57 protein-coding genes and 1 tRNA gene (2 of these 58 only partly in view) are annotated in these 57671 nt (G+C 36.7%); 32 read left to right on the forward strand and 26 right to left on the reverse strand.

The window, feature by feature from the left end:
• The 3 genes in view from ABMA72_RS04155 to ABMA72_RS04165 are tightly spaced (at most 20 nt apart) and all read right to left on the reverse strand, a layout consistent with a single transcriptional unit that may run on beyond the window.
• Nucleotides 1-472 carry the 5' end (the start) of an MATE family efflux transporter gene (locus ABMA72_RS04155; RefSeq protein WP_392856363.1) on the reverse strand. The gene continues 839 nt to the left of window position 1, outside the view, so 472 of the gene's 1311 nt are visible here — the first part of the coding sequence; it begins with the start codon at nucleotides 470-472; the stop codon falls past the left edge of the window.
• A 20-nt stretch (nucleotides 473-492) separates the two neighbouring features.
• Complete coding sequence (locus ABMA72_RS04160; RefSeq protein WP_392856366.1) at nucleotides 493-846, reverse strand: SirB2 family protein; 354 nt, start codon at nucleotides 844-846, stop codon at nucleotides 493-495.
• Nucleotides 843-1346 carry a potassium channel family protein gene (locus ABMA72_RS04165; RefSeq protein ID WP_392856367.1) on the reverse strand — a complete coding sequence of 168 codons (504 nt, stop codon included), beginning with the start codon at nucleotides 1344-1346 and terminating at the stop codon, nucleotides 843-845. The genes ABMA72_RS04160 and ABMA72_RS04165 overlap by 4 nt, the downstream gene beginning before the upstream one ends.
• 46 nt (nucleotides 1347-1392) lie before the next feature.
• Between ABMA72_RS04165 and ABMA72_RS04170 the strand changes: the two genes are divergently transcribed.
• From ABMA72_RS04170 to ABMA72_RS04185, 4 genes are read left to right on the forward strand one after another with little or no spacing between them, the layout of a single operon-like run.
• Nucleotides 1393-2133, forward strand: coding sequence for a hypothetical protein (locus ABMA72_RS04170; RefSeq protein ID WP_392856370.1), 741 nt, complete (start codon nucleotides 1393-1395; stop codon nucleotides 2131-2133).
• A 29-nt stretch (nucleotides 2134-2162) separates the two neighbouring features.
• The gene (locus ABMA72_RS04175; protein WP_393056174.1) at nucleotides 2163-3326 is read left to right on the forward strand and encodes a DUF4056 domain-containing protein; all 1164 of its coding nucleotides are present in this window, start codon (nucleotides 2163-2165) and stop codon (nucleotides 3324-3326) included.
• A gap of 26 nt (nucleotides 3327-3352) precedes the next feature.
• On the forward strand, nucleotides 3353-3847 hold the full coding sequence (locus ABMA72_RS04180) for a hypothetical protein (RefSeq protein ID WP_392856375.1): 495 nt from the start codon (nucleotides 3353-3355) through the stop codon (nucleotides 3845-3847).
• Nucleotides 3847-4644, forward strand: a complete 798-nt coding sequence (locus ABMA72_RS04185) for a hypothetical protein (RefSeq protein WP_392856378.1) — start codon at nucleotides 3847-3849, stop codon at nucleotides 4642-4644. The genes ABMA72_RS04180 and ABMA72_RS04185 overlap by 1 nt, the downstream gene beginning before the upstream one ends.
• Here ABMA72_RS04185 and ABMA72_RS04190 read toward each other — a convergent pair.
• Entirely contained in the window at nucleotides 4641-7550 is a 2910-nt protein-coding gene (locus tag ABMA72_RS04190; RefSeq protein WP_392856380.1) for a helicase C-terminal domain-containing protein, read from the reverse strand. The two genes, ABMA72_RS04185 and ABMA72_RS04190, sit on opposite strands and share 4 nt — an antisense overlap.
• Nucleotides 7551-7681: 131 nt before the next feature.
• Between ABMA72_RS04190 and ABMA72_RS04195 the strand changes: the two genes are divergently transcribed.
• Together ABMA72_RS04195 and ABMA72_RS04200 are read left to right on the forward strand one after the other, a co-directional pair.
• Nucleotides 7682-8077 (forward strand): hypothetical protein, encoded by a 396-nt coding sequence (locus tag ABMA72_RS04195; protein WP_392856382.1) that lies wholly within the window; start codon nucleotides 7682-7684, stop codon nucleotides 8075-8077.
• A gap of 30 nt (nucleotides 8078-8107) precedes the next feature.
• Nucleotides 8108-8359 carry a BolA/IbaG family iron-sulfur metabolism protein gene (locus ABMA72_RS04200; RefSeq protein WP_392856384.1) on the forward strand — a complete coding sequence of 84 codons (252 nt, stop codon included), beginning with the start codon at nucleotides 8108-8110 and terminating at the stop codon, nucleotides 8357-8359.
• Here ABMA72_RS04200 and ABMA72_RS04205 read toward each other — a convergent pair.
• From ABMA72_RS04205 to ABMA72_RS04235, 7 genes are all read right to left on the reverse strand, one after another.
• Nucleotides 8356-9342, reverse strand: coding sequence for a hypothetical protein (locus tag ABMA72_RS04205; protein WP_392856386.1), 987 nt, complete (start codon nucleotides 9340-9342; stop codon nucleotides 8356-8358). The genes ABMA72_RS04200 and ABMA72_RS04205 overlap by 4 nt on opposite strands.
• A gap of 1 nt (nucleotide 9343) precedes the next feature.
• Complete coding sequence (locus ABMA72_RS04210; protein ID WP_392856387.1) at nucleotides 9344-9808, reverse strand: hypothetical protein; 465 nt, start codon at nucleotides 9806-9808, stop codon at nucleotides 9344-9346.
• Nucleotides 9808-12645, reverse strand: a complete 2838-nt coding sequence (locus tag ABMA72_RS04215) for a hypothetical protein (protein ID WP_392856390.1) — start codon at nucleotides 12643-12645, stop codon at nucleotides 9808-9810. Before ABMA72_RS04215 ends, ABMA72_RS04210 begins: the two co-directional genes overlap by 1 nt.
• 48 nt (nucleotides 12646-12693) lie before the next feature.
• Complete coding sequence (locus tag ABMA72_RS04220; protein ID WP_393056176.1) at nucleotides 12694-14106, reverse strand: hypothetical protein; 1413 nt, start codon at nucleotides 14104-14106, stop codon at nucleotides 12694-12696.
• Between the two features lie 133 nt (nucleotides 14107-14239).
• Complete coding sequence (locus ABMA72_RS04225) at nucleotides 14240-14710, reverse strand: hypothetical protein (RefSeq protein ID WP_392856394.1); 471 nt, start codon at nucleotides 14708-14710, stop codon at nucleotides 14240-14242.
• A 244-nt stretch (nucleotides 14711-14954) separates the two neighbouring features.
• Nucleotides 14955-16160, reverse strand: a complete 1206-nt coding sequence (locus ABMA72_RS04230; RefSeq protein WP_392856397.1) for a DNA recombination protein RmuC — start codon at nucleotides 16158-16160, stop codon at nucleotides 14955-14957.
• Entirely contained in the window at nucleotides 16160-17116 is a 957-nt protein-coding gene (locus tag ABMA72_RS04235) for a M23 family metallopeptidase (protein ID WP_392856400.1), read from the reverse strand. Before ABMA72_RS04235 ends, ABMA72_RS04230 begins: the two co-directional genes overlap by 1 nt.
• Nucleotides 17117-17220: 104 nt before the next feature.
• Here ABMA72_RS04235 and hisS point away from each other — a divergent pair, with 104 nt between their 5' ends.
• Nucleotides 17221-18561 (forward strand): histidine--tRNA ligase, encoded by a 1341-nt coding sequence (gene hisS / locus ABMA72_RS04240; protein ID WP_393056177.1) that lies wholly within the window; start codon nucleotides 17221-17223, stop codon nucleotides 18559-18561.
• A 71-nt stretch (nucleotides 18562-18632) separates the two neighbouring features.
• Here hisS and ABMA72_RS04245 read toward each other — a convergent pair whose 3' ends face one another.
• Complete coding sequence (locus ABMA72_RS04245; protein ID WP_021266565.1) at nucleotides 18633-18917, reverse strand: hypothetical protein; 285 nt, start codon at nucleotides 18915-18917, stop codon at nucleotides 18633-18635.
• A gap of 192 nt (nucleotides 18918-19109) precedes the next feature.
• On the opposite strand from ABMA72_RS04245, the gene ABMA72_RS04250 reads away from it, so the two are divergent.
• From ABMA72_RS04250 to ABMA72_RS04285, 8 genes are all read left to right on the forward strand, one after another.
• Nucleotides 19110-19544: a hypothetical protein gene (locus ABMA72_RS04250; protein WP_392856404.1), complete on the forward strand. Its 435-nt coding sequence runs from the start codon at nucleotides 19110-19112 to the stop codon at nucleotides 19542-19544.
• Between the two features lie 35 nt (nucleotides 19545-19579).
• Nucleotides 19580-20908, forward strand: coding sequence for a tetratricopeptide repeat protein (locus ABMA72_RS04255; protein WP_393056179.1), 1329 nt, complete (start codon nucleotides 19580-19582; stop codon nucleotides 20906-20908).
• Nucleotides 20909-21003: 95 nt separating this feature from the next.
• The gene (locus ABMA72_RS04260; RefSeq protein ID WP_392856409.1) at nucleotides 21004-21615 is read left to right on the forward strand and encodes a hypothetical protein; all 612 of its coding nucleotides are present in this window, start codon (nucleotides 21004-21006) and stop codon (nucleotides 21613-21615) included.
• A gap of 72 nt (nucleotides 21616-21687) precedes the next feature.
• Nucleotides 21688-23889 carry a hypothetical protein gene (locus ABMA72_RS04265; RefSeq protein ID WP_392856411.1) on the forward strand — a complete coding sequence of 734 codons (2202 nt, stop codon included), beginning with the start codon at nucleotides 21688-21690 and terminating at the stop codon, nucleotides 23887-23889.
• Between the two features lie 51 nt (nucleotides 23890-23940).
• A tRNA-Ala gene (locus ABMA72_RS04270) sits at nucleotides 23941-24016 on the forward strand.
• Between the two features lie 499 nt (nucleotides 24017-24515).
• Nucleotides 24516-24821, forward strand: coding sequence for a type II toxin-antitoxin system RelE/ParE family toxin (locus ABMA72_RS04275; RefSeq protein ID WP_392856412.1), 306 nt, complete (start codon nucleotides 24516-24518; stop codon nucleotides 24819-24821).
• On the forward strand, nucleotides 24822-25139 hold the full coding sequence (locus tag ABMA72_RS04280) for a hypothetical protein (RefSeq protein ID WP_392856415.1): 318 nt from the start codon (nucleotides 24822-24824) through the stop codon (nucleotides 25137-25139). It begins immediately after the preceding gene.
• 477 nt (nucleotides 25140-25616) lie between these two features.
• Nucleotides 25617-25931, forward strand: a complete 315-nt coding sequence (locus ABMA72_RS04285; protein ID WP_393056181.1) for a VF530 family DNA-binding protein — start codon at nucleotides 25617-25619, stop codon at nucleotides 25929-25931.
• A gap of 426 nt (nucleotides 25932-26357) precedes the next feature.
• Here ABMA72_RS04285 and ABMA72_RS04290 read toward each other — a convergent pair whose 3' ends face one another.
• Nucleotides 26358-27314 carry a hypothetical protein gene (locus ABMA72_RS04290; protein ID WP_392856419.1) on the reverse strand — a complete coding sequence of 319 codons (957 nt, stop codon included), beginning with the start codon at nucleotides 27312-27314 and terminating at the stop codon, nucleotides 26358-26360.
• A 247-nt stretch (nucleotides 27315-27561) separates the two neighbouring features.
• Between ABMA72_RS04290 and ABMA72_RS04295 the strand changes: the two genes are divergently transcribed.
• Nucleotides 27562-28053, forward strand: coding sequence for an RrF2 family transcriptional regulator (locus ABMA72_RS04295; RefSeq protein ID WP_392856421.1), 492 nt, complete (start codon nucleotides 27562-27564; stop codon nucleotides 28051-28053).
• Here the strand turns inward: ABMA72_RS04295 and ABMA72_RS04300 are convergent.
• A complete protein-coding gene (locus tag ABMA72_RS04300) occupies nucleotides 28050-28466 on the reverse strand; it encodes a MauE/DoxX family redox-associated membrane protein (RefSeq protein WP_392856422.1) in 417 nt (138 codons plus the stop codon). The genes ABMA72_RS04295 and ABMA72_RS04300 overlap by 4 nt on opposite strands.
• Nucleotides 28467-28542: 76 nt before the next feature.
• Here ABMA72_RS04300 and ABMA72_RS04305 point away from each other — a divergent pair, with 76 nt between their 5' ends.
• Complete coding sequence (locus ABMA72_RS04305; RefSeq protein ID WP_392856424.1) at nucleotides 28543-28968, forward strand: hypothetical protein; 426 nt, start codon at nucleotides 28543-28545, stop codon at nucleotides 28966-28968.
• A 135-nt stretch (nucleotides 28969-29103) separates the two neighbouring features.
• On the opposite strand, the gene ABMA72_RS04310 is transcribed toward ABMA72_RS04305, so the two are convergent.
• Nucleotides 29104-29907, reverse strand: a complete 804-nt coding sequence (locus ABMA72_RS04310) for a TIGR02147 family protein (protein ID WP_392856425.1) — start codon at nucleotides 29905-29907, stop codon at nucleotides 29104-29106.
• A gap of 137 nt (nucleotides 29908-30044) precedes the next feature.
• Between ABMA72_RS04310 and ABMA72_RS04315 the strand changes: the two genes are divergently transcribed.
• Nucleotides 30045-30581, forward strand: a complete 537-nt coding sequence (locus ABMA72_RS04315; RefSeq protein WP_392856427.1) for a hypothetical protein — start codon at nucleotides 30045-30047, stop codon at nucleotides 30579-30581.
• 139 nt (nucleotides 30582-30720) lie between these two features.
• Entirely contained in the window at nucleotides 30721-30918 is a 198-nt protein-coding gene (locus ABMA72_RS04320) for a DUF5522 domain-containing protein (protein ID WP_393056183.1), read from the forward strand.
• A gap of 12 nt (nucleotides 30919-30930) precedes the next feature.
• Here the strand turns inward: ABMA72_RS04320 and ABMA72_RS04325 are convergent, their stop codons facing one another.
• Nucleotides 30931-36042, reverse strand: a complete 5112-nt coding sequence (locus tag ABMA72_RS04325; RefSeq protein WP_393056185.1) for an AAA family ATPase — start codon at nucleotides 36040-36042, stop codon at nucleotides 30931-30933.
• 23 nt (nucleotides 36043-36065) lie between these two features.
• Nucleotides 36066-36545: a response regulator gene (locus tag ABMA72_RS04330; RefSeq protein ID WP_392856432.1), complete on the reverse strand. Its 480-nt coding sequence runs from the start codon at nucleotides 36543-36545 to the stop codon at nucleotides 36066-36068.
• Between the two features lie 803 nt (nucleotides 36546-37348).
• Between ABMA72_RS04330 and ABMA72_RS04335 the strand changes: the two genes are divergently transcribed.
• The gene (locus tag ABMA72_RS04335; protein ID WP_393056187.1) at nucleotides 37349-38419 is read left to right on the forward strand and encodes a hypothetical protein; all 1071 of its coding nucleotides are present in this window, start codon (nucleotides 37349-37351) and stop codon (nucleotides 38417-38419) included.
• Here ABMA72_RS04335 and ABMA72_RS04340 read toward each other — a convergent pair.
• Together ABMA72_RS04340 and ABMA72_RS04345 are read right to left on the reverse strand one after the other, a co-directional pair.
• On the reverse strand, nucleotides 38416-39762 hold the full coding sequence (locus ABMA72_RS04340; protein ID WP_393056189.1) for an ATP-binding protein: 1347 nt from the start codon (nucleotides 39760-39762) through the stop codon (nucleotides 38416-38418). The two genes, ABMA72_RS04335 and ABMA72_RS04340, sit on opposite strands and share 4 nt — an antisense overlap.
• Before the next feature lie 76 nt (nucleotides 39763-39838).
• Nucleotides 39839-40657: a hypothetical protein gene (locus ABMA72_RS04345; RefSeq protein WP_393056190.1), complete on the reverse strand. Its 819-nt coding sequence runs from the start codon at nucleotides 40655-40657 to the stop codon at nucleotides 39839-39841.
• Between the two features lie 69 nt (nucleotides 40658-40726).
• Here ABMA72_RS04345 and ABMA72_RS04350 point away from each other — a divergent pair, with 69 nt between their 5' ends.
• Both ABMA72_RS04350 and ABMA72_RS04355 read left to right on the forward strand, forming a co-directional pair.
• Nucleotides 40727-41260, forward strand: coding sequence for a hypothetical protein (locus ABMA72_RS04350; RefSeq protein ID WP_393056192.1), 534 nt, complete (start codon nucleotides 40727-40729; stop codon nucleotides 41258-41260).
• A gap of 9 nt (nucleotides 41261-41269) precedes the next feature.
• Complete coding sequence (locus ABMA72_RS04355) at nucleotides 41270-41614, forward strand: hypothetical protein (RefSeq protein WP_393056193.1); 345 nt, start codon at nucleotides 41270-41272, stop codon at nucleotides 41612-41614.
• Between the two features lie 33 nt (nucleotides 41615-41647).
• Here ABMA72_RS04355 and ABMA72_RS04360 read toward each other — a convergent pair whose 3' ends face one another.
• On the reverse strand, nucleotides 41648-43081 hold the full coding sequence (locus ABMA72_RS04360) for an MBL fold metallo-hydrolase RNA specificity domain-containing protein (RefSeq protein WP_393056195.1): 1434 nt from the start codon (nucleotides 43079-43081) through the stop codon (nucleotides 41648-41650).
• Between the two features lie 281 nt (nucleotides 43082-43362).
• The gene (locus ABMA72_RS04365) at nucleotides 43363-44088 is read right to left on the reverse strand and encodes a TSUP family transporter (protein WP_393056197.1); all 726 of its coding nucleotides are present in this window, start codon (nucleotides 44086-44088) and stop codon (nucleotides 43363-43365) included.
• A gap of 99 nt (nucleotides 44089-44187) precedes the next feature.
• On the opposite strand from ABMA72_RS04365, the gene ABMA72_RS04370 reads away from it, so the two are divergent.
• Entirely contained in the window at nucleotides 44188-44985 is a 798-nt protein-coding gene (locus ABMA72_RS04370; protein ID WP_393056199.1) for a LysR family transcriptional regulator, read from the forward strand.
• Here ABMA72_RS04370 and ABMA72_RS04375 read toward each other — a convergent pair.
• The gene (locus ABMA72_RS04375) at nucleotides 44980-45603 is read right to left on the reverse strand and encodes an FMN-binding negative transcriptional regulator (protein ID WP_393056201.1); all 624 of its coding nucleotides are present in this window, start codon (nucleotides 45601-45603) and stop codon (nucleotides 44980-44982) included. The genes ABMA72_RS04370 and ABMA72_RS04375 overlap by 6 nt on opposite strands.
• 62 nt (nucleotides 45604-45665) lie before the next feature.
• Between ABMA72_RS04375 and ABMA72_RS04380 the strand changes: the two genes are divergently transcribed.
• On the forward strand, nucleotides 45666-46370 hold the full coding sequence (locus tag ABMA72_RS04380) for a hypothetical protein (protein ID WP_393056202.1): 705 nt from the start codon (nucleotides 45666-45668) through the stop codon (nucleotides 46368-46370).
• On the opposite strand, the gene ABMA72_RS04385 is transcribed toward ABMA72_RS04380, so the two are convergent.
• The gene (locus ABMA72_RS04385; protein ID WP_392856450.1) at nucleotides 46360-46779 is read right to left on the reverse strand and encodes a CBS domain-containing protein; all 420 of its coding nucleotides are present in this window, start codon (nucleotides 46777-46779) and stop codon (nucleotides 46360-46362) included. The two genes, ABMA72_RS04380 and ABMA72_RS04385, sit on opposite strands and share 11 nt — an antisense overlap.
• Nucleotides 46780-47023: 244 nt before the next feature.
• Here ABMA72_RS04385 and ABMA72_RS04390 point away from each other — a divergent pair, with 244 nt between their 5' ends.
• Nucleotides 47024-47407, forward strand: a complete 384-nt coding sequence (locus tag ABMA72_RS04390) for a response regulator (RefSeq protein WP_392856452.1) — start codon at nucleotides 47024-47026, stop codon at nucleotides 47405-47407.
• On the opposite strand, the gene ABMA72_RS04395 is transcribed toward ABMA72_RS04390, so the two are convergent.
• On the reverse strand, nucleotides 47404-48732 hold the full coding sequence (locus tag ABMA72_RS04395; RefSeq protein WP_393056204.1) for an MATE family efflux transporter: 1329 nt from the start codon (nucleotides 48730-48732) through the stop codon (nucleotides 47404-47406). The two genes, ABMA72_RS04390 and ABMA72_RS04395, sit on opposite strands and share 4 nt — an antisense overlap.
• A gap of 113 nt (nucleotides 48733-48845) precedes the next feature.
• On the opposite strand from ABMA72_RS04395, the gene ABMA72_RS04400 reads away from it, so the two are divergent.
• Nucleotides 48846-50120, forward strand: coding sequence for an acetyl-CoA hydrolase/transferase family protein (locus ABMA72_RS04400; RefSeq protein WP_393056206.1), 1275 nt, complete (start codon nucleotides 48846-48848; stop codon nucleotides 50118-50120).
• Nucleotide 50121: 1 nt separating this feature from the next.
• Here the strand turns inward: ABMA72_RS04400 and ABMA72_RS04405 are convergent, their stop codons facing one another.
• Complete coding sequence (locus tag ABMA72_RS04405) at nucleotides 50122-50643, reverse strand: TetR/AcrR family transcriptional regulator (RefSeq protein ID WP_392856457.1); 522 nt, start codon at nucleotides 50641-50643, stop codon at nucleotides 50122-50124.
• A gap of 108 nt (nucleotides 50644-50751) precedes the next feature.
• On the opposite strand from ABMA72_RS04405, the gene ABMA72_RS04410 reads away from it, so the two are divergent.
• From ABMA72_RS04410 to ABMA72_RS04430, 5 genes are all read left to right on the forward strand, one after another.
• Nucleotides 50752-51204, forward strand: a complete 453-nt coding sequence (locus tag ABMA72_RS04410) for a MarR family winged helix-turn-helix transcriptional regulator (RefSeq protein ID WP_393056208.1) — start codon at nucleotides 50752-50754, stop codon at nucleotides 51202-51204.
• A gap of 49 nt (nucleotides 51205-51253) precedes the next feature.
• Nucleotides 51254-52549: a TolC family protein gene (locus ABMA72_RS04415; protein WP_392856460.1), complete on the forward strand. Its 1296-nt coding sequence runs from the start codon at nucleotides 51254-51256 to the stop codon at nucleotides 52547-52549.
• A 2-nt stretch (nucleotides 52550-52551) separates the two neighbouring features.
• A complete protein-coding gene (locus ABMA72_RS04420; RefSeq protein ID WP_392856462.1) occupies nucleotides 52552-53220 on the forward strand; it encodes an efflux RND transporter periplasmic adaptor subunit in 669 nt (222 codons plus the stop codon).
• A gap of 11 nt (nucleotides 53221-53231) precedes the next feature.
• Nucleotides 53232-56273, forward strand: coding sequence for an efflux RND transporter permease subunit (locus ABMA72_RS04425; RefSeq protein ID WP_393056210.1), 3042 nt, complete (start codon nucleotides 53232-53234; stop codon nucleotides 56271-56273).
• A gap of 152 nt (nucleotides 56274-56425) precedes the next feature.
• Nucleotides 56426-57022: a hypothetical protein gene (locus tag ABMA72_RS04430; RefSeq protein ID WP_392856466.1), complete on the forward strand. Its 597-nt coding sequence runs from the start codon at nucleotides 56426-56428 to the stop codon at nucleotides 57020-57022.
• A 38-nt stretch (nucleotides 57023-57060) separates the two neighbouring features.
• Here ABMA72_RS04430 and ABMA72_RS04435 read toward each other — a convergent pair whose 3' ends face one another.
• The gene (locus ABMA72_RS04435; RefSeq protein WP_392856467.1) at nucleotides 57061-57423 is read right to left on the reverse strand and encodes a c-type cytochrome; all 363 of its coding nucleotides are present in this window, start codon (nucleotides 57421-57423) and stop codon (nucleotides 57061-57063) included.
• Nucleotides 57424-57591: 168 nt separating this feature from the next.
• On the opposite strand from ABMA72_RS04435, the gene ABMA72_RS04440 reads away from it, so the two are divergent.
• Nucleotides 57592-57671 carry the start of a DMT family transporter gene (locus ABMA72_RS04440; RefSeq protein ID WP_392856468.1) on the forward strand. Its footprint extends 829 nt past the window's final position, so only the first 80 of its 909 coding nucleotides appear in the window; its start codon is at nucleotides 57592-57594; its stop codon lies beyond the right edge, outside the window.

Raw genomic sequence — 57671 nt, forward strand, 5'->3', positions numbered from 1 at the left:
TAACCTTTGCCATTCCTCTAAGAACAGATAAGGCCGACATGAATAATAAAATAAAAACATGTCCATATAGTCTCGTTAAGAAATACTCATCACATAAAGAGTAAAGTTCTTTCGTTACGCTTAAGAAGTCATAAACAAAGTGACGTGCTGGAACAAAAATCAAAACCAGCAAGAGTCCAATGGAGAAAGCAATTAAAAATGTTACCTTAATAAGTGAGACAACATTTTCATACTCCCCCTTGGCAAGCTTTTGCGAGATCGCTTGAATAGGCGCATGTACTAAGAAATTAAACATCCAAGTGATGGATGACATAATAGAAACGCCGATGGCCATAGCGGCCAGCATATTCGTATCAAAATTTCCAACAAGAGCAGTATCGACGATTGAACTTAGTGGCTCGAGCATCGATGCGAGGATGGAAGGAATAGAAAGGGCCCAAAGGCCCTTATATGTTAACCAATTACGGTCCAAAATTTCTTCTTTAAAATTTCTTAGTATTTAGTTACTGCAGAAAAGATTGCAACGAAGATTAGTGCAAGAATTAAACCTAGACCTGCAAGACGATTTGCTTTCATGCGTTTTGCAAGAATTGGCCCAAGCGCAGAAACTGCAACCCATAGTCCAACCTTAACCTTAACCCATAGAGGCCAACCAGCACCATGACTAACACCGATACGAGCAAGAAGCCCCATACCACCTACGAAAAGTAGGAAACTTGCAATACCAGAAGTAATTTTAAATAGCTTTCTGTTTTGCGCTTCAGTACTTACAAATTGAGGTGCAAAGGCAGCAACCATAAGGACAACCATAAACACGTGAAGTACTTTGTAAAATTCATAACTCATTTCTTTTCTCCATTTCTCTCTTCAAGACTCGTCATTCTATCATTTAATATATTTAAAGTTTTATTTAACTTAGCTAGTTCTCTTTCTAGCATTAAATCTTCTCTATGTAGACTTGATTGCATCCCTTCTACATTTCTTTTTAAGACTTGTACACGTCTTCCGATCGTAAGAAATTGGCGCCCAAGCATGACATTAGCAAAAATTGCGGTATAAGTGGCAAATAGCCCCGTTCCAAAGATCATTAGAACAATTGCAATAACCCTTCCCCATAGTGTTACAGGAGTAATATCTCCGTAACCAACAGTGGTTATTGTGGTAAAGGCCCACCAAATAGCATCTCCAAGCTCAATAACTTTTGGATTGTGCCCTTTTTCAAGGTGTAAGAAGACGAAGGCGAAGATAACAACACCGAGGTTGCCGATGATTGTAATAAACCAAAAAGCAACGGTTTTGAATAAATAGATAAAGCGTTCAACAAATACGCGAAAGCCGGAGCGCAAAACTAACCTCTTCTACAAAATTTTAATTTACTATATAATATTTAATATGAGCTATTTTGGAAACAGCAATAAAGGAGAAAAGATCTTTCGCGGTGCATACAACTACTCCCGCAAGGATAATCTCTATGCTGAAGAAACATTTGAAGTCTACCGCAGGCCAAAACTCCACCAAATCTACTTTGAAGGAGAAATGCTGGCACGTGTAATGACCGGAGAGCTCTTAAAAATCAATGTCGCCTACACTGTTGATAAGGAATACACCCCAGTCAAAGTGCAAATCATTAAAAGTCTTGGGGAACAGATCTCTAAAGAAATTTTCTTATTTGATCATTCGACGAGTGAGCTCAAGTATCAATTTGAATGCGATGGTGAAGTTAATCAAGAATCCATCACGACTTCTCCAAAATTCTATGTCACCACTCCACTAAGCTGTTGCAGTATGCTCTTTCTTTGGTCAAAGAAATTTGATTCCGTTGGAAAGAACTACTACTCATTCTTTTCTTCAAATAATCAGTGGAAGTATGAAGGCCCTATTATCAATAATAATATCGTTGTTGAAAGAGCAGCGCAAACTTCTGAGTCAATCAAGATAGCAGGCGCAACAGTAACGGCCGTTCAGTACAAGTTATTTGAAAAATCAGATTCTGAAGACAGTAAGGATATGAAAGTGGATCCAGAGTTCCTAAGTATCTGGCTATCTCAACACCAAACCATTCCCTATATTATAAAAGATAAGCAAGGGACGAATATTTCGATTAAATATCTCAACAACCTCGATCGAACTTAACGATGAAAAGGCTTTGGATATCAACATTTATGTTAATTTTGATATCTTCTTGTGCTGGAAATATCTGGGTTGAAACGACCAAACCCGACAGTAACGCCATAAATAGTGTCTTATCAAAAGATTATGGAGAGAATTCAAGTCTTGATTTAAAACTTAACCAATTAGATAAAGTCGAGTTCTCGCAAAACTTTAGGCCATGCTGTGCTTTTGGGACAAATTTTAAAATCAAACTTTTATCCATTCCAATCCCTTTTTTTAAAGAACGAAACACTGTCAACTACCAATCACTTGGAACACATATATACAATATTAATAATTTCTCAAAAGAAGAGATGGCCTCAATTGGCAAAAGAAATCCAGAAGTTAATGGGCTTATTTATACGAAAAGAGGTGGCCTAATTGATACTGCTCACATCAGGGATACAGCGGATATCACATTAACCCTTTTCTATAAGATTTATCCCAAATTAGGTACTGACTTTAAAATTGAATTACCCGAAGAAATTGGTAAGCGAGTAATTATTTTCAAAGCATTTGATACTAGAAAATTACAAGGTAAAGAGAAGATTTATTTTACTTCGGCACTTGCTTCAAAGCTTGCATATGAAATGGCCATTTCTCATGAATTTGCTCAATGGCATGGCTACAGAAATGTCTCAATATTTTCAGAGGAACCATCTGCTTATTCTCCAGAGGATCTCTATTCAAATATTCTTGGCGCCAAGATCGCTTCGGCTTTAATCAACGAGCACCTTACCTTTTCCAGTATACAATACAATTTGAATATGACTTCCTGGCTTGAGGAGTCGTTAAAAGAGTTAGAACCAGTCGATAAAGATGAGACGCAAAGGCTTCTTATGACAACCAACAAAGTGTGGTGGGATATCGATATTAGATTGCCAGAGAAATTCATGTTGAAAAAAAGAGACTACGGCCTATCAATGAAGCTGGCACCTCTTGAGATTGCGGCCTCCCCTCTTAAAAATCCAGTTGTGCTTGAAATGAAAAGCTTTTTTAAGAGTTACAATTTAGACGAGATTGCAGTCATTCAATTTGAAATCGATTCATCATATGAAAAGACATTTAAGCACGTTCCAAAACACCTTTGGAATAAGAAACTCACAATTAAAGATTTTAGAAAGATCGCTCAATACGATAAAGAATTTGACGAAAACTACCTTAAGAATAATTAACTTCAAAAAACGTATAAGATAGCTATATGAAGAATTATATTTTTATATTTAACCTTTCTTTACTCTTAATCGCGACTTCCTGTGCGAAGCTTCCTGCTAGTAGAAGTGATATAAGTAAGAAGAATGAAATCCATCTTTCACAGCAACTCTCACCTTTTATGTCAGATGGTTGTTCGAAGTGGCCGGACGGAACGATTTCAAAGCCAGATGCATGGCTTAAGTGTTGCTTTGTCCACGACCAACATTATTGGCTCGGAGGCACAGAGGCCCAGCGCTTTAATGCCGACCAGCAGTTGAAAGCATGTGTAAAAGAAGAGTTCACTGATTGGATGTCCATAGTCATGTACCTTGGGGTTAGAATTGGCGGTGGCCCTCAGTACCAAACATCTTATCGTTGGGGCTATGGATGGAGTTATGACAGAGGCTATATCCCCCTAACCCAAGAAGAGATCGACTATGCCAAGACAGTCGCTCCAAAAGAGTTTGATGATATTAGAAAGTATATAAGGAAGACAAATTAATGAGGATCATATTCTACCTACTTATTCTTCTTAGTCCCTTATCAACTTTTGCCCAAGAAATGCCGGTCAATAAAGTTAGTGAGGAAAAACCTCGCTACTTTCCAATTTGGGGAGAAGAAGCAAAGAAGCGAGGCTACACTCTACCTCGTCCTTATGGGGTTAATGTTTCTAGAATAGAACATGATGAAAAATTTGGTGTTGATAAGGCAACTTTAAATGGTGAAGACCTATTTGCAGCACTTCCTGTTACTGGTGATGTGAAAGTCGATACTGAAACAAAAATCAATATGATTCGAACTGATTTTTGGCTACTCCCTTTCTTTAATCTATACCTTGGCCTAGGTCAGATTCACTCCAATGTTCAACTTGAATTTAAAACCCAGCTCCCAATTGTCGGTGCCCAACAACATAAGATACCTTTTAAAGCAAAAGGTACTGTCGCAAATCTTGGAGGAGTCTTAGTTGCTGGCTACAATAACTGGTTTGCCATGACTAATTTCAACTTAACTGACGTTATCATTGAAGATGAATTAGATGTAAATCTCTATAGTATCGCTTTTCGAGGCGGATACAATGCAGGGAAACTTCAAATCTTTACAGGGGCCATGTATATAGACAGCAATATTCAAATTACCGGCTCACGCCAAGATATAATTCTTAACGTAAGCCTTTCATCTAGTGGATGGCACGGACTTGCGGGCCTTAACTATGAAATAAATCGCGAATTTGGTTTGACCACAGAATTAAGCTTCGGTGATCGTTATATGTACTTACTCGAGTTTGGTTACCGATTTTAATCCAAAGTATTCACAAAATCCTTAGAAGCTTCAAGTGCTTCTTTAAAATTCGTGCGGTGAATTTGATATGGCTCCATCTGTTTTGTAAGCTTTGCCATTGTCGAGTTCTTCCACTTTTTTACACGTGAGTCGATAACAACGACCGCACCTGCATCAGTTTCAGTTCTTAACAGCCTTCCAAGTTTTTGATGTAGGTTTCTTGTTCTATGGGCAAGATAGTAATCTTCAAATTCGTTACCAATATTTGTTTCATAGTACTCACGGCGAAGACGAATAACCTGCTCCATTGAAAGGTCTGGAATTTTATCAATAAAGACAAATCTTAAGGCATCACCAGGAACATCAATCCCCTCACCAAAAGACTCCATTCCAATTAGGATTCCGTTTCCACTCTCTTTAAATTCTTCAACAACATTGGCCCCCATACCTTGAACAAAAACAGGAAGCTTGCCTTCAAATTTATCAAGCATATATTCCACGGCCTTCTCAAAGCGAGCACGAGCAGAGAATAAGAGTAAAGTTCTTCCATCGATATCTTCAATAAAAGGAGTTAGGCGATCACAAATTGTTTTCACAAAGTCCTTATCATAAAGAGATGGTGTATCATCGCATAAGAAAACTTTTGTACGGTTCTTATAATCATATACTGAAGGTAGATAGAGCCCTGTTCTAAAGCGCCTCTCAGGTTCACTATAAAGATAACCTGTCGACCACTCCATCCCGCGACTTCCTTGATCCCCATGCTCATTTCCTAGCGTTGCAGAAGTGTAAACAACCGATGAAGAAGTTTGTAGTAGTTGGTCATGTAAGATGCGTCCAGTATTGATTGGCCCTGCACTTAGTAGGAATCCTTGCTGCTCATGATACTTCATTGAAAGAGAATGAGGCTGAGAAGAGCTTTCAATCTTTAATAAGACCGCAAGAGCATTCATCACATCCTCAAGTTGCCCCACAAATGCTTCAAAACGAGTCCAAGCCGTAATTTCACCTTGGCCTTGCATATCGCTCACCTGCCAGCGAATCGTATATGGATATAATCTTTCATAAACTGATTTAAGAAGATAGAAAATACTCTCCAGATGGTGGAAGACACTTAGGCGAAGGGCTTCCTTTTCTGTTGGCATAATCATTGGAAGCTCATTCCAAAACTTGTCAGTATAGCGAGGCATCTTTTTAAAGATCATTTCAAACTTCTCAGGAAGCTCAAATAAGTGATCCCTAAGCATTGAGGCCGTATCAATTGATAACATTCGAAGAGATGAGATCTCTTCTTCTTGATTCTCTTCAATCAATGTATTGATTAGGTAGAAAAGAGAACCTAAACCTTGTAGATTTTGAAATTGCTTGTGAAGACTTTCAAGATCACTCTGTGCCACCTCTGCAGAGAATGCCTTAGTCGCCTCGCCTTCAATTTTATGGGCCTCATCCACCACCACGTAAGCAGGCCTAGGAAAAGACTTTGTCCAAGAAAACATCAGAGCATGATTTCCGATAATGATATCTGCTTCCTTAGCATCTCGAAGTCCACGAATATAAGTACAATTGGCATAGAATGGACACTGCTTACTTGAGCAAGCACGGTAATCAACGGCCAAATCTTTTTGAGCTTGTGAAAAGTTTTCAAGCTTCATACGAAGAACAAATGGTAGATCATCTTTTGAGATCATATGCTCTAGCGCACTATTTGAGTTGTGATAAAAAAGAGATTCAAAATAGATATCTGCAAATTTATCTTTTAAGTCATTACTTTGAGAAAATAGGTCCTCTTCATTCTGTCTTTGGGTAAAAAGAAGTTCACAAAAGTGATTGCTTGAACCAACAAGTTGTCGAATCTTTAAGTCCTTAGGAGAGACTCCTAAGAGCTTATGAAGAGCAGGAACATCCTTATTCATGGCCTGGGCCTGAAGAGTCTTAGTTCCCGTTGCCACAAGAACTTGCTTTTGTTCACTAAGGGCAAATAAAGCACTTGGCACTAAGTAGCCAAGCGTTTTCCCCGTTCCAGTTGGCGCTTGCACCATGGCGTGAATATGATTCTTGAAAGACTGACCAACTTTTAGGGCCAAGTCTTCTTGAGACTTACGGTAGCGGTAACCATTAAATAGAGTTGATACTTTATCTTCGTCACTGAAGATATTCTTCACATTCTGGCCATTGAAGGTCATATCAAAATTTTGCTCATACACTTGCTTATCTTCAAGTGTTTTAGGATATGCCCACTCTAAGGCCATCTCAATATGAGCTGCCGGATCGAAATCAATCTGTTCAGAGATCTCAAATAATTCTTCTTCATAGAGACATAGGAATCTAAAGAACCAATAGTCCTGAAGTGAGTATTTATGCATTAAAGACATCATGAAGTTATACTTACCAGCATCTTTCTTCGTCATAAGAGCTGCAACAATCACAACTTTTAAGAGGTCAACTGAATCTTGAAACCCTCGGTGCAATTCTTTTTCAGCTAGCCCAAAACCAACAATAAAGTTTTCAAGCTTCAGTGAAGACATATGTGGAAAAAGAAGTGATAAGAAGTAGAGCGAGTCTTGCCAACGATGCCTTTCTCTAAAGTCGAGGGTTTCAAAGTGATGGTCTAAGAAGCCGGCCTCAAAATCTGCATTATGAGCAAGAATGTCATGGCCATCTAACTCAAGAACTTCTCCGATGACATCATCAAGAAGTGGAGCACGCTTTAGCATCTTATTATCAATACCAGTTAACTTCTGGATGAATTTGGAAATTTCAAAACTTGGACGACACAGAGATTCATATTTATGAACGAGTTTTGTCCCTTCAAATTGAAGAAAACCAACATCTATTATTTCATCAACACTACAATCTGCACCCGTTGTTTCAATATCAAGAAGTGCCCATTTGCCTAGTGTGTTATTTTCTGTATTCATCGTATCCATGCTTGTTTACTGCTCCCATTGGCGCTAGGCCTTTATTTAATTTATCATTGTTAAATCGTATTGATAATCACCTTTTTATGTCTTATTCTAAGCTACATATTATTAATATTTTTATTACGTAAGGGTGCGCCATGTCTTCTGCGACATTTTTTCAAATTCAATCATTTCTGATCCTATCTTTAATGATTTATGGAGTAACCCAGAGCAAAAAACGCCAAAAGCACGTAAAGATTATGTCTGCTGCGATGATTTGGGATGTTATCTTAATTCTACAAATTGAATTAAGCCGCAGTGCTATCGATAAAGCAATGGAAGTTTTCCAGTCACAAACAGCACTTAAGATTCACCTATTCTTTGCGGTATCAAGCGTACTTCTTTACATCGCAATGGTTATCTCTGGCCGTATGATTCTAAAAGGTAATTCTAGCTTTATTAAGAAGCACCGTTACCTGGGTATCACGACTCTAGCGTTTAGAATTTTAACTTTTATCACAAGCTTCTATGCAGCTTCTAAAGTTGTACTATAAGAAAGAGCAAAAGCAGAAAGCGAGTTATTTATGTTATTTGAACAAGTAAAAACAATCATCGAAGAAAATATCAAAGATTCACAAGTAATGATCTACGACCTAACTGGTGGCGGCGATCACCTAGGTATCACAATCGTTAGTGACGAATTTAAAGGCAAAATGCTTCTAGCTCAGCACAGAATGGTTATGGATATTTTAAAGCAGAAGTTAAGTGAAGACTTACATGCGGTACAGCTAAAAACTCTAACTGTTGAACAGGCACAAGCACAAGGCCTTATTTAAAAGACATCATACCTAACATCAATAAATGGTAGAGATACATCCTTTCTTACAAAGGAAATTTCTTTAATTTTATCGCCAATTACAAATTCCTTGTACTTACCATCAGGTAGCTTGACTGCCCTTAGGAGCTTTGCCATTAGAACACCCTTTTCCTTATAGGCTTCTAGCCTATATCGAATAATTCTGGCCCTCGCAACATATACAGTATTTGATAATCCATAGATAAAAGGAATATTTCTTAAGAAATCATCTTCAGTAGAATAATAATTCATTGTACGAACATCCCAATTGATAAAGATATCCTCTTCTATATTTTCTGTAGTGAGATATTTTGAGTTTTGATTCTTTACCCATCCTAGATAATTATATCTTACAGGTGGACTCTTTTCCGGCGTCGAAGGCTTTTCTCGAACAGAGAGATTAGCATATGTATAAATCAGCGCATTTTGTTTCCAAATAATATCTTGATCCTCATCATCAACATTTTCTTGTAAGAGTTTATTATTGAGGTTGTTATTATAATTTAATCCCTTAAACTCTCCCCCCGTCGAATAAGCTTCACTTGGGTTTAAGATTACCTCTTTATCAAAGAAAGGATCTTGAATAAGAAAGTACATCTCTTTCGAATACTTACCTTCTGCACCAGGAAGTTCTAGTTTGATTTCTCTTTCACAAGAACGTACACATGAGACGTCATAGAAGTAATCAAAGAAATTATTCCCTCTAATATCATCTTTCAAATTTAGTGATCCAAGGGAAAGTTTAGCGAGAGAAATATCTTTTTCTAAGAATTGCTCAAATTGGGTTAAGTTGATTGTTTCCAAAATTTCTGAACTAACATTTTTATTCTTTTTCTGATAATCACTAAAGAAAGATGTCGCTGCCAAAAGAATCACTCCCGCAAGTCCAGACGCAACAACAAGCTCGGCCAAAGTAAAACCAATTTCATTCTTCAAATGTGACCAGATCGCAATCTTTTTCAACTTATTCTCCAGAAATAACAAATTCAAAATCTTTAAAAGTTTTAATATATTTACGGTGCGTAACTCGAATAATTAACTTATAAAGCCCTCGATAATCAGGATGTGGAACTAAGATATACCCCATTCGCCCCGGACAACTTAAACAATCCTCAGTAGATGTCACTAATTTATCATTCCAAGCAAGTGGAAGTTTTTCATTTAAGTCCTTTAAGCTTGTCATTGAAAGAAATTTTTCACTATCTAAGTCAACTTGAAAAATAGCACTATTTGATGCGACTTTTCGATATAAGGAATGCACAATATTGTATTGGATAATTTGACTTCGTGACTTCTTACTTGCTGATTGAAAAACATTTTGTCCTCCTAAAAAAGCATAGACAGTAACACCAAATAGCCCGGCAGCAACAACAATCTCTGCCAATGTTAATCCTTTTTGATTAGATAAAAGTTTATTTCTTCTAAACATCACTTACTCCCTGTTGCAACCCAATAGGTCTGTAAGTTAAAACGTCGATATCGATTTGGGATTTTAGACTTAGTCACAATCCCACCGTCATCAGGTAAACCAATTTCCGGGTCAACTGTAGTCCAGTTATAATTATTAGGGCCTTCTAAAACAAAATGAATCGGAGAACATGTTTTCATGTCATACATTTGCGAATTAGTTAAATTCTTATCCCAAACAGTAACATCATCTTTACACTTACTTATATTACCTTCATTATCTCGACGAGCTAACCAATTCATTTTTCGTAATTTTTCAACGGCCACTGGATGCCAGATATTATAAAAATCAATACCAGTATTGATGGCAGTATTTGAAATATTAAACTTATTAACAAGTAATGTACCAACAAAAGTAAGACGACTACTTCGCCCCTCAATAACTAATTCATCACATGCATAAAAGCCGAAAATAAAATCGACATTACTCGGAATAACACACTTTTTAGTAATTGACTGATTAGGGATACCTCCAGCATTACCTGGATACATATTATTTTCATTAAATGTATAGAGGTCCTGCATAACCATTTCGCCAGTTAACGTAATCCCATTACCTCCAACGTCATACATCCAAGAATGGAGGGTATTTTTTGTAAAAGAGATATCCCATTGAAAATTATCGTTTGTAGGAACACCAGAACACTTCTCTTCTAGCTCCTCGCTTTCACTAAGAGTTAGGCCATCTTCAGGTATATAAATTTCATTACTATATCGCCCAAATGATCCTTCTTCTAGTTTATGAGGAGGCTCGTTTCGGCCAAAATCATTCTTTAATAATGTCCAGCTGTTAAGATCTTTGCCTTCACTATTTTTCAACGAAACACTTGAAAAAGTTCCATCTAGCTCTCTATTAATTTTCAATTTTATCACATTCGGATTAGAGGCATCATTTGGTCCTGGCTTATGAGGCTCAGCATGGCGTCGTCCACTAATAGGGTTTGAACTATTTTCTACAGCAAAATCAAAGGCCCAAAACCTTAACTCAATATCCTGAATATTTCGATAACCATCTAGTTTTAACTGTTCAGGATTTTTCACATCCATTGCAAAGTTTGTAATATTTGTAACTCCAGCAGATAGATCAAGAGTGATACTTGGTTGCTTTGCAATACTATTTTCAATTTCAACAAGTGATGCATTTTTTAAATCTTGATAATCATCATAGCTTTTCTTAATACCATCAATTCTCTTTTCACAAGACTCTTTTCTTTTTGGTCTTTTATCGTAGGCTTGAGCGCAACTCTTATCCTTATGATCATTAAATGAACTATTCACCAAGGAACACTCACCAACTCTAACACTTTGATAATTAGAGCTGAATGATGAACAATTTTGAGCGTGTCGATCATATGCATTTTGAAATTCATTCTCTTTGTAAAGATCTTCAAACTCGTTTCTTTCTACACTATCTTTTTCTAAAACCTCTTTCGATTTAATAAAATTAATATCAGAATTCAAATTTATATTTATGCTTGAATCTCTGGCCAATAAGACTTCCGCTGATTCATTATTATCCAAGACCTTTATGTCCATTTTCATAATAGGTTTCTTTGAATTCCCCTTATTAATATAAGAGACTGTATTAGTTGGGTTAGATAGAAGTTGAATATAGCCTGCTTCTTCACTTACAAATTCACTTGGATAAGCGTATTCTCTGAATTCATTTGATATGGCCAATTCCGTTTTAGAAAGACCAATGCTAAATCCTCCACTATTTTTACGGCCAAAGAGCCTCGAATCCCTTGTTTCCGCCATATTATCCTCAAGCTTACGCCAAATATCACATTTCTTAGCTAAGCTTGTATCCACATAGTATTCATTTCCAAATAAGGCTGCAATTCCTTCATCGACTTCACCTTCAAGAACAACCCCACGCTTCAAACTTTTAACGTGTTTATATGTCGAATATAATTGATCATCATTGCCCCCAAATGATTTTGGTGAAAAATCTTTTCCAGGAAACTTAACGCCACCTCGCCCAACGTAAACATTAGAATATAATGCAACTGGTGAATATCCACTTTTAGGAACAATTAAATTATTATCGACGTAGACAGGTGCATGAATATTTAAACCACGTGAAGATTTGGAACCATTAATTTTCGAGAGATCAAAATCTCCTCCTTTAATAACGGCAAATTGATTAAGTGTTCGAGGGAATAAGCCGACTAAACTTTTCCCATAAGGAGAACTCTTATAATTTGAACAGCTCTTATCACTTTTCATTATTCCTTCGACGTATATTTCGATAAATCGGTCATCACCACTAGAATATAAAGAACTATTCTCAGCTTTTTTTAATCGGATAAGAATATCCTTCATGCAATTTCTTAATGTATTAGTAAGTGAAAGATTTAAAGGATGACTCTGTCCCAGAGATTCAAGTGATGAGATCGAAATCTTGGCTTCTATCTTTTCAAGTGAAGGTTCAAAATTAATTTCTCTATTGTACTCATTATAATAAGCTTTTTTAATTGCGGTAACAGAAGCACTAGACCACAGAAGTCTTTCAAGGTTAAACTTATTACTAATTACCTTATCCATATCTCCTGTACAATCATCACTTCTTGCCCAACTATTATCCATACACCATCTCTCTTTCAGAGCATATGATGTGTATGCGATAACCCCTCTTGTAAAGGTGTCCATCTCGGCATTTAAACGCCCTTCTTTCTTCTTCTTTGATACGATATCTAGAAGAGTATTTAAATTAGTGGCCAAAAATGCAGCACCAACCGAAGCGAATAGGATAAAAGCAATTGCTGCTCCACCATTTTGATTTCTAAATATTCTCATAAAAGTCCATTTTACTTAAATAACTTATTACCTTTCTATTTTCATTAACTAGCGCGCAGGAGAAAACCAAATGTCATATACTTGACCAGTCTTTCCATCCTTCATAGTAAACGATGACATCTCACGTGCCTCAGCTCGTCCTTCAAAAGGAATATTTCCATGTTTATAATTTAGATTAATTTCAGAAACTTCTTTGCTGGCCAAAGAATAAAGCTCCTTCTTCTCACTAACTCCGTTACCGTTGATATCGTTCCATAGAATTAATCGGCCATAAATATCGTCTTTATTATTAATTAGACCATCACCGTTAGAATCATACTTCGCTAGCGCTTCAAAACCATTACCTGATTCGTTTTGATTCCCAAATAATTCAAGCGCACTATCAATCTTTCCATCATCATTTCTATCAAGAGCAAGAAAGTAAGCTTTTGAGTTAGGTTCAACCCAATGAATAACTGGAACGTCATTTATTAAAGGAAAAGAACTTCTTCCTAAAAACTGTGGAAGTTGAGAATTAAAAATTAACATTAGTGGAGAATAGTAAGAACCACAAAATTGGTTACGTCCAAGGAATGCGGCCTTAACACTTAAACAGTCTTCAAAGTCATTTAAACCGATACTGCCTTTATAATCTAATTTAACCCATTGATCTTTAGCTTCATCTTTTTGAAAGAACTCTACATTAACATCACTTGAACTACCATTGAAGAAAACACGGCCGGTACTCATTTCACGTACACCAACCCTCTTTTTAATTGTTAGGTTTGGAATTAAAACATTGATTTCACCTTCGCCAATCTCACTCTCAGTATTATCATCTGCACCACTTACAATTTCAGTACTAACTTCCATTGTATTCTTTCCGCGAATACCACAGTTAGCAATTCCGGCTTTCTTCGTATAAGATTTTTTCGCAGCATAGCCTGTTCCTTTCCAATTATAAAAGAACTTACACTTTACCTCTTTATTCAAATCAGATTGAGACAGAGGGTCACCAGATCGCTTGCAATCAAGGAAATCATCTAAGAAGAACTTTTGCTTAGAATAACTACAATTATAAGTTACGTTTGCAGACGAATTGCCATTAGTAATTAAACAACGAATTTTATTCGTGTCCATATCCCATGCACATGACTGTCCATATGTGTTTGGCCATGTGACTTCAGGAGAGAAAAATGTGTTACTCTCAAAGTGCTCTCCTCCATTTGTTAGCTTTACATTCATTTTGATGTCGCCACCATGTGGATCAATCGTGCTCTTTGCGTGTCTTAAGTTAGCACCGTAGCAAGTTGGAGTAAGTGTAATATTTAAATGTGTAGAACGAAATTGATCGCAACTATTTCTCTTAACAATATTTCCGACCTGATTAAGCTTTACGCCTACAGGAGAATTATTAGGTATAACAGAAATCCCCTGTGCTAAGACTACCTTCGTTAACAACAAGATTACTAAGTATTTCATTTACCCCTCACTTAATTAAAATAAAAAAATTTCACTTAGTTTATCACGACATATTTTCAATAATCGTGTCACGACTAATTTCAACATGATAGACATTACTCAACTCTAATTTACCGAAATAAGGTGACGATAATTATTGGTACTTCCCTTTATTGACGTCATTTTCACGATCTACAAGTTCATTAAATGAGTCCTCTAGTTCCTTAAAGTAGTCACCTTTTCTAAAGCTAACTTTTTCTAAAACCGGGATCTTGTCTGATGAAGACAACGATTTTAAATGTTGATTTAAGCGATATAGCGGGCCTGCGATCTTATGCGACATAGTCAGCCCAAGATAAAGAAATAGAAAGAATGTTAGTAGAACAACGACAAGCAGAGAAAAGCTAATAACTTGAATTTGAATATCCCAAAAATTTTGAAATACTTCACTTTGAAAAAATCCATTCTCTTCGGCCATGGATTGTAATCGAACTAAGAAAGAAAAGGTCGTGGCGATAAAGAAGCCACAAGTGATCAAATTAAGAATACCAAACTTCACTAGGAAGTGAGTTTGAAAACTAGGATTAATCCATATTTGTTTTAAGCGACGGCGATTTTTGGCCATATTAAGCGTCTCCCACAATGTTTATTTATTAACATTATAGAATCGCGCCTAACTATTTAATACCAGGAAATTCTTTACAAAATAAAAGACTTCTTAGTGATGATCGTCCATCATTGCATCGTCAAAATCTTTACAAGCAATTGCAAGAGAAGCCGGAAGAAGTGCCCAGAACCCTACTAAACTTAGTGCTACAAATACTTCTAAACTCATATGTATATCCTTTATAATTGAAAATTATAGACCATTATAGGTCATTTAAACTTTCCTGACTAGAAAATTCGACTTCTGGCGCCTGGCCCTTGTCGATTTCAACTTCCATAATCCTCTGAAATCTCTTAGAAATCTTTCCAGTCGTTATATTAATATTATTGACATCTTTAGTAACCGTCGCTAAGTGCTTAGTTAGATCGCCCCATCTCTTCTCATAGAGGCCAAAATCAACTCCTAGCTTATTGATCTCTTCGTGAAGAATCGACATATACTTAGAGCGCTCCATATTCATCAGGACTGACTGAACTGTAGTTAATGTGGCCATAAAAGTTGTCGGTGAAGCAATCCAAACATTCTTCTTTTGTGAGTAAGCGATAATATCTTCGTGATAGGCATGGATCTCTGCAAAGATTGCCTCAGCAGGAAGAAATAGAACGGCCTGCTCAGAAGTTTCACCCTTAATAATATACTTAGAAGAAATATCATCAATATGCTTTTTAACGTTCTTCACGAACTCGCGGCGAGCAACAGTCTTTTCCTCAACCGATCCCTCAAACATTCTCTTAAAGTTCTCTAATGGAAATTTCGAGTCCACACAAAGTCTTCCAATTGGCTCAGGCAGATCAAGCATGGCATCCACAAGCTTGTCATTACTTAACTTATACTGAAGCTTGTAGTACTTATCACCTTCTCCAAAAACAGACTTCAGAAGAGAAGTTAGCTGAACCTCTCCAAAAATCCCACGTGATTTCTTATCGGTTAAAACCTCTTGTAGACTTACAACATTCGTTGAAAGAGATTCGATCTTCTTTTGGGCCTCATCAATTTTAGCAAGACGAGCAATAATCCCAGTAAAAGTTTCGTTAGTTTTTTTGAAACCTTCATTTAAGTTTTCTTGAACCTTATTATTGATCTTTTCAAGCTTTTCTTGAATAGCATGATTAGTCTTATCAAATTTCTTTTCAAGGTCTTGCGTTAACTGATCCTTAAAACTAAACATGTCTTTATTAAGAGCACCTTTTGTCTCCATTAGGCGCTCAACCACGATCTCACGAAGATTTGAAAAATTCTCCGCTAGCTGATTATTATTTCTAAAAAGCGTCTCTGTTATATCATCTTTTTGAGAACGGATGAGATTTGTGACTTCATCAAAGTTAACAGTGTGCTCTTTCTTAAAAATTAGAAATAAGAAAGCTAGGATCGCTATTTGTAAAACGATGACAATAATAATTGGAGTCATTAGTTCTTCCCTTCAACTTGTGGCGTAACATATTTTTGGGCCTTTTGCTCTCGCCCTTTTTCTTTAATGAACTGAAGGCCATCAATCCATTTACCTTGAACACGAACACCCCAGTGTAAGTGTGGAGCGCTAGAGCGACCAGTATTACCACTTAAAGCAATGATTTGACCACGCTTTACTGTGTCACCTTGATTAACCTTGAACTTTGACAAGTGGCAATACATTGTTATGACACCAGCTCCGTGATCAATGAAAACAGCATTTCCATTAAAGAAGAGGTCCTTAACAAGAATAACCTTTCCGTCATTAGAAGCCTTTACCGGAGTCGGCCTTCTGGCGCGCATATCAGTTCCTGAGTGCCAGCTATTCTTCTTATTATTGAAGACACGACGATTTCCGTAATAGGCCGTGATTTTAGAGTCGAGAGGCTTAATAAACTCTTTATCCGTTAGTGATTTCTCCAGCTCAGCTGTAGCATAAGCGTCTTTTTGTAACTTTACTTCTTCCTGCCAGCGTTTGACGGCCTCAGGTGATAAGTCGACATGCTTTTTTGAAACCTTGATATATGATTTCTTATAATCAAACGGCTTAATTTCAAATGTTGCGATATGGTATTGAACCTCTTGGCCATAGACCTCAGATTTTAAATAGCAATGAACTGAAGTTGGCGCATTCGTTTCTTCGCCATCTTTTGTCTCAAAGTACCAATATTTTGGTGCCCATACCGTCTCAAGCGTATTTCCCGTTACATTGTGCCCGAGAGTGTCTTCTCCACAAAGAACGCGAAATTTCTCACCAATACTTGGCAATTCCAAGACAATTTTATTGACCTTACCAGGATGGGCAACTCGCTGTTCAACTTCGTAAGTCCCAAGCTGTGGTAGTGGCCTGATTCCAGCACATGAATAGATAAATAGAATAAAGAAAAGTGGTAATAGCTTTGTGTGTTGTCTCATAAGAAAATTATGGCAAAGAAGTCACGTTTTTTAAAGGCCTATTGCTTTAAAAGTATTAAAAATCAGGGTATAAACAAATATATTTATTTCGAAGGGGTAATTTAATGGCGACTATTAAGCCGCAAAATGCAAAAGGTACAAGAGATTTCGGACCAATCGAGTCAGCAAGAAGAAATCATATATTTGAAACAATTAAAAAAAAGTTTCAATCTCATGGTTTTATGCCACTTGAAACACCGGCCGTTGAAAACTTGAACGTACTGACGGGAAAGTATGGAGAGGAAGGAGATAAGCTTCTTTTTCGCGTTCTGAACTCTGGAGACTTTTTAAAGAAAGTTAAACCTGAAGATCTTCAAGAAAAGAACCTTGGTGCAGTTTCAAGTAAGATGTGTGAGCGTGGTCTTCGCTACGATCTCACAATTCCATTCGCTCGTTATGTGTGTGCAAACCTAAATGACCTCGCTCTGCCATTTAAGCGCTACCAAATTCAGCCGGTATGGCGTGCTGACCGTCCTCAGAAAGGACGCTATAGAGAATTCTACCAGTGTGATGGAGATATCATCGGAACAGAATCACTTCTAAGTGAAGTATCACTTGTTGAAGTCTATCACGATGTATTTAAGGACCTAAAAATCGACGGTGTTGAAATCGTTATTAATAACAGAAAAATCCTACAAGGAATTGCAAGTGTTCTAGGTGTTAGTGATAAATTAACAGATATGACAATTGCCATTGATAAGCTCGATAAAATTGGCGCTGAGAAAGTTGGAGAAGAACTACTTAATCGTGGCTTCAATGAGGACCAAGTAAGTCGTCTTTCAACTCTTCTAACACTTGAAGGTAACTCTGATGAGAAACTAGCAAAGATTAAAGACTTTCTTGGTGAAGATGAAATTGGGAAGCTAGGACTTGAAGAGCTGGAATTTGTTCTTTCAAATGTAAGAGAGCTTGGTATTGAGAACCTTGTCTTTGATCCTACACTGGCACGTGGGCTTGATTACTACACAGGCTGTATCTTTGAAGTAAAGCTAGTTGATGGTTCAATGGGAAGTATCGGTGGCGGTGGACGCTATGATGACCTAACAAGTATGTTTGGCCAAAAGGAGAAGCTTTCTGGTGTTGGAATCTCTTTTGGTGCAGAAAGAATTTATGATGTGATGCTTGATCGCGGATTATTTGAAGATATTAGCGCAAGCGTTGATTATATGATCATCAACATGGATGACAACGATCAAAAAGAATACCTACAAATTGCTCGCAAATTTAGAAGTGAAGGCCACTCAATTGAAATCTACCCTACTTCGGCCAAGATGAAGAAGCAGATGACTTACGCCAATAAGCGTGGGGTTAAAAATGTGATCTTCTATGGTGAAGCCGAGAAAGAAAAAGGTGTGTTACAAATTAAGGACATGCTCTCAGGTGAACAAACAGAAATATCAAAATAGTCGATCCTAGACATAAAAAAAGGCCAGCTAAGCTGGCCTTCTTTATTTCTAACGAAATTGATTCGTGTCGATTATCCTAGGATATCGTATGGACGAATTGTCTTTCTACCGTTAGCTGTACATCTCTTTTGAGCTTGATCAACTAGCCAGTATACGTACTCGTTCATTGCTTCAAGAGCGTCTGAAGATACGTTGTATCCTTTACCCTTAAGAGCTTCTTTAGTTTTTGAACCAACTAGAAGCATTTCTTTTTTCTTAGTTGCTTTTTTAGCTGTTTTCTTAGCTGCTTTTTTTGGAGCTGCTTTCTTTGCTGCCTTCTTTGGAGCTGCTTTTTTCGTAGCTTTTTTCTTTGCCATTTTAAACCTCGTGTTTAGTGTTTTTAATGAAAAATTTGTAATAATGTAATTTTAAGTACCTGGCCTGAACTACGTCAATAAAAAAAACGGAATGCCTCTTTAATTTGTCGATAAAACACCCTGATCTCAACTAAATAAGTGGGTAAAATGGTCACCTTTGCACCAATTCCAAGCTTAAGCTAATCTTTAGGGATGGATAAACAAGCTATTAAAATTGCTTCAGAAAAAAGCAATAAATTTATATTAGCGTTTGAAAATATCACAAGTAATACAAACGTCTACGATACAGAAAAAAACCAAATACTCATGCTGGAATCACCTAGTAGTATTTGTGCAATTATACCTAAGAAATCATGTGCTAACGGACACAAGATCAACCTCTACATTATTCAAAGCTCGCAAGTACCAAAAGGACAGCTCGCTAATATTACAAAGCTTGCAAATGTCATAAAACTGGCAAGCGAGGTTATTGAGATTGAAGAGTATGGGCCAGAGAAGAATAAAGTTGTTTTCCGCTTACTTGAAGACAACCTAAAAGAGCATAAGAAAATTGAGGCGGTGATCTTAGAAAGACAAGAGCGCTTTAATGAACTTTTAAATCAATATAGAAACACACACAACGAATAAGAATAAAAATAAGAGACAGTTACGGAATTGAAGAAATGAATAGAGAAGCATTTTTTAACGACATGGAAGTTTTGGTAGTCGAGTCCATAGGAAACGCACGCGTAGCCTATGAAAATGCGTTTAAAACTCTGGGCGTCCAGAGAAAGAATGTACGATTTGCCAAAACTTTTGAAGATGCCATTAAGGAGATGAGAAGCTTTAAGCCTACTCTTGTATTCTCTTATGAAGTTCTCGCCGAAGGACGCTACAATCAAGTATTAAAAGAACACTTAAAAATTCTTCCTAACCGTACAAAGAATAGCTTCATTCTCTTAACTCAGAATGACTCAATTGATGCCATTTCAAGAATTGCCCAACAACAAGTTGACCTCGTTCTTCCAGTCCCATTTACCGTTGATAGTATTAAGGCCTTAATGGAAGAGCTTTATAAGATGAAGTCTTCCCCTAGTGAGTACAGACAACTGATTAATGAAGCTTATGAGTACGTGGGCACAAAGCATGAGAAGGTTTTTGAAATAACACAAAAAGCACGTGAACTCTCAAAGAACCCATTTGAAACACACTACCTTGAAGGTCTATGTCAATTTAAAGAAGAGAAGTATGATGATGCTATCAAGTCATTAGAACAAGCTTATTCACTAAACCCAACAGACTTCAATACATTAAAGTTATTCTTTAAAACATATAAGCATTTAAAGAATTACTACATGGCACTTCAGTATTCACTAAAGCTTCATGCGACCTACCCTATTTCTCCGGATATGCTTAGGGATCTTTCAATGGTTGCTGTTGCGGCCAGAAAGCATGAGTTGATTTTAAATTACTATGAAGCCTATAAGAAAGTTAATGAACCGGCCGATGATATCAAGGATGCCATTGCCGCAGCTTTAGTTATTTATGTTCAATGTGAACTTGATAAGTTCGATTTTGAAAAAATAAAGATCCAAGATCTTGCAGTAAATAAGAAGTACAGAGAATCACTTAAACTTTTAGAAGAGGCTTCAATAATCTGTACAACAAAGCCAGCAATTCTTGAACGTATGCTTGTTGTCCTTGCCCACACACCTGATAATAGGACAACTAAATATATTCAAATTAAGCAGAAGGAGAAATTTCCTCAATATGAGAATGCTCCTCTCATGGATGCCCTCGTTTGCGACAAAGACTCCACTGCTTCTCAATCACTAAAGATGGCCATTGATACAATCAATAGTGGCTACTCTTCAGAAATTCTTTACGAAATCATTATTAAACGATCTGTAGAGATGAAGCGTAAGAAAGAAAGTACTCAAGAGTGGTATGAACAGGCCCTTAAAATCTATCCAAATATGAAGGTTAGGCTCGATAAATTTTATAATGCCTGATGTGATTACGAACACTTCGCCCTGCGCCGTACTATAAAGACCTTTGCATAGGCCCACCAAAATTATATAAGAATAGGAAATTTTTGGGGGTATTTATGTTTAGAGCAGTAATCTTGCTAGCTGCTATTGTTTACTTAACGAGTACAATGGCGCAATTTCAAGCACCACAAATTCCAGCTCATACACAGGCTCAATGTGTAGAGAAGCTATGTGCAAACAATCCAGGTGAATGTAGTTCAAGAACGCAGCATCGTATGATCTTTGATGCGTGTTCAAGACAACTAGATCTAGGATGTCTTGATCTTTCAATGAAGCTAATCTCAAGCTATGAGCAAAATGAAATTGAAGAAATGGTTTCAATTGCTCGCTCTTGCCAGTACGTTTCAGGATACGCTCACCAAACGGCCATGAAGAATATGTACCGTTATGATCGTGATGAATTTTCAGAAATTACATTTATTAACTCAAGACTTTGGCTTGTTCAAAACTCTTGTCTATCAAGTGCTCTTTCAAGACTACATCCAAGAGACTTTGATGGCCTTGAAGATTTAAAAGCAATTACAAACCAATGTACTGGTACTTTTGATGTTGCCTGCTTTGAGACGCAGTGTAAGTCAAAATACTCATGCAATGATCAAGAAGAGGTTGTGGATGCACTTAGAAGCTGTATTTCAGGACCAAGTAAAGTTGATCGTCGCAGACTATAAAATTTAAAAAATTTAAAATTAAAAAGCTAAAAAAATAAATACACACAAGAACACAACACACAGGTTTTTTTAATGATTAAAATTATAATTAAAATAGTGGCCATCACGATGGTGGCCACGTTTTCTAAGGCTCAATTTAATAGCTCAATACTTTTTAGCGGACGTCTTGCAAACTCATGTCAATTCGTAAGTGATCAAGCGGTCCTTGAAGTTGTTGACTCCCTTATCACAGCAATCAAAGATATCAATGACGAGCGCTACCGTTGTCAGTCAATCTATGCCAACTCTAAAGCATTCCTCGCCTCTTTAAATGAGCAATACCAATCAAGCTCAAGTGAACTTTCCATCATCGACTCAAATCTTGAGACGATCTCAAGTGAAGTCTACAAGCTTGTGACGGCCAGTTCATACGCGGGTGAGTATGATCAAGAGATTCTAAGCCTTCAGCGCAGAAGACAAGAACTTCTTGATGCTGACAATAATCGCAACAATGGAGTCGTTGATTCATTGAGTATGGCCACAACAATCCTTGATGATCTGAGAGCGGCACCAGAGTGTGATGAAGACCTTGGAACAAAGATGATTCGTCCAACGATCATGCTTATGGGTCAGGTTGCGGGAGCACTTTATCCAGGTTCAAACCTTTTTACGGCCGCAGCTTCAACGGGCCTAGCAAATATGGTGGACAGCCTTGTTTCATACGTTCAGTTTAAAGGAAATGATGCCAACCAGGCATTAGAAGACCTGTTCAGTAGTCGTAACTACTACGTTTCTTACAAGTGTGCCTATAAGAATATCAATGCCATGACTTGTAACCTTCGTCGCAAGAATGCAACAAGAGAAGAAGCAAAGTGGCTCTACAATTATATTAAGGAACTAGATACTCCAACAAAAGACTTTGAACGAATCAAGGACTTAAGAAAGCACTACCCTCGCCTTCAGCGTATTCTAAGTGAGCTTCGTGACATTTACGAAACTGCAAACCAGCAGGACACGATCGTTACAATTGCAACACTTCAAAAAGAACAGGCAAAACTTAGACTTTATCAGCCAAATCCTTACGAAATTGAGGAATGGAATGATAGCTACCAAAATATTCGTCCATGGGGCGAATGGGCCCATATGCTAACTTGGTATTCTAATATCAACTCTAAGCTAAAAGTTTATTGTCGTGAGTTCCAAGATGGTAAGTACTGGGTAAAAGAAAGTAGTGATTGTCAGGAAGGTGCTATTGCACGTGATGAAGACCGTTCGCAATATATCCAAGAAGTTGTTAAGCCTGCTCTAGCAGACCTTTCAGCGGATAAGGAAAGACTTTCTGAAAAGTTAAGAAACTCAGTAAATGTCGAAAGACTTTATAAAGTCATCGAGGCCGAAGATAATTGGCGCGATAATAAGAAAGACTTTTCAATTACAGAAGTTATTCAAATCTTTGAAGAAGACTTAGAGAATACAACAACTAGACCAGAGGCAACGTCACTCTTTTCAATTAGAATTAGAAAAGCACTTAAGGCCCTAAAGGCATTAGTTAATTTTGAAAATGTTGTGACAGACACTCAAGGCTTAACGCCAGAGGATTGTGACATCGACAATCCAACTTGTCAGTGTGATAGCTTCAAGGATCTTTCTCAAGCTGCGTATACTTATTTGGCAAATAACCTGTCAGATGGTGATGTACTTTCAGTTGAGACAATTGATGCAAGTTTTTACAACTATATCCGCACAGTAGAAGAATACTTCTTATATGGACTTCCATATGCTGAGTCGCCAAAGCTTACGTACCAAGACAGCTTAAATTACTCGAAGTATATCTTCCTTGTTCCAATTTACCGTGGAATGCAAGAAAGTCTTCTACGTGGAGATAACGTGGGAGCAAGTAATATTCCTCTGATGAATACTGCGCGTGAAAATTTTGAAAAGGTATTTGCAAAAGAAATCATCAAGGTTCTAAACAAGAACGTAAAAGTGGCCCTGGACAAAGGAAGCCGTCACGATATCTACCGCGACACTCTCCACTCTTGTGCCATCTACTACCCAATGATTAAACAAAAAGGAATGGGCCTTAGAGCTAAGTATGTTCTAAAAAGATGTAAGAAGCTCCTCGATAAGAGCGGTGGTATCCCTTACCTCATCCAAGGCCAAGAGCGTTTCTCAACAAAGAACGAAGCTTACAAGAACCAGTGTTTCTACCGTGACTACGAAGAGGCCGTAAGCACAAAGAAAGCAGAAATTGCTCGCGAGCTTGACCAAAGTGGTGATTTACCAGAATTATAATATTGCCAACCCCAAGCGGGTTGGCCTATTATACTTTATACCATTTCATATGGGCCTTTAGCTCAGCTGGGAGAGCGCTTCGCTGGCAGCGAAGAGGTCAGCGGTTCGATCCCGCTAAGGTCCACCAAAACAAAAAAGCCCACTCGAAAGAGTGGGCTTTTTTGTTTTTGTTGATTTTAGTGTCAGATCTAATTGCTTTTGGCGGTCGACTCGATCCCGCATAAGCCCCTCCCTCCATTTATCTTTAACTATTACTCAAAAATTGAAATAAAAAAGAGCACCGTAAAGTGCTCTTAATAGTAATGTAAATATATTCTGAAATTCTTCAATTACTTTGTATTCATTAATTATTCAAGCACCCTTTTTCACTGAGCATTCGGTTCCAAGTCACTTTTCGTTAGCCGTGCGTAAAGAAAAAGCGCGTAGCTAAACTCTAACCACTACGGCCCTAATCCCTCTATCCCACATCTGAAATATTCATAGGATCTCACAGTTTAAAGATAGTAATTGAAAATAACGTAAGTTAGTAAATGCTTAACTATATGATTTTATATATTTCAAACACATAATTCATATCAAAAATGATATGAAAATCGACTTTATACATCATATATGATAGGATTTATATGTATTCCGTTATAAGAACTGAAGAGTTTGAGAAGTGGTTCAGCGAGCAAACACCTAAAGAAAAGGGACAGATCAATTCAAGAATTGCTCGGATAAGAGAACATGGTTACTTTGGTGTAGCTAAAAACCTAAGTAAAGATCTCGCCGAACTTAAGTGGAAGAATGGAAGAAGAGTATATTTCACTATCGCTTATGATGAAAATTGGGGCTTAATTATTCTTTTACTTGGAGGCAATAAAAACTCACAATCAAAAGATATAAATATAGCTAAATCAATATTAAAAAGATTAAACAAGGATGATTAAATGAAAGAGTTTGATATCAAATCCCTTGAGCCAATAAAACTAAAAAAAGGGATAAAACTCTACAAAGATACTTCTGTAGAATTTTTCAAGAGCAAGAAAGCTTTATCACAAGCATTATCTGAAGCAATTCTTGATGGTGATAAAGAAGCCTTTCATGAAATCATAATTGGATTTCTTAGTGTGATAAATAAAGAGGAACTTTCGAGAAGATCTAAAGTCCCAATTGCTACAATAAGAAGAATGGCCGCTGGTGCAAACTTCAATGTCGACAATATGCTTAAAATCACTGCTGCTATCAACAAAGAACTCGCAGCATAACACAGGAAAAAAAATGAATGATCAAAAAAATCGCAAGAAAGAGCACCTGGAACTACAGTTTCTATATACCACACAAAAACGAACGGACAGTAACTTAAAAGACACATAGTATCCAAACAGTCATAATAATAATTATCGATATTACAGCTTTTACAGCTAAAGATATCTTTCGTGCTTTTACACATCTATAATCATCACATTCCTTTATAAACTCAAACATATTAGATGACTTTGAAACATCATAGTCCTTTTTCAATCTAATAAAGAGCATAGAACTATATGTAGACAATACGCCGAGTACAAAAAATAAAAATGCATAAATGCTAATAAATACTATATTCATATATCACCTCTCTAAGAACAAAAAACTGCTGAATATTTGGCATCTTGCCAACTTAACCAAGAAATAAAGTGTAAATGGATGTATAACACTTTATAAGTTACCATATCCTAAATAATATAAAACCAGGTAAGAAAATGAATGATCAAAACAATCGCAAGAAAGACCCCTTAGAGGGCGTGACTTTAAAGATGATGCTAACAGATGTTATTAACCTCTTTGGCTGTAAAGAAATCTATGCAATGACTGAGATTAATAGTTTCAATGATGAGCCTCCCATGTTTAATAAAATTTTAAAATTTATTAGAAAAAATCCATGGGCCATTCAAAAGATTGAGAAGATGTATCGTGGAAATTTAGAAACGATAGAAAAAATGAAAAGCGATGGAACAGTATCGAAAAAAGACCTTGCTCTTGGAAGTGGAACTGGTGGACGTAAAACAAAGTATTGAGATGCATAGGAAGATCATGTGTGAATCAGGAAACGTTTCTCCATCATTATTTTTTCTCGATCAAAACACAAGACAAGTTATTATGTACGACAATCAGAAGTAAATTAACTGCAAACATAATACTTCCTAAAGTTTCATTAGCAAGCCAAAGTGATAAAAAACTAAAAACGAAGGTATAGAAAATAAAAATCCCCCAATTATAAACTGAGTTATTTACCTTTATCATATTAGTTTGACCACATGATGGACATTTTATAGCCTTGCTTAAGTTTAGATAATTTAAACTAAAACCAGCATGACACTTTACACAAGTCTTTTCATTCGTTATTTTCATTGTGCGGTATTCCCCCACTCAGCATTGAGCTCTTAGTTACTTTTCGTTGACTCATTCTATAAAAACATTAATTCATACCTATTCTTCCATCACTACTTAAATTGAGCTAACACTCTCTCGTTACATTTTTTTACGCTTATCTCTTGATACTCTCTTTTCTTAAATTCTCTATATATAGTAGGCATTACATAACGAATACCTGAAGAAGGTAGCTTAAAATCTTGAATATTAGTAAAAGGTGTTAACTTCAAGACAAACTCTTCTTCATCTGTACAGACATCATAACCTAAATTCTTTAGAAGAGATGCCATAGTTGCACATGCAGAATAACAATTCTTATTAAGAAGTAATGTAATTTTATTACGATTAAAAGTAAATTTTGAAAGATCTTCTTCTCGATTAAATCTAAACTCGATCAAGTCTGGAAAATCTTCAATCTCAGTAAAGCCTTCACTACCTACGACATCTTCCCTACTATTAAATTCAGTATCAATAACAGTTCTAGGTTTAAATAGTTTTTCATTAACTGTTATCTTTTTTAATAATGCAAATGATAACAATCTATCTTTTGGACAAATATCAATAAGTAAAAGGCTACATAATACTCTATTTAAATCCTTATACGTTCCACCTTTATTTCCTCTCATATCAATATAGATATCATTAGGAGCTTTAATCAACGCTAAATCCTCTTTATCAATATTATAGAAGATGGATAATTTAAAAAACAAATAGTCTTTATATGATTTTACAAAATTCTCATATTCTTTGCCCGGACCTTCAGTAAGAATATAAACATGTTCATCTACAGTCTTCATCTTAATACTCATGCATTTTTTAAAAGCAACCTTATCTGTAGCTTGAATGCACTCGTCAAAGCTCGATACAAGCTCTTTGTTTATTTTTCCTGATGTCACATTATATTTTAATAAATTCTTAATTGTATTTACATCCTTTTCATAATCATCATTTCTATGATTAAAAGTACAAGATGATAAAAACAACAGTATTAAAAACAATTTCAACCATTTTTCCACATAAAAATACATGCCAATATCCTATAGCACCAATTATCGATTTTAATTCCCACCGGTGTTACTAACTGAGTAATGTAGTTCCAGACACTATTTCGTAGAACGACATTACTCGCACTTTCATTTTCATAACTACTATTCGACATTATACATACTAAAGCTTAGTCGAATCATTGACTTAAGAATTAAGATAGAATTGGGAGCTATATAGTTAATATCATGCTATAATTTTGACGTTAATGACAAATACAGGTGAACAAATTTGAAATTGAGAAATCAGATTGAATGGGCAATACATTGCATGGAATTTTTAGCGAGAGTTCCAGAGGGAGTATTTATCCCAACAAAAGTTCTCGCCAAATTTCATGGAATACCAAAGGAATACTTATCTAAGGCCTTACAACTTTTGGCCTCAAATGGATTGATTGAAGGGACCTTAGGTCCAAAAGGTGGCTATCAATTAGCAAAAGATCCTTCTCAAATTAGCCTTTTAGAAATTGTTGAGGCCATTGAAGGAAAGAAAAGAACCTTTAATTGTCAGGAGATTCGATTTAACAATCCTTGCTTGAAGAAAAAAGACAAAGATAAAAGTGTAAAGTGCACAATTGCAATTGCGATGCTTGAGGCCGATGAAGCTTGGAGAAATATTCTTAGAGAAAAGAAATTATCTGACATTGTCTCAGGAATAAATTCTCAAGTTCCAGCAGAAATCTTTGAATTATCAGAACAGTGGGTAAATAAAGAGATGTCCTAATCTGCGTCTCTTTTAAGTCTCCAAAACATGTATCCATTTAATAAGGCCAAGACAACTGTAAAGATAATAAAGTCGTAAACCATTTCAAACCCTACTGAAAAAATCATGCTGAAAGTAAAAGTTATCAAGAGTAGAAAACTTGCTAAGAAGGTTTCTTTTAACCTTACGTTAAAAATAAAAAAGACAGCTAATAAGACTTCAACGATAGTAACAATATATCCAAAAAAATATGAAACACTTTCAGGGAACCATGGGTTTAGACTAGCCGTGTAGCTTAAGAAAGTATCAAAATCACCCCAAACAACTCCCATATTTCCAGCAGGGCCTAGTAGGCTTAATCGATCCGCTACAACCCACAAATACGTGATTGCGAGAAGATATCTAATCACTAAAAGAGCTTTTTTAAAATACATACTTTTTTCCTTGAGCTAATTAAGGACACAATATATCCTTAATAAGAAAATTGCAATATTTTTTAAAAGGATAGATATGAGTCAGGAAAAAAGGTGGAGATTATTTTTCTTTTTATTATTTCTAGGAAATTTTTTAAGCGGGATATGGATGTTAGTTGGCCCTGTACATTGGTATGAAAACTTTCCTGGAAGAATTCCTGACTTTGGCCCTTTAAATGAGCATTTTGTTCGTGATCTAGGATGTATTTTCTTAGTGCTAAGTGTGATTTCATTTAAATCAGTTATTGATAGTTCATGGAGAAAGAATACACTTTTTATTTTACAGGTTTGGTTTACAGCTCATGCCTTTGTCCATCTCTTCGACACTCTTCGAGGACTGGTTGCGATGGAGCATTTATACATGGATATACCTTTATGCTACATGCCTCCTGTATTAGTTGGTTTCATGCAGTTTTATTATTATAAGGAACAAAGATCACTGAAAGGGAGTAAGATTGCTTAAAGATTTAATTTTTGCGTTGGTTGGAATCTATTTAGGACTCTCCCCTTTTTTAACATATTACTTTACGCATGGACCGGCCTGCCCATGTCATGCTCTCGTAAATGAAAAAAAAGTACCTTGAAAAGCTCCCCTATTTTAAGCTTTGAAAAAATCAATATTCAATCCACAAACAACTTCTGTTCCAGATTCCTTGATGTCATCTTGGCCAGATTGAATTAGCTTTAGAATTTTCTCCTTCAGAGGCAAGAAATCTTTTTCATCAATCGTAAATGTAGATGAATAATGAATATTATTCGGCTCTTCTTTAGCAATGATGTCTAATACTTGTATTCGCTTTGCCACCTGGTGGGGAGTGTTTAGCCAAGACTCAAATGGAAGATGAATAGACATACCACTAAAGATATAATTCTGATCCTGCTTCTTAACGAGTCCAAGCTTTTCTAAGTAAATTAGAGTGGACCTAACCTTTTTCTCACTTAGTGCAAATTGATTAGCGAGATTAGGAATTGTTTGTAATTTTGGACAACTTGTTGCGATGTGGATAGCAGAAGGTATCCATGAAATAAAGTAATCTTTATATTCCTCATTCTCATCGTCAATAACCATTGAATTAACTCTGGAAGCGAGATTGCCTGCTTCCTCAGCAATCTTTTCGCCCTTATATTTCAAATAACTTTTTAGTTCGTGAGTTGAGGCCCTTGAGTAGCGGATTAGATTCAAGAAATATTCTGTCTCAATTTTAGAGAAATTAAAAAAGACACTTAATTTAAACGCTTGGTCTTCGCTTAGATCGGCCTTATCCTTTAATACTTGAGAGAGATACGCGGCCTGACAGCCAATTGCCTTTGACAACCTTGCTTGTAGTCCCCTCTGAGCATAGGCCTCGAGAACTAAGTAGCGTAGATATTTATGATAGTTTTCAAACTCGAATATTTCCATTTGCGAAGACTAGTATATTAAAAATAAACATTCAAGGGTCAAAATATATATAAATAATATATACATATATTTTATTGCTTGTTAAATCTGCTCTTGTTCAATATCAATTTAAACCACTTTCCAAAGGGAGTACGTATATGAAACTTAAAATTGAAATCATCGCTTTTTTCTTAATGGCATTAAATCTTATTAACCCAGTAGTTGCTGGCCCAATCGTAAGCGCAGGCCCTATGGCCCACCCAGCGATAAGCACAATGCATATTGATAGCTCTGTAGCAGGTATTGACTTTCCAACAGATGCACCAGCTCCTCAATACGGCTACATTCTTGCTCTTTATAATGGAGTTAGAATTCCTGTATACACTGACCATGCTGAGCTAGAACTTGCAGAAGCTGGAACAGACTATCCAACTGATATTCAAGCACCATATTGGACAGTCTTTCAAAGAGTCTTAGTATTAGAAAATAATCTTCGCTACCCAGTAAGACTAACTTTTGATGTTAATGAAAACCTATTATGGAAACTAACAAGCGGTGAAGTAATTAACGTATCTAACGTAGTTAAAATTGTGAGAGCAGAAGCTGGAATTGATTATCCTTCAGATGTTCCATACTTCTTTAATCGTGACTTCTATGTTGCAGTCATGATTGATGAATCTAGAATCAGACTTTAATTAAATATCATCTTGGCCGAGAAGGACTTCTTTTCGGCCATGTTCAACATGTACTTGCTCATCACGTTAAATATGAGTAAAGTCGACTCCTCTGCAAGCTTGCTTACCCTATTTATAAACAAGGCCAGGAGTCCCAATCTTGAAAAAGAATAAAAGAAAAGAATTAAAGGCCCAATACCGCATTCTACACGACGAAGCCGTTAAAAATGGCGATGACTATTATAAAGATCCTGTCACAGGCGGTATCGTTTCAACAGAGGTACGCCTTAGACGCATGAGAAAGTGCTGTAAGTATGGCTGTCGACATTGCCCTTGGGGCTTCAAAAAAAGAAGTTAATCCATCACTTTTTTAGCTTAGAGGAAGAACCAATTTAAATCGCGCCCCTTGATTTTCACCGTAACTAACGGCCGTCAGAGATCCCTGTAATTGTTTAGCAAGGTTCGATGAATTATGTAATCCATAACCTTTTCCAAAACGGTTTGATTGTAGGCCCGCTTTAAAAAGAGTTTTCTGGGCATCTTTACTAAAGCCAACACCATTATCAAAGACTTCGATAACAAGTGACTTATCTTTCAAAGATGCGTGAATATCAATTTGTGAAGGATTTTGTGATCGATCACAAGCAGTTTTAGCATTATTAAGCAGGTTCATTAAAATAGTAAGAGTATTTCCGAAGTCAATCTTAACCAACTCTTCAAAATCGACGTCTATATTAATATAGTCGAGGTGATCCATTTCTAACATCGAAAGGGCCTGCTCGATTAATTCTTTAACATTGACTGACTCAATTACATTCTTAGTTATACCATGCTCTAGATGAGTAACAAGAAGCTCTGAAACAGACTCCCCTTTCTTCTTTAGCGCCTTAACATCATTTCCTAAAACCTCATAAAGCTCTTCAGGAGATAAGCTCTTTTTACGAATTCTTCTATCCATACGATAAATAACAGTCATTATTGATGTAATAGAATTTCCAACATTATGTAGAATATTAGACATGATATCGGCACGACCAGCGCTTCGAGCTGTATCAATAAGTTGTCTCTGAGCAGTTCGTAGCTCGTTACTTATCCCCTCGGCCTTTTCCTTTTCACTCATAAGCTCGATCGTTCTCTTTTGAACTTCATATTCAAGCTCAGAATTAAAGCGAGAAAGTCTCTCATATAATTCTGAGTTCTCTAAAGAAATAGCAAGCTGACCAACAAGCATATCAAGCAGTTCGAAGTGGCCTTTTGTAAATGCACCATTGATTTCATTATTTTCGAGGTAAAGAATTCCTTTATCAGCAATAGGGACAACAAGAACAGAAAGATTATCCTTACTTGAAAAGTAGCTCGAATTTTCAACTAATTGATTCGCAAAGAGACTATCCCCATAAAGGATAGGTGTCTTCGTACGCCAAACATAATTAATAAGAGAATGTGGAATTTCCCTGTAGTCATCTAGGGAAGTAGGAAGCGAAACAATAGTCTTTGCACCGCTCTGAGAACTGACAAAAAGTTTCTCACCTTTATTTAAAACAATGAAGCCCTTAGCTGCACCAGTATTAATAACCATAATATCAAGCATTGCTTCAAGTAGGTCTTCCTTAATGAGATTTTTAGAAATAACTTGAGATGAGAGAAGAATTGATTTTATGTCAAAATTTTCCCAAGATGTTGTTATTGTCGTTGTTTTCTCAATATCATCATCTTGATCACGAGTTGTTAAAGCAAATTCCGTCTCTAATTGAGAACTCTTTCCCCATGCTCCCCAAGCGCGGTAAAGACCTGCAGCTTTTTGAATCTGCAAGCGTGCAAAATCATCATTCATAAGGAGCTTCCAAACTCTTGCCATTCTCTCACGAATAACAGACTCGATATTGACGTATTCACTCTCCTGAGCATAAGCAGCTGCTTTGTCATAAAGCTCTAAAGACAGGTATGTATCACCTTTATGTAGCAGTCGCTCCGCTTCAACGAGGTAGTACATATGAGCAAAGTTTTCTGGACAATTGTCCATGAATCTCTTCATCTTCTCTTGGTTCGACTCCACTATTGTCATTAACGACTCATCAAAGTTTTTATTTTTAGCAACTGCGAGAATCGCCAGTGATTGAAAACAGTAATGTGTAACATTAGTAATAACAGAGAATGAATATGGTAAAAGCTCTTGTGATTTAAAAGATGCTTCTAAACTTTCATCAAAACGCTGTAGTATGTAGTCATTTTGAACCTTAAGAGACATATACATACTCAAAGACATTAAACTTTGATTCTGTTGGCATTCTTCAATATAGCGAACTTCATTTTCTCTCTCAGCATCTTGAAGCTGTGAAATTGCAATACTAAGTCCCCTTAAAGTATCGATACCAATTTGATTTGGGTGTTCTGTACAGAATTCAATTCCAGTATGAATATCTTTTTGAAGTTCCTCAAGATTTCGGCCACGGAAGAATTGATTATAAGGTTTAAATAGCTTGATAAACCCCGCCCATAAGTGTTCGCCAGCATCATGTCCTGCCTTAAATCCTTCCTCATTATAGGCATCCCCTTCCTTAATATGTTGAGTCCAGAACTGAACATGGTTTGCCATTGTGTGGCACGCTCGACACTTCTGTCCAAGATGAGAAAAGCGTTCTGCGATTTTAATTCCAAGTGCATTGAAGTCGAATCCTAAAGAGAACTCATTAAATGAACACAGAACAATTCCATACGATGCATAACCTTTTGCAGACTCAGGAACTGGCCCATAAGTAAGTGACAGCTGTACGATTTTAGCGACCACAATACAATACAGGTCAATATTACTTAAGTAACATGGAGAATCGAGGTTGATAAGAATTTCAACCGCAACACGATTCAGCTTATCTTCCATTTCAGGGGCATCATAGAGAGACTCAATTCCAGTAGATGGAATAAGCTCTCTTACAGCTGCAAGTTCCTTCGGAACAATATTTTTTAAATTTTCACTTGGTAATGTAATACCTAGGCATCTAAGTGCCAAACGGCCCTCACTAATCGCCTTATCGTATACACCCTGTGCAGTGTATTGGATAATTAAGATATTATGTGCCTCAGCTTTTTCGATCGGGTCTTCTAATTGATCTAATAGCCATCTGACATGCTCTTCACACTTGTTATAGTCTCCAGAGAGATAGTAAAGACTTCCTCTCTCCTTCTCTATTTTGAAGAAAGTCTCATGATGTGATTCATTGGCATTACTAGGAAGGAACCTAGATGCATAACTCAAAAAAACACTTGCTTGATCAAAGGCCGTTGAAGACTTTGCTTTTTGAGATGCCTCAAAATTCATTTCTGCAAGTTCAAGTCTAAAATCACTATCATCAATAATACTCTCACAGTGATTCAAATGACTAACAACAGTGATCGGTTCGACACTTCCATCAACAATATGTGATAAGAGTTGTTTGCCAATATTCATGTGCATAAGTGAACGCTCTTCTTTCGAAACGAGTTCGTAAGCTGATTGTTGAATCTTATCATGTGCAAATTTATATTCACTATTGTTAAGAGGTCTAATGAGTGATGCAGATACAACTGAGATCAATTCATCATGAATTTCGTCTTCACTAAGATCAGTAGCATTTTTTAATAATTGTAAGCTAAATCGATTCCCAATACATGCAGATAGATTAAGTAATTTTTGGGCCGATTCAGGTAACTCTTTCATCATCCCTATTAGGTAATCAACAACATTATCGCTTATTTGACTTTTTTGAATTTCAGAGACATCCCAGTCCCACTGGAGTTCCTTATTATTAAAAGTACAAATCTTTTTCTGATAAAGTACTTTAAGAAATTGGTCGACGCTAAACGGATTACCAGCAGTTTTTTGAAGTGTTAGCTTAGCTAATTCTGATGAATCTCTTTTAGACGTGAAAGTTCCATCGATCATGTCTTTAATATTGTTTTGGTTTAGAGGTGCAAGCTTAATTTCAGATTGATTAATACACGAATTTGAATCGATTAAGGCCGAAAGAGGATGATTCTTATCAACTTCATTATCCCTAAAAGCACCAATAAAGTAGAGAGGCTTAACTTTTTCGTTCGTCAATAGAAGTTCTATCAAATGAATACTTCTAGCACTTGCCCACTGAAGATCATCAATAAACATAACAATATGTCCGAGCCTTTCGCATAGAACTTTAAACAATTCGACGAAGAGTAATTCAAATCTCGTTTGGGCCTCAATAGGGCCTAACGGTGCTGGCTCCTTTTGCTTACCAATAATCATTTCCAACTCGGGAAGAATATCAGTCATTACTTTTGCATTAATCCCAAATGCATTAAGTAAGCTCTCTCTTAAATGAGCGATTTCTTTATCACTTTTAGTAAGGGCAAGTTTTAAAATATCAGAAACAGCGTTTACAAGGGCAATTCCAAGAATATCACCTTGAAATTGGTCGAATTTCCCAGTGACAAAAATTCCATTTTCTTTTGTAATTGGCCCTAAAAGTTCATTTACTAAAACTGTTTTACCAATACCTGAAGGGCCAGAAATAAAACTCACCTGCTTCTTTTCATTTGATAGGAAATTATTAACTAAAAGGTTGATTTCTTTTTCGCGTCCATAAAGAGTCTCTGGAATTGAAAATGTATGTTTCACATCTTGTGAGCCAATTTCAAAGTCTGGCTCAGCTTGACCTGCTTCAATCGCATCCAGGCACTTCTCAAGATCAAACCTAATTCCAGATGCGCTTTGGTAGCGAGACTCCGCTTTCTTTTCTAGTAAGTGATCAATAATTCTTGCAATTATCTTTGGATATTTTGCTAAACGACTTTCAACATCCACCTTTGTCGCAATATGGTGATAAACCCAAGTTAGTTTATCCTCTACCATAAATGGATACTCTCCGGTTAGAAGCTCAAAGAAAGTAATCCCTAATGAATAAAAGTCCGAACGATAATCAATCGATCGATTCATGCGTCCAGTTTGTTCAGGAGACATATAAGCAAGAGTTCCAGCAAGCTTATTTACTGGAGAGAAAGTGATAAAATCACTATCTCTTAATGAACCAAGCTCTAAATCAATAACTTTAACTTCGCCACTTGGATCGACAATTAGATTCGATGGGTTAATATCTTTATGCGTAATTCCCTTCGAGTGAATCTCTTCGATCACAGAGGTAATCTTAATTGCTAATTTTAAAAACTCAGTCGTTGATAAATTTGCATTAAGGGCCTTCTTATCGAGAGAGACCGACCCGTCATCGTCTAAGACTAGGACCCAGTCACCTTCTGATTGAAAAAGGTCAATACAATTGACCATTGAATCGCTGTGATATTTAGACAGGATATTATATTCATTTTTTATGAAATCGATTTTATTACGAGAAGGCTTCTTATATACCTTGATGATAACTTTCTGATTACTACTTCTATCTTTTGCACGATAGACAGTAGAGTTCTTACTGCGATGAAGCTCATTCGAAATTTGAAAATTTGAAATCTCTTGCATGATATTACATCTCTATCTAAGGTTTATAATAGATATTTGTCTTCAATATTTTGCTCAATTAATTCTGGATATAGTAGGCCTGAGGTTAGGCTACAGAAGTTTTTCATCGTAAATGGCTTAGGGAGATAATAAATTTTTCGTTCTTTTGACGATATACGCCCTATCATTTCTTCCAATGTATAATCACTATACGCCGAACAGATAACAAAATTTTGTTTTGGGTGTTTTTTGACAATACGTGAAATGGCCTCAATTCCGTCAATTCCTGGCGGCATTCTAACATCCATAAAAATCACGTCGTATGGCCCTTGATCAAGGTAGGCCTTGTTGGCCATTTCCACGGCCTCTTCACCTTGATAAGCACTGTCTATTTTAAGTTGGCATGACTGAAAAGCACTATTAGTCAGATCTTCTTTCAGATCATCCTCTAGATCGATAAGACACATAGACATAAGCTCGTGAATATCTTCATTATCATCAACTATTAAGATGCGTCTAAGCATTAATTCCCCAACAAAGCTTGTTTGAATACAGAGTCATCCTCATCAGAGCTAAGTATTATTTGTATAAATAACTTATAACGCACACAAATAATGTGGTCAATAAAATCTAGCGATGCGACAAGGCCCTAAGTATCTAATAAGACGTCAGTTCAGGTTAATTTTTTATTAATTTCCAATAATGAACTGTATTTACTTGTCGGTCTTGAAAAATGAAGCCTCTGTATACTGTTATCAAGTTCATGCGCCCGGAAAGGGCAAAGGTAATCACTTAGGTCGCGCAAGCTTTGGGTATGAGTGAAAGTGGTGTTAAGAAGATGATTACGAGTAAAGATATCTCACTATCAAAACTTCAAAGGGATCTATGCCCATGGATCATTAAATCTAAGTGAGCAGAACTTAGAAAACTTCAGACTCGATTACTTCAATCTCTTAAATAAGTACTACGACCTAGAAGAGAAAGAAGACAGAGCAGAGAGTAGAACTGAATATGCCTACCTATTTGTCAGTGTACAAACAAAAGGGCAAGAAATTCACCGATTAAAATAATTTATCGAGGGGTCAGAAACACTAAGAAGAGATTTAGAGATGGATACAACTTCTTTGGAAAGCACCCAGAGAAGATCCTTCCATTCTTTGATAAATATATGAAGTAAAAATAGACCAGGGCCCCCAGATGACTTTCCTTTAACATAAATAGAGAGAAGTTATATGGGTGCCCTTTTTCTTTTAAAATTCAAGAACTTAAGAAGTACTTTGATATTATATGCAAGTAAACTTTTTTAGTTTTCTACCGAAAAGAAAACATGTTCTATCTTTTAAGCATTCTTATATTTGCCGCCTCTCTAACTACTATTGCAGGTGATCTTGATACCTATTATGAATTAGAATTGGAGATCAATCGACTTCATTCTCAATTTAATAAGAATCAGGAAGAAGTAGCTAAAAAAAATAATCTCTTCTATCGCATGCTAAAGGCAGAAGAAACCCAAGCGCAAATAACAAAGCTACAAAAAGAAAATCAAGAAATTATAAAAAAACTAGGGCCTTTAAAAGAAGAACTTCAATCACTAGAAAACAAGCTTGTCGTCAAGTCCATCACCGGTGAACTTAAGGAGCTCACAGAGGTTAAAGACAAAAATCTTTGTATCGATAACGAGCTACACTACTTTTCAAATGATAGAGAGTTTGAAGGCTGGAATTTAAAGTATGGTAGTAAAGAAAGAAGAATCTCATACTACGCTAATAAAAGCACATATATTAAAAGCTGTCTGGAAAATCGCCCTGAAGACTCTATTATTGAGGTCGATTATAAATCACAATCACTTTGTAATGAGAGTATCGACATATTTAAATATGTTGGTACAAAAACGAAATATAAGACCTACATAAAAGAAGGGCTTGTTAATATTGATGTCTCTCTTTACTTAACGTTTGATGGAAATGAAAAAGACAAAGAAGAATCAATGGCCCTCGTGAGAAAATCAATGCCTTGTGTGAAAGACTTCTACGCAAGACACGGGCTCAAACTTAATGTCGATTTAAAAGAAGAGACTGGTATCATGGATCGATTCAAATGCGATCACACGATTACGATCTCTAAGGAGCATAAAAGGCCAACGGCAACAGAGTGGGCCACTCACAAATTCGCAAACGTAGCAAATATAAATGATCAGAAAAGATGTAAACTCTACATTCATGAATTGGCCCATAACCTAGGCTTAGCGGACGCTTACAAGGATCGAAAATGTCCTGATCGTAAGATCATTTTAGATGATAAGAATATTATGGGAGATGGACCAAGTGGTTACTCACCTTATCAGGCCGAGTTAAATGGTAGTCAGCTTAGAACAATCCTGGCCCCACTTTGTGATTAAAGTGGTATTTCAATTCTAAATGTGGTTCCATTATCAATTTCAGACTCAATAGTAATTGTTCCACCATGTTCCTTGATAAATTTTTTAGAAAGAGAAAGTCCTAGCCCACTGCCTTTGCCATATTCTTTGGTTGTAAAGTAAGGTTCGAATATTTTTATTTTATTCTCATCACTAATACCAGGTCCACTATCTGCTACTTGAATTATGGCCTTGTCATCACTAGTTGTAAGAGTAACCTTAATCTCCTTAACCTCACAATCCTCTAGAGCATCTTTAGCATTAGTAAGAAGATTCATGACAACTTGTTGAATCTTGCCTGGACTTCCTTTGACCTGTAATTCTCCAACTGGATTCTCAAAAGAAACACTGATTCCATAGTGCTCATAAATCTCTTCAATCATCAAAATACAATCATTTAAAACTTTGGATAGATCAAATATAATTAATGCTTGGCCATCCTTACGAGCAAAGTTCCTAAGCCCTTTTACGATATTTTCAATCTGCGTTGCCGATGATTCAATCTTATCTAATGATTTTAAAATATAATCTTCATGCTCACTGGCCTCATAATCTTCCTTCTTTAATCTTGAAAGATAACCTTTGATAATTGTAAGTGGCCCATTAATTTCATGTCCAACACCAGCAGCAAGTTCACCTATTGCCGCAAGTTTTGAACTATGTGTGATCACTTGATCTTTTTGCTGTAATTCTTTTACTTGATTAACGAGCTTTCTTTTAATAGGAATTAGAATTTTGAAGAACTCGTAAATTAATAGAAGAATGATTAACGAGAATAGAATTAATTCAATTTTACTTAAGTTTAAGATTTTTGATTTTGAATAGTCTGCGGACTCAAAAACAATCTTATTCATATTTTTTAAAAATACATCAGTCTCTTTAACGATGCCTTCAAGACTTCGTTTTTGATCATCACAGAAATTAACAATACAATTAATATCTTTACTGATATTCCTTAAAACAGGATCAAGATCTGTATACTGTTTTTTTATGTTATCTGTGAATGCGGGTGCAACCCCATTTTCTCGACTTCCATTCTTTAAATCCTCGTGAGTCAAAAGGAGTAAATCCTTGGTTACAAGAATCTCGTTCCTTAAAGAACTCCTTGTGTGATCACTAGTATTAAACGAATAGATTAAGGCCTGCTTGGCCAATCTTTGGCTTAGCATACGTTGGCGGCCGGCCAAGTTAATAACTTGCGAGTAACTTTCCTGTTGGAGAATGAAAAATTGCATCAATGCCTGAGCAATGATAGTGAATAAGACAATCGATACGAAAGCAATAAGATACTTATATGTAATTCCTCTTTCATAATCAATTTTCATGAATAAAAAATAAACCACATCATAGCATGTGAAAACTTAAATTTAAAAAAACATAGAGAAAGCTAATGATATTATATTACTTTGCGAAATAGCCATTACTAGGACAATATGGCAAAGATAAGTGAAGATGATGCTGATGATCGTCATCCTCGTGACCGATAGAACCCTTGTGTGAACTTCCAGGGCAATCCGGTTTATAATTCTTTATCTTATTATGCCAACAACCTCTAAATGCTTCAAAGAATTCTTTTGTTGGACTTTTCTTCTGATCAGTCACTTTTAGAATTTTAGTTTCACCATTTTGAGTAATCTTAATCTGCTTAATATCAATTGCCCTATTTACAGAGTGGTAACTTCGATTTGAGTGCCTTGGATCTCCAGATATTCCATTATGTGAAAATGATATTTTTTCGACATCGGCATTGGAGTCAAAACCCATTGCCGCAACTTGCACACAAGTCCCAAAGTTTTCGTTAAAAAAATCGAAATACTCTTTAGATAGGCGTCTTTTTGTACAACCAGCTCTTACTTCCCCATTATCATAATTACTCTTTATACCTTTACACTCATCCCAAACAATTTGCTTTTCACCTTTGATACTTCCACCATCATCATTCGCTATAGTTAGTGGAAAACCAGAAAACTCCTCATCTTCAGATATATCATTCGGATCGTAATCTCCTTCGAAGCTGAGGTCACAAGCATCTACCGTAGGGCCCTTTAACAATCGATTAAGGTTTTGAACAATTTTAATACCATTAAAACCACCTTTATTCTTACCTGTTAAAGTCTTTCGAAAATTATCATATGATGGAGAAACAGGCCTTGGACCCTGCCCTTGTTGCTGCTCACAGGCAATAAAGATGAATATAGATAATAAAAAGACTTTTCTCACATTAATACCTATCGACAAATTATATTTCTTGTTAAACTTATTTTAATTATAGTGGAGTTACGGTATTTTATGAATTTAGCATTTCGCATTATCAGTACCTTATGGGCACTACATTTTTATACTTTTTCAAATCCCAATGATTACGGGGTATTACAGAAGTGTTCGATAGCCCAAAACCTAGAGATCAGCACTTATACAGCGCAAGATAATATTGGCATTATTGAGTATTCAACGAAAAAGCCAACACCACAAATGATTCAAGGCCTCCTGTCTTGCTTACAAAAAGGCCTTCCCTCAACTCAAGACTTTATCTACAAGGGCAAGAAGCTCTTAATAGAATTGAACGTTAGTAGCAATAAAGTAGACAGTTATATAAGGACAACGAGAAGTAGGATCATTTCGTCAAAGCTCGAAGTTACAGGTACTTGTAGTATCAATGGTGCCCAGATCAAAATTAAAACTGAAAACAGTATTTTCCAAACAAAATGTCATCAGAATAAGTGGTATTATTTAAGTAAGAAGTTATCGAAAAAGCCTAATTTCTTGATTATTACTCAACTATCCACGAAAGGAAAAAAGAACATCGACCTAGTGAGGCTTTAGGAGAATAATATGAAGTATTTAATCTTTTTAATAATTCCATTAAATATATTAGCAATGGAAAAAATTAATGAAATGGATATTGAAATATCAATTGAAGATAAAACCCTTTCCATAACTAAAGACTATGTTGGGGAACCAGTGAGTAATAGTCGTTTATTAGTTGTACAACAAAAATGTCGTGGAATTAAAACAAATCAATATCAACTGTACAAAGACAAACAGTGTGATTTCACTAACTTTAAGTACGACAACAGCAAAGTTACTTTTGATATAAAGTTTTATAATCCAGACAACGGTATGTGCGACTATCCAAAGAAAAAGTCAATCGTTGTAAAAACAAAGAAATGCAATTAAAATCATTTTTAATGGGGGCACTTCACTGCTCCCTTATGCTGCCGTTTTCCTAGTGACTTTGGTCTGATTGTCATAAATATTCTCTAAGTCAAATTCCTCTCCAAAAGTAGCAACCGTTGTTCTTAAGTTTAATTGGGACTCAAGCAATATTTTAAGATGACTCGATGCCTGTTCTTCGCCGTGATTTAAGATAACTAATTTTGGAGAGATACGTGATTCATTTATCCATCCAATAAAGTCAAGATAATCACCATGTGCAGATAAGGAGTCGATATAGAAAATGCTGGCCCTTACAGGAAGCTTTTGCTTATGCATATGTAGCTCTTTTTCACCATTAATAAGAATACGGCCTTTAGTCCCTTCAGGCTGAAACCCAACTAAAATAATTCCGCTATTTTCATCAACAATATGCTTCATGACATGGTAGACAACACGCCCACCATCAATCATGCCTGATGCACTGACAACGATTCGCGGGCCGCTCATTTGAGTCAAGGCCTTTGAGTCCTCGACGTCTTCAATTTCAACAAAGGTATCAGGATAAATATCGATATCCTCAGTGACATGTTCTTTAACGTGGCCTTTATGAAAACAGTCGTTAAAGATGCGATTGGCCTTTTTGGAAAGAGGACTATCTAGATGAACAGGAACACTGGGGATCGCCTCATCATTCATAAGCTCTTTAATAAGATAGAGAATATCTTGTGTTCGTCCAACAGAGAAAGCCGGAATAACGGCCACTCCTCCACGCTTTAATATCGTATTAAGGTACATTCCGAGTACTTCTTTAGCAGGTATTCGTGCATGAAGCTTATTACCGTAAGTTGACTCTAATACGAGGTAGTCTGTTTCACAGATATCTTGCGGTTCATTTAAAAGGATATTTCGTTTATGGCCAATATCACCAGAAAAAACAATCGTCTTTTCTTCCCCTTCATTTGTTTTATAACGAATGCGAATAAAGCTTGCTCCTAGAATATGGCCGGCCCAGAAAAAAGTAATCGCAATATTCTTAGAGATAGTTAGCTCTTCTTCGAAGTCCACAACTTCAAAGTGCTTAAGAACAGCTTGGGCCTCCTCGGTTGTATACAAAGGGAGTGCTGGTTTGTGTCTTGAAATCTTTTTTCGATTTGCATACTTTGCATCTTCTTCATGAATACGGGCCGAGTCCATAAGTAAGATTTGGCAAAGCCTAAATGTTTCTTTTGTGCAGTAAATCCTTCCACGAAATCCATCACGATAAAGACGAGGAAGAAGGCCTGAATGATCAATATGTGCGTGAGTTAGAAAGACCGCACTTAACTTACTTGCACCGTGATAGCTCATCCAATTTCGTTCACGATTTTCCTTTGCCCCTTGATAGAGTCCATAGTCAACTAAGTATTGTTCTTTGTAGTCCTTTCCTACTTTAAGTAACGTCTTTGAACCGGTTACACCTCCGGCAGCACCAAGAAAAGTAATTCTCATCGATAGATCCTTTTTATAATTAATTTTCGTGTACTACCTATCGACGTTTTAATAGTTAAGAATGTTTAATATTGACTAAAGAATGGTAATCATAGTTGATCATTCAATTCGACTAACACAAACCTCACAATCACTTTGCAAAAAATAGACCCGAAACAAACCTTTAATTATTTTTAGAGTCGTATACTTATTTCATAGGAAAACAACTCAAGGAGAATATTATGAGAACTACAGAAAAAATTAATCTAACAACAAAAGGGTCAGTTTAATACTGACCTTTTTTACATCATTACACCACGATAAATCATTGAACCACTAAACCCTACCATCACAACCTTCGCAACTTTTACAAAATAACGATCAGACATCTTTTTTAAAATCATTTTTCCTGTAACAGCACCGAGAAGCGGAGTAAAAATTGCCACAAAATAGAATGTATATGGCATTTCACCTAGATTAAATTCATAAAGACTTATGAAAAAAATAGTTTTAGCAAGATGCCCCAGCATTTGTGTAAAGGCCTTTGTGGCAACAATTGAAAATCGCCCTACTCGACTTGAAAGAAAGAACAAGTCTAAAGCAGATCCAGATACACCACTCAAGGCCTGTGAAGATGAAACGATTAATCCACAAAGGAGTGCACGACCTCTTTTTTCAATATCAAAATGAATAGCTAAAGGTTTTAGCAATCCAATAATTGGCAGAATACCCAATATGATAAAGATAACCTTTTTAGAAAGTTTCAACTCTATCCCTTGAAATACCCCATAAGCAATTGCTGTCCCTAGCAGATAAGGTAAAACTACCTTAAATTCAATATTCTTATAGTTAACGGCCGCCCTAAAGCCATTTGAGCTTGCTTGTGTTATTCCTTGGAGAATTAGGGCAACAGGTAGAGGGAGGTAGACTAGGAAGATGGCCATCAGAATAATTCCACCGGCCATACCTAGGGCCCCTGATATAATACTTGTAAATAGAATATAAAAGAATAAGCTCTCTAAATCCATATCCCCTCCCATTGACTGTATTATCGACAAAAACATATAATGAAAAAAGCGAATATATAGAATACAATATATTCAAATATCGAATATATGGAGAAAGCGATGTTAGTCGAACTTGAGACTCTTAATGCCCTTGCAAAGTATAAAACAATGGGAAAGGCCGCAACAAGCCTAAGAGTCACTCAATCAACAGTGAGTAAGAGAATTCAAAGTCTAGAACAACAAACTAAGAAGATCTTAGTTGTAAAAAAAGGTCGTAATGTCGAGATCACTACGGCCGGGCAGAAGCTTCTTTTTGACAGTCTCCCTCTTATGCAGAAGTTAAAAGAGATTCTCGACCAAGACTATGAAGAGATGTCCAGACTTGCCATTGGTTTCTCTGAATCGATCCTTTCTTCATGGGGCGCTAAATTTATTACAGATTTTGCCAAAAAGAATAAAGAGGTCATTATCGAGCCACACGCCCATCGTACACCAGTGTTGGCAGACAAAGTCGCAAGTGGAGACTATGCCTTAGCTGTTGTCGGTGGCCGTCCAAGAAATATTCCAGGAATTCATGTTGAAGAAGTCGCCAAAGAAGAAATGGTCATCATTGGCAAGAAGGGGCGTTTATTTTGCGTGGAAGAAACAAGTGGGACATGGGCATCCATAGCCAAGGATGTAAATAGGAAGAAGATTATTATCGATGAAAGAAGTGAGTTTCTCTCACCGATAGCTCAAATGGCAAAGAGTGGCTTTTGTCGTGGTCTTGTTCCAGAAAGTATCGCCAAAAGTGTTGGCGTAAGAAGTGATCAGATGAAAAAGACTGGGATTTATCGCCCCATCTATATTGTTGCAAGAAAACGTAGCTTTGAGCGTGAAAATGTTAAATTATTTATAAAAGCGCTAAAAGAATTATAACTTCATTCTTTGAGCGACTCCTCTTTGATAAGGATCTTCTGAGCTACTAAGAGCTGATATCACTCCTTGTCTATTCTCAATTGGTTGGTTTTGACTAAGCTTCCACTGGCCTTCAAGAGAAGTCACTTCAATTTTAACTCCCACAATTGCGGCCAGAAGCTTTTGAGTATAATCACGAGGAGCATCTTCAATTTTCCAAGGACTGTGACTTCCCTCTTCCTGCTCATTTGTGAGTATCTCGATGGAATTAAGAATCCACTCCTTGTCTTCAATAAAGGAAATTTTTCCACGAGCGTGAACAACAATATAATTCCAAGTTGGAACAGCTTTACCAGTCTCTTTCTTTGTTGGGTAATGATTTGGCGAAATATAACAATGAGGTCCATTAAACGTAGCAACGACTTCACTAGCATCAAGTGTTTTCTTCCAAAGGCCATTAGCTTTTGCAATATGGCCAAATAAAAAGAGCTTCCCCTCTTCTTCGACAACACAAAGAGGAAGATGATTAACCTCAATCCCTTCATTTCCGTTTGATATCAAATTCGCAAATGTCGTCTCCTTCATCTGCTTTATTAACTCGGCTTTATCTTCCTGTTTGAATAGCTTTGGTATATGCATTCTACTACCTCTAATTCATTTATTAATGCTACAATGATAACTCAATAAACACTGGAGTTAAAATGCCTTATATCCTAAGCCCAATTATTACAGAATCAATGCCTGGAATGTGGTTTGAAGGCCAAGGCTATAAGCGAGAGAATATTTACTCGATGAATGACCCAAAAGGTCCTCCAGTAAATTATGACGCCCACCTTCTGAAGCCCCATAGCTTAACTCACATGGAAGCTCAGTCTCACACCATGAAAGATGGGATGAGCGTTGATGACTACTTTAAGAAGCAAGTAAATTCATTTTTTGGGCCAGTAACTGTCGTGAAATTAAAAGGACAAGATTGGAGACCTGTAAAAGGACTAGATGGCGTTTATCATTGGGAAGTCTCACTTAGTGAGCTAAAGGCCGAGCTTGGAGATGAGATTCCAAGTAAGTTAATTTTGTCAGTTGAAGAAATGCCATTAAACGAATCACAACTTCACGATCCAAATTATGTCTTAACACTTTCACAAGAAAGCGCTGACTACTTATTACAAAACCCTAACTTTAATATGTATGGAACTTCTTGGAAGTCTTCGGACTTTAATCCAGGGAGTAGAAATAGACCAATTCACAATACTCTCTTTAAGCAGGCCGCAATCTTTGAAAACTTAAAACTTCACGATGTGCCAGCTGGAAAGTATTTCTTTTCAGGATTTCCACTCCCCCTTCACTTAGCTTCTGAATCACCAGTTTGCCCGGTGCTATTTACTAAAGAAGAGATTAACTTCTAATATCACTTCTCTTATAAGCATCGTCGACAAAGACTTCGACAAGAGCATTAAGTGCATCTGTTACTGTAAAGATACCGTAGACACGATTTCTATTATTGAGAACAATTGCAGACCCAACCTTGTGACTTGCTAATTGATAGGCAACTTCACCTAAACTATCGTCCTTATTAACAGCAAGAACAGATTCATTCATAAAGTCCTTAACAAGAACACCATCACACCAGCTCTTTCCATAAATCGACATGACATCTCTTTCAGAAATGATTCCCACAATTTGATTCCCGTCACTTACAGGAAGGTGCCTAATTCCATTGTCTTTCATAATCTTAAAAGCAATATCAATACTGGCATCCTGATCCACAACGTGAACAGCAGGAGTTGTAAATTCTTCGACTGATATATGTTTCATATATGCCTCCTAAATTAAATTTAGATTAGCACAATGGATTAATTGGTAACTGACAAGTGTCAGTTTTTACGAAAAAAATTCTTAATTTTTGCCTTAAACATATGGCATAGGATTTAGAGGCCCAAAGCTCACAATCTTTAGCTTAGGGAGCTAACTATATAGAATCAAGAGACACTTAAGATATCTCCCTGGCTCCCATTTATGCGTTTGCATAAGGCCAAAAGATTACATACAATTTTTATATATGTTAGCTAAAAAGAGGGTCCTGGTTGCCGAGGACGAACCAACATTAAATGATATCTACGTCGAAACCTTTGAGTCATTTGGTTATGAAACCATTGGTGTAAAAGATGGTGAGATGGCCCTAGACTACGCTAAACGTAACCCAGTTGACTTCGTTATTACTGACTTAAAAATGCCAAAGATGGATGGGCTTAAGCTCCTAGAAGAGATTCGTAAACTTAATACTCAAACCCCTCCTGTTCTAATAATCACAGGCTTCATTGATGAACTAAATGCACAAAGGGCCAAAGAACTTGGTGCCGTTGATCTTATGACGAAGCCCTTTGACTTTGATAAGGTCATTCTCTATATCGAAGAGAAGTTAAGCCAACAAACAGAATCCTAGATTCCCCACTCTTTTGAAAGCTCACCGATTCTCTTTTTAAATAGAAGAGACAGAATCATTGAAACAATTGTCAATCCAATAGCAAGTCCCGCCCATAAACCAGCGGCTTCCATTCCATGCTTATAACTAAGATAGACTCCAACAGGAATTGCAATTAGCCAGTAGCCACAGAATGAATAAAGCATCGGTTGTTTACTCATTCCAAGACCTCTTAGAACTCCCCACATGGCAACTTGTAGGCCATCAGGAATTTGAAAGAGAGCAACGTATAGGAAAAGCCCTGAGCCGTATAAAATAACGGCCTGATCAGTTGTAAAAAGTCCCATTAAAAATTTATGGAATAAGAAATAGCAGATTGCAGTAAAGACCATGTAAGAGACGGCCATAAAGATACACCCATACGAGTAGTTCTTTATCATCTCCATATCCTTACGCCCTAGAGCATAGCCAACCTTAACACCGGCAGCTCCATTAATTGCGAGAGGAACCATAAAAGTTAAACCTGCAATTGTTAAAACGATATTATGAGACGCAGAGGCAACAAGGCTCATACGGCCAATTAAAACCGTAACTGTTGAGAACATGAGAACTTCAATAAATGTTCCAAGTCCAACAGGGATTCCAAGCTTAATAAGTTCTTTAAACGACTTCTTATTAAAGTGTGTTTCAATTGGAAGCACACGGTAAGCATAGACGTAAATGATAATAGCGAGAACAAAACGAGTTATAACAGTTGCAACAGCAGCTCCCTTAATTCCCATTTCAGGAATAGGACCGATACCAAACATTAAGCAGTAATTCATGATGAGGTTAACAACATTCATTATGATAATAAGTGAGTTTGCAAAAATCGTTTTATCAAAGGCCTGTAGATATTCCTTAATCATCTGAAAAATCAGGGCAGGAATAATTGAGATATTAACCCAATAAAGATAGGTCTTAACAAGTGGGACAATCTCTTTATTTAAACCGATGTGGTCGACAAAATATGTAAAAATATAAAGGGCCGTACAAATAACACTTCCTAAAAGAAGCGCTAAAGTCATTCCACTCCCCCATACACCATTCTCATGTGGGTTAGTCTCTTCACCACGCATTCTTGCGGTAACGGCACTGACAGAGAATAGCGTTGAGATTCCAATCATAATAAATGGAGATAATATTCCTGCCGCAACACCAATGGATGCAACTGCTGATGTTGAATAACGTCCGGCCACAAAAATATCACCAACGTTAAAAAGCATCTGACCAACTTGGCCGATAACAAGTGGAATCGTAAAATAAATGAGTTCTTTGAGTCTCTTACTCGTTGTTGCAACTACCATAATAGTTAGAGGTTATACCTCAATTTTTTAATAGATGGCATATAAAAATTGTAACCAAATATACTTTAAATCTCGGCCAAAAATTCGTAGAATATGAACACAAAGGAGTGCTTGTGAAAATCGTTTCAAATGCAGCGGAAGCTTTATCAATAGTCTATTCTAACTCAAACATTTTTATTCACGGTGGAGACTCAACACCGCAGGCCCTAATCGATGGCCTACTTGAAAATGCTCATAAACTAAAAGATGTAACGCTAACTCACCTCCACACTCATGGTGATGCAAAGTATGCAAATGAAGAATATTGTGAAAATTTTAAAATCATCAATCTCTTTGTTGGTGGTAATGTAAGAAAGCATATCGACTATCAAAGAGTTGATTACCTTCCTTGCTTTCTATCAGAGATTCCAAATCTATTTCGTAGTGGAAGGATCCCACTAGACTTCGCTCTTATTCATGTCAGTCCACCAGATCAACATGGCCACTGCACTCTAGGTACTTCGGTTGATGTTGCTAAGGCAGCAGTAAGTAGTGCCAAAATTGTAATCGCACAAATCAACCCAAATATGCCTCGTGTTCATGGTGATGGATTTATCCACGTCAATGATATCGACTATGCAATTGAAATTGATGAGAAAATTGTTGGCCATCAAGAAGTATGCTTAAGTGAAGAGGATTTAAAAATTGGTCAGCTAACATCGACTCTGATTGAAGATGGCTCAACTCTACAAATGGGAATTGGCTCAATTCCTGATGCCGTATTGGCCAGCCTAACAAATCACAAGAACCTGGGAATTCACACAGAGATGTGGTCAAACGGAGCTCTTGAGTTAATTAAAAGTGGTGCCGTTAATAACTCTCTAAAAAATGTTCACCGAGGAAAAACAGTTAGTGCCTTTATTGTTGGAGGCCAAGATGTACATGACTTTATTAATGATAATCCAAGTGTCATCCAACTAGAAGCAGACTATGTTAATAACCCAAGTATCATTAAGAGAAATCCAAAAGTATGTGCAATTAATAGCGCTGTTGAGATTGATCTAACAGGACAGGTTTGTGCAGATTCAATTGGTCACCGAATTATTTCTGGTGTTGGTGGACAAATGGACTTTATGAGAGGAGCTTCTCTTTCAGAAGGTGGTAAACCAATCATTGTTATTAATTCACGAAGTGCAAAAGGTTTCCCAAAAATTGTTCCAACGCTAAGATCAGGAGCGGGAGTTGTAACAACTCGTTCACATATGCACTATGTTGTTACAGAGTATGGAATTGCTGACTTATATGGCAAAAGCCTTAATCAGCGAGCACAAGAATTAATTAGAATTGCTCATCCAGATGACCGAGAAAACTTAGAAAAGATGTGGCACGAAACGCACTGTAGAACATAATCTACAGTGCAGCTATTGGGGATTGGCATAATAATTCTACCATGCCACTTCCCTCATATTTTTCTTTTGCAACTTTTAAATCGACTCTCTTAAAGATCATATACGAAATAAATGATCTTAAATTTAATAAGAACGGATTCTCTTGTCCGTGTACTGAAACATATGAATCAGAAACATAACCTTCATAGATATCTCTAAAGCCAGGAGAATCAATGACAAGAAGCATGACACAAATTGCGATAGCTTCCTTGCCCTGCTCGACTCCTTGATTAATGGCCTGATTCAGCTCTTCAACAGAATCAAATGTTTGTTTTGAAATCTCTTTAATTTGTTCTGCAAGAAGATTGATACAATGTTCTCCACAAGTCGTTATGAACTCTTCTTTAGAACCAAAGTGATAAAGAACTGAAGACACATTAATCTCGGCCTTCTTTGCAATATCTCTTAGGCTCACACCGTAGACACCATTTTTGGCCATTAAAGGGATTGCGACATCAATTAAATTCTGTTTAGTCTTGTTCATCTACCTACTACCTTTTGTTAACTTACTGTCAAATCGAATAATCTTCTTGATTCAATTTGGTTAACATGTTAACCATATAGTTAACACATTAACAAATTTGGAGAAAGAATGTCAATAATAAAGAGTGAATATGTACAGGAAAGCATTATCGGACGCATGATCCGTACAACTCGAATCCTCGATAAAATGGTATCTGAAGAAGTTTCGCACTTTAAACTAACGAAGCCTCAATTTGATGTTCTTGTCATTCTACACCTAACAGATCAAGAATCCGTTACGACGACTGAATTAGCAGATGAACTACTTGTTTCAAAAGCAAATATCACTGGAATCGTTAAAAGACTTGAGGCGGCCAATCTTGTCAAGAAGGCCATTGACGAAAATGATACGAGATCAAAGAAGATTACCCTAACTGAAGACGGCCTTAGTTTAATTAATAAAGTACTTCCACGCTACTTTAGTATGGGCCAAGAGCTGGTATCAAGATTCAGCCAAGAAGAGAAATCTAAACTTCTTTGCCAACTTGGAATGATTGAAGAGTTCTATCAATCGAAGAGATAAATCACCTAAGAATCAAAAAAGAGACAGAATAGACAGGAGAACGACACTCATGAGAAGGATCAAGACCTATATCGTCTTGCTTGGACTGGCCAGTAGCGTAAGCGCTGCTCAGTACAAACTAAGCGAACAATCAGTAGTTGAACTTGCTACTAAAAGAAATGAAAATGTTGGAATTGCAAGACAAGAACTAGAGCAGGCAAGAGAGTCACTAAGCAGTGCAACCTCTAACCTATTCCCTGTTCTCTCAATATCGGCCGGCGTATCGAAGAATGATGGTAAAGGAAATATCATGCCACATGGATACGACTGGAATCACAATGCGAGGGTGCAACTAACTCAACCACTATATACTTTTGGAAAGATCTCAAGTGGTGTCGACATTGCGGAATCTGCAAGTCGCATTGGCGAGCTAAAGACTGTTGTCACAAAAGCAGAAGTTGAAAATGTTGCAAGACAGCTCTACTACAGAGTTCTCTTTAACCAAGAGCTAGTTAGAATCACAAATGACTCTTATAAGAATGCTGTCAAGAATAAGAAGGCACTTGAAGAGCGTGTTTCATACGGTCGTATTTCGAGAAATGATAATATTAAGATGCAAGCAGACCTTGCGAGTCGAAAGCCAAATTGGATTATTGCAAAGAAGAACCTAAAGAATGCAATCTTAGACTTAAAAAACTTTCTAGCATTACAACCTGAAGATGATGTTCAAGTTGTAACTGATAATTTCAATGCACAAGATAAGATCGCAACGATTCCATCAAACCTAAAAAAGCTAGATGAAACAGTTGATGTTAAGATTTTAAAAGAAAGTATCCAACTTTCAGACTTCACAGTAGAGCTTGCAAAGAGCCAACGACTTCCTGATCTAGGGCTATTTGTTGCCTACTCTCCTCTTACTTATCGTGTGGATAAACCATTTACTGGTGATATTTCACACAACCAAAATGATCTTTCATTTGGACTTCAATTTACATTTGACTGGGATCTGGGTGGAAGTAAAAACTCAGAAGTTGCCATTAAAAGAAGTGATGCAAATATCGCACGTTTAAAGTTCAACCAACTTAGAAGAGAAATTAGAACACAATATTTAAAATTTGAGCAAGACTATGAAGGGCTACAGGAGAGGTTTGAAGCTGAGTCGGAGGCCGTTAAGCTTGCCGCTTCATCTTATAAAGTAGCACTTAGTTCATTTAAGTCAGGTGGAGTTTCACAACTTCAATTAAATGATAGTGAAATCCAACTTACTCAACATCGACTAAACCTTGCCCAAACAAAACTTCAGCTTAAAGTAACTCGTGCAGAAATGGATAGACTTCTTACGAGTACAACGAAGGGAGAGAAATAATTATGAAGCAAATAATCTTCGTACTAGTTGTAGGTCTTCTTTACGCCGGAAGCTTGTATGTGAAAGACCTTGATCTTCAAAGAAAAAAAGGAAAAGAGACGGCCACGATGTATACGATTCGTGCAAAGTCAGGAACTCCAGTCAACACAACAAAAGTTACAAGAAGAGCGTTCTCTAATTTTGTTATTGTAACTGGTAGTAATATTGGCCCTAAGATTCACGCTTCAGTCGCTCCCAAGGTTGCTAATTTAATTAGGCCAGGCGCACTTGTTAGTATTCGCGTAAAAGATAAGAAAGTTTACGGCAATGTTGTTTCAGTTGATGCCAAGGCCGATTACCTTTCCGGTCTACATAAGATTGTTGTCTCTTTTGCCAATAAGAAGATTCCAACAAATCTCTATATTATGAATATTGAAACTCACAAACTTGAAAATGCTTTAACAGTAAGAAGAGAAGCTGTTTCAGAGCGTGGTGGTTCACATAATGTCTTCATCGTCGATCAAAACAATACGGTTATGAAGCGAAACATTGAAGTCAGTGATAGCAACGAGAACTTCTTTGTTGTGAAAAGTGGATTAAGTGAAGGCGACACTGTTGTGCTAAGTGACCAACGTTATCTAAGTGATGGCGAGAAAGTTAATATCATCGAAGCACAAGTGGATCAGGATTAAGGAGTTAGAAGATGATTGAAATATTTGTAAAACGACCTGCCACGACAATCATTTTCATTGCTATTTTTATGGTAATGGGACTTGTTTCGATTGGTAATTTAATTATTGAGCCTACACCTAAAGTAGAGCTCCCACTGATTACAGTACAAACAATCTACGCTGGTGCTTCACCGGAAGAGATTGAGTCTCAAATTCTTAAGAAAATTGAAGATGAAATTTCAGAGGTTTCTCAGATTAAGAAAATCAAATCTGATGCCCGTGATAGTTTTGGTATTGTTATTATTGAATTTGATATTGAAGCGGATGCCAATATCAAGTCAATTGAAGTAAAAGATAAAGTAGAAGCAATCTTAAATGAATTTCCAGATGGAGCCGATCGTCCAATTATTGCAAAATTTGACCCGCTCATTCAACCGATTGCCACACTAGCTCTTTCAAGTACAAAGCATGACCTGACTCAAGTATATGAGTATGCCGATAAGAAGCTTAAGTCTCGCCTCTCTTCGATTAATGGTGTTGCCTCTGTCGATATCTTTGGAGGGCGTGAAAGAGAAATTAATATTGAACTTGATAATAACCTTCTCATTCAAAACTATCTTTCAATTGAAGATGTACTGGCCGCAATTTCAAGAAAGAACTTAAATATTCCTGGTGGTTCAATCAATACAACAGACTCAAAGATCAGTGTCCGTTTTGTTGGTGAATTTGCCAATGTTGACGAGATTAGAAACCTAGAAGTCGTTTCACGCGAAGGACAAGTCTTCAGACTTCAAGAGATTGGTAATGTCTCAGATAGTTTTAAAGAAGTTGAAACAATGGCACGCTTTAATGATAAAGAAGTTGTTGGTTTATCTGTTTTAAAACTATCAGATGGTGATGCCATCAAAATTGTTGAGAACCTAAAGGGATCACTTGATAAAGTTCAAAGTGAGCTTCCTGAAGGAATGAAGCTAGAGCTAGTTGTTGATACAACGAGAATTACTCTTGATGATACAAAAGGAACAATTAACTCGATCTTTATGGGGATCGGTTTAACGATTGCTATTCTTCTAACTTTCTTAGGTGACTGGCGAGGGGCCTTAATTGCAAGTATCGTAATTCCAACTTCGATTATCTCAACTCTCTTTCTTATGGATATGTCATCGTTCTCTATTAACGTTATGACTCTCCTTGCGTTTGGTACGTGTCTAGGAACACTTATTGCCAACGCACTTATCATTATTGAAAATGTTTACAAACATCTTAAGATGGGAAAGGATTCTCAATCTGCTGCCATTGACGGAACAAAAGAAGTTTTACTTGCCGTTATGGCATCTTCGGGAACAAACCTAGTTGTATTTACTCCACTAGCGTTTATGGGTGGTATCGTTGGTAAGTTCATGCTGCAATTTGGGATGACAGTTGTATTTGCAACGATCTTCTCAATCTTAGCATCTGTTACATTAACTCCAATGCTTTGTGCCCTTCTTCTTAAAGACCCTGATACTTTAAAAGGGCCATTTCCTAAGCTTGCAGGCCTTGTTGATCGCCTTCTTGCATGGGTAACGAAACAGTACCGTTGGTTCTTTGACAAGTTTATGAATTGGCCAATTACTTCGATTATAGTTCTTATGGCCCTATTCTTTACGATTGTGTATCCAGCAAAACGTGTTGGAAACGAGTTCCTACCAAAATCTGACCGTGATGAGTTTAAGGCGTTCATCCTGATGCCAGATGGTTCACCAGTTGAAAAAACGGCACATATCACAAAGCAAGTTGATGAGATTATCAGAAAGTATCCTGAAGTTGTCTCAACTCTTTCTGATATTGGTTATGACGGTGAGGAAAGATCACGTATTACAGTTAACTTAACATCAGCAACAAAACGTAAGAGAGACTATAAAGAAATTATGGATGACCTACTTCCTAAAGTTTCTAATATACCTGAAGCAGAGATTACTCTTACAGGAGGTAATCGAAATGCAAGTAATGATGGTGATATCACGATTAACGTAACTGGTGATGATTTTGATAATATGGTTATTGCATCAGAAAAAATGCAAAAAATCATGAAAGATTCGGGCTATTTTAGTTCAATTGAAAGTTCATATCGAATTCCAAAAATGGAAATTCAATTTGTCTCTGAGCCGCAAAAAGTTATTCGTCAAAACCTTTCAAGTTCACGTCTTGGTGGAACGATTCGCGCCCTTGTAAACGGGAACGACGATGCCGTTTATAAAGAAGGTGGCGAGGAATATGATATTAACGTCACTCTTGCCCCAGAGTTCAAAAGAAATATTTCAGACTTTGATAAGTTTCTCATTCACGGAAAAGATGGACTAATTCCTATCTCAAGTCTTGGTAAGGTTCAAGTTGTTGAAGCGACTTCACCACTTAAAAGACGTGATAAGGAAAGAATCATTCAAATCAAGGCCTTCGTTGTAAAAGGCGTTGTAGGTGCGATTATGGGAGACCTCGGGCAAAAATTTAATCAGGCCGAACTTCCACAAGGGACAAAGTTTATGTTTGCTGGGCAAGCAGAAAGTCAAAAAGAGTCTCAGCAAGAGATGGGTAAGGCCTTCATGCTAGCGGTAATCTTAACGTATATGCTACTTGTTGCAATTCTTAACTCTTTTGTCTTCCCTGTATCGATTGGGTCTGCAATTCTAACGTCCTTTCTAGGATCATTTTTAATGATGTTCTACACAGAGCAGACGGTTAATATTGGTTCCATGATGGCCATTGTAATGGTTGTTGGTCTGGCAGTTAATAATGCTATTCTTATGATTGAATACACCCAGCAAAAACTCGATGAAGGTGTTGAAATTAAGGAAGCTCTCTGGTTGGGAGCGCAGGAGAAGCTTAAACCAATTCTTATGACTTCTATTGCAATTATCGCTGGGACTATGCCGCAGCTATTTATGATCGATAAGATGAAGTCGGCCATGGGAGCTGTTCTCATTGGAGGGATGTTGGGATCAATCTTCTTCACTTATACCCTCGTACCAACGATTCACTTGGTTATTTACCGAGTGAAGACATGGTTATCTAACCTACTAAATTCAAAAGCTTAAAGCACCATAAAGGCCCCGAAAGAGGGGCCTTTTTTTATGTCTAAAATTCAGGCATGGCCTGTAATTCTTCCCTCCTTGAACAAATTCACCTCAATAAATGTTATAAGTGTTCATTATTTATTTAGCCAAGACCAAATAAGAGAGAGTTAAAGATGAGATCAATTATTCTTACTTCAGTTCTATGTTCAGGAATTTGCCAAGCTATGCCAATGCCTTCAAAGGGTGTTGTTAAAGTATCCGATGGTGCCAAGGCAAATTGTAACTCAAAGAAAGACTTATATCGAAATAAGCTTCAAGCTTATCGAATTAAAAATTATAGCTCACAACAAAATGGCGAAAATATCGAGTTAACACTTAATATTCAAATGGTTCAATGTAGTGAAACTGATAAAGGTTTTGCTTTTAAAGATAAGAATATTTTCGATTTATTTACATATAAGACATATCGTAATCTTGAAATGGAAGTTAGAACTAAGAGTGCTAATATCCTCTTCTATCAAGATGGTGTTTACAAAAAACTTTCTCAGGTTGATATCACTGATAACCAAGACCTCTCAAAAATCACAGCAAGCTTCAATGTGAAGGACTTACTAACAAAAGAGAAATACGAGCAGTATCAAAATGGTGAAAATGTGATTACTAGCTTAGACTTCAGTCTTAAGCGCCTTATTGAAATCTCAGGCAATGATTTCAATGGTGTTTATGATCAAAATTACGGTGGATTTAGAATATTTTTTGAAATTAAATAATAAAAAAAGGGCCTCAAAAGAGGCCCTTAATATTTGTCTTATTTTTGGTTCATACCTTTGAACTTATCCTTAGACATAGTTGTTACATATGCTGCAACATCTTTAATGTCTTGGTCTGATAGGCCACGAACTTTTGTCCACATCATTGATGTGTTCTTAGTCTTTCTCTTTTTAGACTTGATTGCAGTTACTTGCTCAATAATGTAAGCAGCATCTAGACCAGCAATTCTTGGACCTTTAACGATCGCAAGCTTACCATCTTTTGCCTTTCCCATACCATCAGCATTGTGGCAAAGAGCACAGTTAACTTTTTTGTAAATTGCTTTACCTTTAGCAGCGTCACCAGCGTAAGCAGTTACACTTAGTAGAGCAGCAACAACAGTGATTTTAAATAAATTCACAATATATCTCCTTTATATTTATAGCGTAGCTATACTTTATGCAATTATCGTCAAATCGTCAGTAAATTTAAAAGAAAATATACCCCCCTGGCCATTTCTTGAGCTATACTCTCTTGCACCTAGTGACTGGCCCAAAAAGCTTAATAGTGAGTTAAAAGAGAGTTAAGAATGAACACAAGTGTCATAAGCCTAATTTTAGGAACAATTTGCATCGGACTGGCACCCATCTTTGTCAAAAACCTAACTGG

This window comes from Halobacteriovorax sp. CON-3 (assembly GCF_043196995.1).
Lineage (GTDB): Bacteria > Bdellovibrionota > Bacteriovoracia > Bacteriovoracales > Bacteriovoracaceae > Halobacteriovorax_A.

What these genes read in the sequence shown, in the direction of transcription:
- ABMA72_RS04160 (WP_392856366.1), bottom strand. Translation starts at nt 846, where the DNA reads ATGAGTTATGAATTTTACAAAGTACTTCACGTGTTTATGGTTGTCCTT.
- ABMA72_RS04170 (WP_392856370.1), top strand. Translation starts at nt 1,393, where the DNA reads ATGAGCTATTTTGGAAACAGCAATAAAGGAGAAAAGATCTTTCGCGGT.
- ABMA72_RS04175 (WP_393056174.1), top strand. Translation starts at nt 2,163, where the DNA reads ATGTTAATTTTGATATCTTCTTGTGCTGGAAATATCTGGGTTGAAACG.
- ABMA72_RS04180 (WP_392856375.1), top strand. Translation starts at nt 3,353, where the DNA reads ATGAAGAATTATATTTTTATATTTAACCTTTCTTTACTCTTAATCGCG.
- ABMA72_RS04185 (WP_392856378.1), top strand. Translation starts at nt 3,847, where the DNA reads ATGAGGATCATATTCTACCTACTTATTCTTCTTAGTCCCTTATCAACT.
- ABMA72_RS04190 (WP_392856380.1), bottom strand. Translation starts at nt 7,550, where the DNA reads ATGGATACGATGAATACAGAAAATAACACACTAGGCAAATGGGCACTT.
- ABMA72_RS04195 (WP_392856382.1), top strand. Translation starts at nt 7,682, where the DNA reads ATGTCTTCTGCGACATTTTTTCAAATTCAATCATTTCTGATCCTATCT.
- ABMA72_RS04200 (WP_392856384.1), top strand. Translation starts at nt 8,108, where the DNA reads ATGTTATTTGAACAAGTAAAAACAATCATCGAAGAAAATATCAAAGAT.
- ABMA72_RS04210 (WP_392856387.1), bottom strand. Translation starts at nt 9,808, where the DNA reads ATGTTTAGAAGAAATAAACTTTTATCTAATCAAAAAGGATTAACATTG.
- ABMA72_RS04215 (WP_392856390.1), bottom strand. Translation starts at nt 12,645, where the DNA reads ATGAGAATATTTAGAAATCAAAATGGTGGAGCAGCAATTGCTTTTATC.
- ABMA72_RS04220 (WP_393056176.1), bottom strand. Translation starts at nt 14,106, where the DNA reads ATGAAATACTTAGTAATCTTGTTGTTAACGAAGGTAGTCTTAGCACAG.
- ABMA72_RS04225 (WP_392856394.1), bottom strand. Translation starts at nt 14,710, where the DNA reads ATGGCCAAAAATCGCCGTCGCTTAAAACAAATATGGATTAATCCTAGT.
- ABMA72_RS04230 (WP_392856397.1), bottom strand. Translation starts at nt 16,160, where the DNA reads ATGACTCCAATTATTATTGTCATCGTTTTACAAATAGCGATCCTAGCT.
- ABMA72_RS04235 (WP_392856400.1), bottom strand. Translation starts at nt 17,116, where the DNA reads ATGAGACAACACACAAAGCTATTACCACTTTTCTTTATTCTATTTATC.
- hisS (WP_393056177.1), top strand. Translation starts at nt 17,221, where the DNA reads ATGGCGACTATTAAGCCGCAAAATGCAAAAGGTACAAGAGATTTCGGA.
- ABMA72_RS04245 (WP_021266565.1), bottom strand. Translation starts at nt 18,917, where the DNA reads ATGGCAAAGAAAAAAGCTACGAAAAAAGCAGCTCCAAAGAAGGCAGCA.
- ABMA72_RS04250 (WP_392856404.1), top strand. Translation starts at nt 19,110, where the DNA reads ATGGATAAACAAGCTATTAAAATTGCTTCAGAAAAAAGCAATAAATTT.
- ABMA72_RS04255 (WP_393056179.1), top strand. Translation starts at nt 19,580, where the DNA reads ATGAATAGAGAAGCATTTTTTAACGACATGGAAGTTTTGGTAGTCGAG.
- ABMA72_RS04260 (WP_392856409.1), top strand. Translation starts at nt 21,004, where the DNA reads ATGTTTAGAGCAGTAATCTTGCTAGCTGCTATTGTTTACTTAACGAGT.
- ABMA72_RS04265 (WP_392856411.1), top strand. Translation starts at nt 21,688, where the DNA reads ATGATTAAAATTATAATTAAAATAGTGGCCATCACGATGGTGGCCACG.
- ABMA72_RS04275 (WP_392856412.1), top strand. Translation starts at nt 24,516, where the DNA reads ATGTATTCCGTTATAAGAACTGAAGAGTTTGAGAAGTGGTTCAGCGAG.
- ABMA72_RS04280 (WP_392856415.1), top strand. Translation starts at nt 24,822, where the DNA reads ATGAAAGAGTTTGATATCAAATCCCTTGAGCCAATAAAACTAAAAAAA.
- ABMA72_RS04285 (WP_393056181.1), top strand. Translation starts at nt 25,617, where the DNA reads ATGAATGATCAAAACAATCGCAAGAAAGACCCCTTAGAGGGCGTGACT.
- ABMA72_RS04290 (WP_392856419.1), bottom strand. Translation starts at nt 27,314, where the DNA reads ATGTATTTTTATGTGGAAAAATGGTTGAAATTGTTTTTAATACTGTTG.
- ABMA72_RS04300 (WP_392856422.1), bottom strand. Translation starts at nt 28,466, where the DNA reads ATGTATTTTAAAAAAGCTCTTTTAGTGATTAGATATCTTCTCGCAATC.
- ABMA72_RS04305 (WP_392856424.1), top strand. Translation starts at nt 28,543, where the DNA reads ATGAGTCAGGAAAAAAGGTGGAGATTATTTTTCTTTTTATTATTTCTA.
- ABMA72_RS04310 (WP_392856425.1), bottom strand. Translation starts at nt 29,907, where the DNA reads ATGGAAATATTCGAGTTTGAAAACTATCATAAATATCTACGCTACTTA.
- ABMA72_RS04315 (WP_392856427.1), top strand. Translation starts at nt 30,045, where the DNA reads ATGAAACTTAAAATTGAAATCATCGCTTTTTTCTTAATGGCATTAAAT.
- ABMA72_RS04325 (WP_393056185.1), bottom strand. Translation starts at nt 36,042, where the DNA reads ATGCAAGAGATTTCAAATTTTCAAATTTCGAATGAGCTTCATCGCAGT.
- ABMA72_RS04330 (WP_392856432.1), bottom strand. Translation starts at nt 36,545, where the DNA reads ATGCTTAGACGCATCTTAATAGTTGATGATAATGAAGATATTCACGAG.
- ABMA72_RS04335 (WP_393056187.1), top strand. Translation starts at nt 37,349, where the DNA reads ATGTTCTATCTTTTAAGCATTCTTATATTTGCCGCCTCTCTAACTACT.
- ABMA72_RS04340 (WP_393056189.1), bottom strand. Translation starts at nt 39,762, where the DNA reads ATGAAAATTGATTATGAAAGAGGAATTACATATAAGTATCTTATTGCT.
- ABMA72_RS04350 (WP_393056192.1), top strand. Translation starts at nt 40,727, where the DNA reads ATGAATTTAGCATTTCGCATTATCAGTACCTTATGGGCACTACATTTT.
- ABMA72_RS04355 (WP_393056193.1), top strand. Translation starts at nt 41,270, where the DNA reads ATGAAGTATTTAATCTTTTTAATAATTCCATTAAATATATTAGCAATG.
- ABMA72_RS04360 (WP_393056195.1), bottom strand. Translation starts at nt 43,081, where the DNA reads ATGAGAATTACTTTTCTTGGTGCTGCCGGAGGTGTAACCGGTTCAAAG.
- ABMA72_RS04365 (WP_393056197.1), bottom strand. Translation starts at nt 44,088, where the DNA reads ATGGATTTAGAGAGCTTATTCTTTTATATTCTATTTACAAGTATTATA.
- ABMA72_RS04370 (WP_393056199.1), top strand. Translation starts at nt 44,188, where the DNA reads ATGTTAGTCGAACTTGAGACTCTTAATGCCCTTGCAAAGTATAAAACA.
- ABMA72_RS04375 (WP_393056201.1), bottom strand. Translation starts at nt 45,603, where the DNA reads ATGCATATACCAAAGCTATTCAAACAGGAAGATAAAGCCGAGTTAATA.
- ABMA72_RS04380 (WP_393056202.1), top strand. Translation starts at nt 45,666, where the DNA reads ATGCCTTATATCCTAAGCCCAATTATTACAGAATCAATGCCTGGAATG.
- ABMA72_RS04385 (WP_392856450.1), bottom strand. Translation starts at nt 46,779, where the DNA reads ATGAAACATATATCAGTCGAAGAATTTACAACTCCTGCTGTTCACGTT.
- ABMA72_RS04390 (WP_392856452.1), top strand. Translation starts at nt 47,024, where the DNA reads ATGTTAGCTAAAAAGAGGGTCCTGGTTGCCGAGGACGAACCAACATTA.
- ABMA72_RS04395 (WP_393056204.1), bottom strand. Translation starts at nt 48,732, where the DNA reads ATGGTAGTTGCAACAACGAGTAAGAGACTCAAAGAACTCATTTATTTT.
- ABMA72_RS04405 (WP_392856457.1), bottom strand. Translation starts at nt 50,643, where the DNA reads ATGAACAAGACTAAACAGAATTTAATTGATGTCGCAATCCCTTTAATG.
- ABMA72_RS04410 (WP_393056208.1), top strand. Translation starts at nt 50,752, where the DNA reads ATGTCAATAATAAAGAGTGAATATGTACAGGAAAGCATTATCGGACGC.
- ABMA72_RS04415 (WP_392856460.1), top strand. Translation starts at nt 51,254, where the DNA reads ATGAGAAGGATCAAGACCTATATCGTCTTGCTTGGACTGGCCAGTAGC.
- ABMA72_RS04420 (WP_392856462.1), top strand. Translation starts at nt 52,552, where the DNA reads ATGAAGCAAATAATCTTCGTACTAGTTGTAGGTCTTCTTTACGCCGGA.
- ABMA72_RS04425 (WP_393056210.1), top strand. Translation starts at nt 53,232, where the DNA reads ATGATTGAAATATTTGTAAAACGACCTGCCACGACAATCATTTTCATT.
- ABMA72_RS04430 (WP_392856466.1), top strand. Translation starts at nt 56,426, where the DNA reads ATGAGATCAATTATTCTTACTTCAGTTCTATGTTCAGGAATTTGCCAA.